General features: G+C 45.3%; 62 protein-coding genes (1 of these 62 cut by a window edge). 49 read left to right on the top strand and 13 right to left on the bottom strand.

Annotated elements, in window-relative coordinates; translation table 11 throughout:
- A protein-coding gene (locus tag ICN41_RS03605; RefSeq protein WP_216291467.1) for a glutathione binding-like protein crosses the window boundary here: on the bottom strand, positions 1-267 show its start. 468 nt of this gene lie to the left of the window's left edge; 267 of the gene's 735 nt are visible here — the first part of the coding sequence; the start codon lies at positions 265-267; the stop codon falls past the left edge of the window.
- A 16-nt stretch (positions 268-283) separates the two neighbouring features.
- Positions 284-1,486: a pyridoxal phosphate-dependent aminotransferase gene (locus ICN41_RS03600; RefSeq protein ID WP_216291466.1), complete on the bottom strand. Its 1,203-nt coding sequence runs from the start codon at positions 1,484-1,486 to the stop codon at positions 284-286.
- 77 nt (positions 1,487-1,563) lie between these two features.
- Here ICN41_RS03600 and yaaA point away from each other — a divergent pair, with 77 nt between their 5' ends.
- Together yaaA and ICN41_RS03590 are read left to right on the top strand one after the other, a co-directional pair.
- On the top strand, positions 1,564-2,340 hold the full coding sequence (gene yaaA, locus ICN41_RS03595; RefSeq protein WP_216291465.1) for a peroxide stress protein YaaA: 777 nt from the start codon (positions 1,564-1,566) through the stop codon (positions 2,338-2,340).
- Complete coding sequence (locus ICN41_RS03590; protein ID WP_216291464.1) at positions 2,340-3,551, top strand: DUF2863 family protein; 1,212 nt, start codon at positions 2,340-2,342, stop codon at positions 3,549-3,551. Before yaaA ends, ICN41_RS03590 begins: the two co-directional genes overlap by 1 nt.
- 95 nt (positions 3,552-3,646) lie before the next feature.
- On the opposite strand, the gene ICN41_RS03585 is transcribed toward ICN41_RS03590, so the two are convergent.
- A complete protein-coding gene (locus tag ICN41_RS03585) occupies positions 3,647-4,018 on the bottom strand; it encodes a hypothetical protein (protein ID WP_216291463.1) in 372 nt (123 codons plus the stop codon).
- 12 nt (positions 4,019-4,030) lie between these two features.
- Positions 4,031-5,020 (bottom strand): malate dehydrogenase, encoded by a 990-nt coding sequence (locus ICN41_RS03580; RefSeq protein WP_216291462.1) that lies wholly within the window; start codon positions 5,018-5,020, stop codon positions 4,031-4,033.
- A gap of 160 nt (positions 5,021-5,180) precedes the next feature.
- On the opposite strand from ICN41_RS03580, the gene ICN41_RS03575 reads away from it, so the two are divergent.
- The 24 genes from ICN41_RS03575 to ICN41_RS03460 all read left to right on the top strand — a co-directional run bounded on the left by ICN41_RS03575 (position 5,181) and on the right by ICN41_RS03460 (position 27,640).
- Positions 5,181-5,918: a GntR family transcriptional regulator gene (locus ICN41_RS03575; RefSeq protein ID WP_216291461.1), complete on the top strand. Its 738-nt coding sequence runs from the start codon at positions 5,181-5,183 to the stop codon at positions 5,916-5,918.
- A gap of 155 nt (positions 5,919-6,073) precedes the next feature.
- Positions 6,074-6,493, top strand: a complete 420-nt coding sequence (gene sdhC, locus ICN41_RS03570) for a succinate dehydrogenase, cytochrome b556 subunit (RefSeq protein ID WP_216291460.1) — start codon at positions 6,074-6,076, stop codon at positions 6,491-6,493.
- Positions 6,494-6,517: 24 nt separating this feature from the next.
- Positions 6,518-6,883, top strand: a complete 366-nt coding sequence (sdhD, locus tag ICN41_RS03565) for a succinate dehydrogenase, hydrophobic membrane anchor protein (RefSeq protein WP_216291459.1) — start codon at positions 6,518-6,520, stop codon at positions 6,881-6,883.
- A 4-nt stretch (positions 6,884-6,887) separates the two neighbouring features.
- On the top strand, positions 6,888-8,666 hold the full coding sequence (sdhA, locus tag ICN41_RS03560) for a succinate dehydrogenase flavoprotein subunit (protein ID WP_216291458.1): 1,779 nt from the start codon (positions 6,888-6,890) through the stop codon (positions 8,664-8,666).
- 16 nt (positions 8,667-8,682) lie between these two features.
- Positions 8,683-9,387, top strand: a complete 705-nt coding sequence (locus tag ICN41_RS03555; protein ID WP_216291457.1) for a succinate dehydrogenase iron-sulfur subunit — start codon at positions 8,683-8,685, stop codon at positions 9,385-9,387.
- Complete coding sequence (locus ICN41_RS03550; protein WP_216291456.1) at positions 9,384-9,653, top strand: succinate dehydrogenase assembly factor 2; 270 nt, start codon at positions 9,384-9,386, stop codon at positions 9,651-9,653. Before ICN41_RS03555 ends, ICN41_RS03550 begins: the two co-directional genes overlap by 4 nt.
- 82 nt (positions 9,654-9,735) lie before the next feature.
- Positions 9,736-11,049: a citrate synthase gene (gene gltA, locus ICN41_RS03545; protein WP_216291455.1), complete on the top strand. Its 1,314-nt coding sequence runs from the start codon at positions 9,736-9,738 to the stop codon at positions 11,047-11,049.
- Between the two features lie 17 nt (positions 11,050-11,066).
- Positions 11,067-12,476: a 3-isopropylmalate dehydratase large subunit gene (gene leuC, locus ICN41_RS03540; protein WP_216291454.1), complete on the top strand. Its 1,410-nt coding sequence runs from the start codon at positions 11,067-11,069 to the stop codon at positions 12,474-12,476.
- 10 nt (positions 12,477-12,486) lie between these two features.
- A complete protein-coding gene (locus tag ICN41_RS03535; protein WP_216291453.1) occupies positions 12,487-12,693 on the top strand; it encodes a hypothetical protein in 207 nt (68 codons plus the stop codon).
- A gap of 32 nt (positions 12,694-12,725) precedes the next feature.
- Entirely contained in the window at positions 12,726-13,373 is a 648-nt protein-coding gene (gene leuD, locus ICN41_RS03530; protein ID WP_216291452.1) for a 3-isopropylmalate dehydratase small subunit, read from the top strand.
- A gap of 23 nt (positions 13,374-13,396) precedes the next feature.
- Entirely contained in the window at positions 13,397-14,467 is a 1,071-nt protein-coding gene (gene leuB / locus ICN41_RS03525) for a 3-isopropylmalate dehydrogenase (protein ID WP_216291451.1), read from the top strand.
- A 59-nt stretch (positions 14,468-14,526) separates the two neighbouring features.
- Positions 14,527-15,684, top strand: coding sequence for an aspartate-semialdehyde dehydrogenase (gene asd / locus ICN41_RS03520; RefSeq protein WP_216291450.1), 1,158 nt, complete (start codon positions 14,527-14,529; stop codon positions 15,682-15,684).
- Complete coding sequence (locus tag ICN41_RS03515; RefSeq protein ID WP_216291449.1) at positions 15,684-17,063, top strand: FimV/HubP family polar landmark protein; 1,380 nt, start codon at positions 15,684-15,686, stop codon at positions 17,061-17,063. The genes asd and ICN41_RS03515 overlap by 1 nt, the downstream gene beginning before the upstream one ends.
- Before the next feature lie 8 nt (positions 17,064-17,071).
- Positions 17,072-17,902 carry a tRNA pseudouridine(38-40) synthase TruA gene (gene truA / locus ICN41_RS03510; RefSeq protein ID WP_216291448.1) on the top strand — a complete coding sequence of 277 codons (831 nt, stop codon included), beginning with the start codon at positions 17,072-17,074 and terminating at the stop codon, positions 17,900-17,902.
- 27 nt (positions 17,903-17,929) lie between these two features.
- Positions 17,930-18,604, top strand: a complete 675-nt coding sequence (locus ICN41_RS03505) for a phosphoribosylanthranilate isomerase (protein WP_216291447.1) — start codon at positions 17,930-17,932, stop codon at positions 18,602-18,604.
- A gap of 32 nt (positions 18,605-18,636) precedes the next feature.
- Positions 18,637-19,830, top strand: a complete 1,194-nt coding sequence (gene trpB, locus ICN41_RS03500) for a tryptophan synthase subunit beta (protein ID WP_216291446.1) — start codon at positions 18,637-18,639, stop codon at positions 19,828-19,830.
- An 8-nt stretch (positions 19,831-19,838) separates the two neighbouring features.
- Complete coding sequence (gene trpA, locus ICN41_RS03495) at positions 19,839-20,636, top strand: tryptophan synthase subunit alpha (protein WP_216291445.1); 798 nt, start codon at positions 19,839-19,841, stop codon at positions 20,634-20,636.
- 6 nt (positions 20,637-20,642) lie between these two features.
- Positions 20,643-21,530, top strand: a complete 888-nt coding sequence (gene accD, locus ICN41_RS03490; RefSeq protein ID WP_216291444.1) for an acetyl-CoA carboxylase, carboxyltransferase subunit beta — start codon at positions 20,643-20,645, stop codon at positions 21,528-21,530.
- A 4-nt stretch (positions 21,531-21,534) separates the two neighbouring features.
- A complete protein-coding gene (gene folC, locus ICN41_RS03485; RefSeq protein WP_216291443.1) occupies positions 21,535-22,860 on the top strand; it encodes a bifunctional tetrahydrofolate synthase/dihydrofolate synthase in 1,326 nt (441 codons plus the stop codon).
- Between the two features lie 3 nt (positions 22,861-22,863).
- The gene (locus ICN41_RS03480) at positions 22,864-23,643 is read left to right on the top strand and encodes an SPOR domain-containing protein (RefSeq protein ID WP_216291442.1); all 780 of its coding nucleotides are present in this window, start codon (positions 22,864-22,866) and stop codon (positions 23,641-23,643) included.
- A complete protein-coding gene (locus tag ICN41_RS03475) occupies positions 23,643-24,209 on the top strand; it encodes a CvpA family protein (protein WP_216291441.1) in 567 nt (188 codons plus the stop codon). Before ICN41_RS03480 ends, ICN41_RS03475 begins: the two co-directional genes overlap by 1 nt.
- Before the next feature lie 4 nt (positions 24,210-24,213).
- Positions 24,214-25,752 (top strand): amidophosphoribosyltransferase, encoded by a 1,539-nt coding sequence (gene purF / locus ICN41_RS03470; protein WP_216291440.1) that lies wholly within the window; start codon positions 24,214-24,216, stop codon positions 25,750-25,752.
- Between the two features lie 59 nt (positions 25,753-25,811).
- A complete protein-coding gene (locus ICN41_RS03465) occupies positions 25,812-27,020 on the top strand; it encodes an O-succinylhomoserine sulfhydrylase (protein ID WP_216291439.1) in 1,209 nt (402 codons plus the stop codon).
- Positions 27,021-27,022: 2 nt separating this feature from the next.
- Positions 27,023-27,640: a bifunctional 2-polyprenyl-6-hydroxyphenol methylase/3-demethylubiquinol 3-O-methyltransferase UbiG gene (locus ICN41_RS03460; RefSeq protein WP_216291438.1), complete on the top strand. Its 618-nt coding sequence runs from the start codon at positions 27,023-27,025 to the stop codon at positions 27,638-27,640.
- Positions 27,641-27,664: 24 nt separating this feature from the next.
- Here ICN41_RS03460 and ICN41_RS03455 read toward each other — a convergent pair whose 3' ends face one another.
- Positions 27,665-28,771: an ABC transporter ATP-binding protein gene (locus ICN41_RS03455; protein ID WP_216291437.1), complete on the bottom strand. Its 1,107-nt coding sequence runs from the start codon at positions 28,769-28,771 to the stop codon at positions 27,665-27,667.
- The gene (gene modB / locus ICN41_RS03450) at positions 28,771-29,418 is read right to left on the bottom strand and encodes a molybdate ABC transporter permease subunit (RefSeq protein ID WP_255537879.1); all 648 of its coding nucleotides are present in this window, start codon (positions 29,416-29,418) and stop codon (positions 28,771-28,773) included. The genes ICN41_RS03455 and modB overlap by 1 nt, the downstream gene beginning before the upstream one ends.
- A 138-nt stretch (positions 29,419-29,556) precedes the next feature.
- On the opposite strand from modB, the gene ICN41_RS03445 reads away from it, so the two are divergent.
- The 17 genes from ICN41_RS03445 to mnmH all read left to right on the top strand — a co-directional run bounded on the left by ICN41_RS03445 (position 29,557) and on the right by mnmH (position 42,299).
- Positions 29,557-29,871 (top strand): metalloregulator ArsR/SmtB family transcription factor, encoded by a 315-nt coding sequence (locus tag ICN41_RS03445; protein ID WP_216291435.1) that lies wholly within the window; start codon positions 29,557-29,559, stop codon positions 29,869-29,871.
- Between the two features lie 34 nt (positions 29,872-29,905).
- Complete coding sequence (gene soxC / locus ICN41_RS03440; protein ID WP_216291434.1) at positions 29,906-31,306, top strand: sulfite dehydrogenase; 1,401 nt, start codon at positions 29,906-29,908, stop codon at positions 31,304-31,306.
- Positions 31,290-32,357, top strand: a complete 1,068-nt coding sequence (locus tag ICN41_RS03435) for a c-type cytochrome (protein WP_216291433.1) — start codon at positions 31,290-31,292, stop codon at positions 32,355-32,357. The genes soxC and ICN41_RS03435 overlap by 17 nt, the downstream gene beginning before the upstream one ends.
- Before the next feature lie 81 nt (positions 32,358-32,438).
- Positions 32,439-32,891 carry a thiosulfate oxidation carrier protein SoxY gene (soxY, locus tag ICN41_RS03430; protein ID WP_216291432.1) on the top strand — a complete coding sequence of 151 codons (453 nt, stop codon included), beginning with the start codon at positions 32,439-32,441 and terminating at the stop codon, positions 32,889-32,891.
- 57 nt (positions 32,892-32,948) lie between these two features.
- The gene (gene soxZ, locus ICN41_RS03425) at positions 32,949-33,257 is read left to right on the top strand and encodes a thiosulfate oxidation carrier complex protein SoxZ (RefSeq protein WP_216291431.1); all 309 of its coding nucleotides are present in this window, start codon (positions 32,949-32,951) and stop codon (positions 33,255-33,257) included.
- Between the two features lie 36 nt (positions 33,258-33,293).
- Positions 33,294-34,139 carry a sulfur oxidation c-type cytochrome SoxA gene (gene soxA, locus ICN41_RS03420; RefSeq protein WP_216291430.1) on the top strand — a complete coding sequence of 282 codons (846 nt, stop codon included), beginning with the start codon at positions 33,294-33,296 and terminating at the stop codon, positions 34,137-34,139.
- Positions 34,140-34,157: 18 nt separating this feature from the next.
- Positions 34,158-34,763, top strand: a complete 606-nt coding sequence (soxX, locus tag ICN41_RS03415) for a sulfur oxidation c-type cytochrome SoxX (protein WP_216291429.1) — start codon at positions 34,158-34,160, stop codon at positions 34,761-34,763.
- A gap of 44 nt (positions 34,764-34,807) precedes the next feature.
- Entirely contained in the window at positions 34,808-36,538 is a 1,731-nt protein-coding gene (soxB, locus tag ICN41_RS03410) for a thiosulfohydrolase SoxB (protein ID WP_216291428.1), read from the top strand.
- A gap of 32 nt (positions 36,539-36,570) precedes the next feature.
- A complete protein-coding gene (locus ICN41_RS03405; RefSeq protein WP_216291427.1) occupies positions 36,571-37,008 on the top strand; it encodes a DsrE family protein in 438 nt (145 codons plus the stop codon).
- 43 nt (positions 37,009-37,051) lie between these two features.
- Positions 37,052-37,972 (top strand): MBL fold metallo-hydrolase, encoded by a 921-nt coding sequence (locus ICN41_RS03400; protein WP_255537878.1) that lies wholly within the window; start codon positions 37,052-37,054, stop codon positions 37,970-37,972.
- 60 nt (positions 37,973-38,032) lie between these two features.
- On the top strand, positions 38,033-38,350 hold the full coding sequence (locus tag ICN41_RS03395) for a hypothetical protein (protein ID WP_255537877.1): 318 nt from the start codon (positions 38,033-38,035) through the stop codon (positions 38,348-38,350).
- Positions 38,351-38,372: 22 nt separating this feature from the next.
- Entirely contained in the window at positions 38,373-39,494 is a 1,122-nt protein-coding gene (locus tag ICN41_RS03390) for a YeeE/YedE family protein (RefSeq protein WP_216291425.1), read from the top strand.
- Positions 39,495-39,515: 21 nt separating this feature from the next.
- Positions 39,516-39,947, top strand: a complete 432-nt coding sequence (locus tag ICN41_RS03385; RefSeq protein ID WP_216291424.1) for a YeeE/YedE family protein — start codon at positions 39,516-39,518, stop codon at positions 39,945-39,947.
- Between the two features lie 7 nt (positions 39,948-39,954).
- Positions 39,955-40,392: a YeeE/YedE family protein gene (locus ICN41_RS03380; RefSeq protein WP_216291423.1), complete on the top strand. Its 438-nt coding sequence runs from the start codon at positions 39,955-39,957 to the stop codon at positions 40,390-40,392.
- Between the two features lie 49 nt (positions 40,393-40,441).
- On the top strand, positions 40,442-40,786 hold the full coding sequence (locus tag ICN41_RS03375; RefSeq protein ID WP_216291422.1) for a TIGR01244 family sulfur transferase: 345 nt from the start codon (positions 40,442-40,444) through the stop codon (positions 40,784-40,786).
- Between the two features lie 11 nt (positions 40,787-40,797).
- On the top strand, positions 40,798-41,220 hold the full coding sequence (locus ICN41_RS03370; RefSeq protein WP_216291421.1) for a thioesterase family protein: 423 nt from the start codon (positions 40,798-40,800) through the stop codon (positions 41,218-41,220).
- Between the two features lie 5 nt (positions 41,221-41,225).
- The gene (mnmH, locus tag ICN41_RS03365) at positions 41,226-42,299 is read left to right on the top strand and encodes a tRNA 2-selenouridine(34) synthase MnmH (protein ID WP_216291420.1); all 1,074 of its coding nucleotides are present in this window, start codon (positions 41,226-41,228) and stop codon (positions 42,297-42,299) included.
- Between the two features lie 4 nt (positions 42,300-42,303).
- On the opposite strand, the gene ICN41_RS03360 is transcribed toward mnmH, so the two are convergent.
- Complete coding sequence (locus ICN41_RS03360; RefSeq protein ID WP_216291419.1) at positions 42,304-43,482, bottom strand: acyl-CoA dehydrogenase; 1,179 nt, start codon at positions 43,480-43,482, stop codon at positions 42,304-42,306.
- Between the two features lie 95 nt (positions 43,483-43,577).
- Here ICN41_RS03360 and ICN41_RS03355 point away from each other — a divergent pair, with 95 nt between their 5' ends.
- The gene (locus ICN41_RS03355; RefSeq protein ID WP_216291418.1) at positions 43,578-44,288 is read left to right on the top strand and encodes a queuosine precursor transporter; all 711 of its coding nucleotides are present in this window, start codon (positions 43,578-43,580) and stop codon (positions 44,286-44,288) included.
- 93 nt (positions 44,289-44,381) lie between these two features.
- Positions 44,382-45,989 (top strand): ABC-F family ATPase, encoded by a 1,608-nt coding sequence (locus ICN41_RS03350; protein WP_216291417.1) that lies wholly within the window; start codon positions 44,382-44,384, stop codon positions 45,987-45,989.
- Between the two features lie 41 nt (positions 45,990-46,030).
- Here the strand turns inward: ICN41_RS03350 and ICN41_RS03345 are convergent, their stop codons facing one another.
- The 4 genes from ICN41_RS03345 to ICN41_RS03330 form a co-directional block, all read right to left on the bottom strand.
- On the bottom strand, positions 46,031-46,285 hold the full coding sequence (locus ICN41_RS03345; protein WP_216291416.1) for a DUF1289 domain-containing protein: 255 nt from the start codon (positions 46,283-46,285) through the stop codon (positions 46,031-46,033).
- Positions 46,282-47,451, bottom strand: a complete 1,170-nt coding sequence (locus ICN41_RS03340) for a GNAT family N-acetyltransferase (RefSeq protein ID WP_216291415.1) — start codon at positions 47,449-47,451, stop codon at positions 46,282-46,284. The genes ICN41_RS03345 and ICN41_RS03340 overlap by 4 nt, the downstream gene beginning before the upstream one ends.
- A 6-nt stretch (positions 47,452-47,457) precedes the next feature.
- Positions 47,458-47,844, bottom strand: coding sequence for a lactoylglutathione lyase (gene gloA / locus ICN41_RS03335; RefSeq protein ID WP_216291414.1), 387 nt, complete (start codon positions 47,842-47,844; stop codon positions 47,458-47,460).
- Positions 47,845-47,922: 78 nt separating this feature from the next.
- A complete protein-coding gene (locus ICN41_RS03330; protein ID WP_216291413.1) occupies positions 47,923-49,593 on the bottom strand; it encodes an electron transfer flavoprotein-ubiquinone oxidoreductase in 1,671 nt (556 codons plus the stop codon).
- A 156-nt stretch (positions 49,594-49,749) separates the two neighbouring features.
- On the opposite strand from ICN41_RS03330, the gene ICN41_RS03325 reads away from it, so the two are divergent.
- The 4 genes from ICN41_RS03325 (at position 49,750) to ICN41_RS03310 (ending at position 55,068) form a co-directional block, all read left to right on the top strand.
- Positions 49,750-50,451 (top strand): CoA transferase subunit A, encoded by a 702-nt coding sequence (locus ICN41_RS03325; protein WP_216291412.1) that lies wholly within the window; start codon positions 49,750-49,752, stop codon positions 50,449-50,451.
- A gap of 32 nt (positions 50,452-50,483) precedes the next feature.
- Positions 50,484-51,134, top strand: a complete 651-nt coding sequence (locus tag ICN41_RS03320) for a CoA transferase subunit B (RefSeq protein ID WP_216291411.1) — start codon at positions 50,484-50,486, stop codon at positions 51,132-51,134.
- Positions 51,135-51,206: 72 nt separating this feature from the next.
- A complete protein-coding gene (locus tag ICN41_RS11440) occupies positions 51,207-53,021 on the top strand; it encodes an alpha/beta fold hydrolase (protein ID WP_216291410.1) in 1,815 nt (604 codons plus the stop codon).
- A gap of 16 nt (positions 53,022-53,037) precedes the next feature.
- Positions 53,038-55,068 (top strand): bifunctional (p)ppGpp synthetase/guanosine-3',5'-bis(diphosphate) 3'-pyrophosphohydrolase, encoded by a 2,031-nt coding sequence (locus ICN41_RS03310; protein ID WP_216291409.1) that lies wholly within the window; start codon positions 53,038-53,040, stop codon positions 55,066-55,068.
- A gap of 53 nt (positions 55,069-55,121) precedes the next feature.
- Here ICN41_RS03310 and ICN41_RS03305 read toward each other — a convergent pair whose 3' ends face one another.
- Together ICN41_RS03305 and ICN41_RS03300 are read right to left on the bottom strand one after the other, a co-directional pair.
- Positions 55,122-55,316 carry a hypothetical protein gene (locus tag ICN41_RS03305; RefSeq protein WP_216291408.1) on the bottom strand — a complete coding sequence of 65 codons (195 nt, stop codon included), beginning with the start codon at positions 55,314-55,316 and terminating at the stop codon, positions 55,122-55,124.
- 162 nt (positions 55,317-55,478) lie between these two features.
- A partial coding sequence (locus ICN41_RS03300; protein WP_255537876.1) for a phosphopantetheine-binding protein occupies positions 55,479-55,852 on the bottom strand: 374 nt, incomplete at its 5' end.

Genomic DNA, 55,852 nt, shown 5'->3' with positions numbered 1-55,852 from the left:
TAACAAGATGGCGCCGGATTCAAAAATACTGATGGGCTTTCCATCAGGACCATTGGGATCAACTAAAGCAGGGATTTTGTTGTTGGGGCTGATCTTTAAAAATTCAGTAGCAAATTGATCTCCTGCGCCAATATTGATTGGATGTGCAAACCAGTCACGATCCAATCGGTAGCCACACTCCTCAAGCATGATGTGGACCTTGTGACCATTTGGGGTTGGCCAACTATAGACATCAATTGCATTGGATTGGGATTTTTTACTAGTCATGAAAGTCTCCGGTGTTCTATAGTTTTTGTAAACGTTCTAAAGCATTTGCAAGAGTTTGTTCTTGTTTGGCAAAGCAAAATCGAATGACGCCAGATTCAGTGGGGCGTTCATAAAAAGCAGAAACAGGGATTGCAGCAACACCAATTTCCTTGGTGAGCCATTGGCAAAAATCTGCTTCACTTAATTTTGCTTGAGGAATATTGAGTCTCGAATAATCAGCGCACTGAAAGTAGGTGCCTGGTGTAGGCAGTAATTTAAAACGCGTGGCCTCTAAGCCTGCTCTAAAGAAATCTCGCTTTGCTTGATAAAACTGAGGCAGATTTAAATAGTGTGAGGCATCCGATAAATAAGAAGCCAATCCATACTGCATAGGCGTGTTGACCGTAAAGACATTAAATTGATGCACCTTCCGGAACTCTCTACTCAGCTCAGCTGGGGCGGCCACGTAGCCGACTTTCCAGCCTGTGACATGATAGGTTTTGCCAAAGCTAGAAATCAGAAAGCTTCTAGTGGCTAAGGCAGGGTGAGAAGCCACGCTGTGGTGTTGAGCGCCATCGTAGACCATGTGTTCATAGACTTCATCGCTGATGATGAGCACATCAGTATCTTTTACCAATAGCGCTAAGCGATCTAGATCTGCAACATTCCAAACCATTCCAGTTGGATTGTGTGGGCTATTGATCATGATGAGGCGAGTTTTGAAATTGATGCTGCTGGCGAGCGCATCCCAAGGAATTTCGTATGAGCTTACTTGCCCATTCTCATCCCGGACTGCTTGTAAAGAAACCGCCTTGACAATGCCCCCGGCTAATTCGATAGAGGGTCTATAACTATCGTATGCAGGTTCGATGATGATAACTTCATCACCTGGGCTCACGCATGCGAGCACTGCAGTCAAAATGCCCTGAGTTCCACCTGCAGTAATCGTGATCTCAGAATCTGCATCGTAATGATGACCATATAGTTTTTGAATCTTTTGTGAGATTTCCTGGCGTAATTTGGGGATACCAATCATCGGAGGATACTGATTGTGATCAGCTAGCATTGCCTCATTCACCGACTCAATGAGTTTTCGATCGCAAGGAAAGTCCGGAAAGCCCTGCCCAAGATTAATGGCTTGATGCTCAGTAGCAAGAGCGGACATCACCGTAAAAATCGTTGTGCCTACATTGGGTAGGCGACTGGGAAAAGAGGGAGGCAGGTCCTGCGTTTGGCTCATAGAAGGGTGCTTTGGGATTTAAGGCAGAGTAATCTTGTTGTCGCTAGAATGGAAGTAATACATAAACAAATTGTGCCATGCTGATCGTTCTTTCTCCTGCCAAATCCTTAGATTACAAGACTCCAGTCAAGGTAAAGACACCCACTTTGCCCGAGTTTGTCTCCGAATCGGCTAAGTTAATTGCTGATCTTAAGAAATTGGCCCCTCAAGATATCGCCAAATTAATGGGTTTATCGGATCAATTGGCCGTATTAAACGTGGGACGCTATCGTGATTGGTCTAAAAAATTCACTGAGGCCAACAGCAAGCCAGCCATCTATGCCTTTGATGGGGACGTATACGATGGTTTTGATGTGAAGACCTTAGATGCCAAGACCGTAGCCTTTGCTCAGGAACATATTCGTATTTTGTCTGGCTTATATGGGGCTCTAAGACCCTTGGACTTAATGCAGGCCTATCGCTTGGAGATGGGCACATCCTTCAAAAATCCACGAGGTAAGGATTTGTATGCATTTTGGGGGACTAGGGTGACCGATTCCTTAAAGAAGGTTTTAGAAAAGGATAAAAAGCCCGCTCTCTTGAACTTGGCATCAGAGGAGTATTTCAAGGTGCTCCAGCCAAAGGACTTGGGATGTCCTGTGATCTCACCCGTTTTCCAAGACGGGAAAGACGGCAAGTTCAAGATCATCTCTTTCTATGCGAAGCGCGCACGGGGTCTAATGGCGCGCTATGTGGTGGAGAATCGGATCAGTGATCCCGCCGACTTAAAAGGTTTTAACTTGGATGGTTATCGATATTACGCTGCAGAATCCAAGCCTGATAAACCTATTTTCAGACGTGCAGAAAGAAAATAATGGCTGTACACCGCACAAAGACTTCGCAACGCACCTCTCCTGAGGTCGAGCGTCTGGTCGCAGATGCTATCTCTCTGGCTGCCTCTGGCAGTCAAGTGGAGGATCGCTTTTGGGAAGAGCGTCTAAATGTGCGGCTAATGCGCCTTCTGAAAAGTCAAAATCAAAATGTGATTGATGCTGCTCTAGACCAAACGTTTCGAATCAATACAGTCGCCTTTGAGGTCTTGGCTGACTGCGCTGAAACTTTGGCAGAATCTCTCAAGCAGGAGCACGCAGGGCAGGAGTGGGATGTCTTGCTACTGGCTTTGCCGATCGTTGCACACACCCGTTACCAAATTCCTTCGGGCCCTTTACCGGCGACAATGATTGAAGCAACGGCGCAGGCCTTAAATTTAGCAATTGCTGCCACTGACACTCGCTTAGCCATTGTTCCTTGGCTCTATAGCATTGATCAGATGCCACACTCTCATTGCCAAACTCGCGTTCTCACTGAGGCCTTGGCTAATGCTGCCATTTCTTCAAAAGAGGTCAAGCTGGAGCTGCGCGATATGTCAGAGACGATTGCCGTGTTAGCTGATCCCCGTTTCATCATTGCTGCCTTATGTGCACCGTCAGGATCGCCATTATTTCGTTGGCAGGCTGAGTCGCCTACGCGACAAGAGCGAGGCGTTAGTTTGATTGGTTGGCAAAATGCAATGCATGACCCCATTGCTTCTTTGTTGCCTGGTTGTGAATTTGAATTGCTACTACCTGAAGCGTATTTCACTAATTGCCGCTTGGCTGATAAACATGTCCGTCCATTAAGCATTCGAGCTGCAGTGAATTACATGGAAAGTACCTTGGGTATCTTGCCTGCAGGGCTGTCTTGTGTTGTGGGCGCATTTGGTGAAGAGCAGGCAGATGAATATCGTATTTCATTTAGCGCTAAAGGATCTTCAGAGGTGATGTATGGCGTGATTTGGCCTTTGTATGATCGAGAGAGCGTAGCAAATGACGCACTAAATGATTTATCTGATGATGAAAGTCCGATGAAAAAGATTTGTGATGCCTTGCATGATGCGGGAGTAGAGGATGTCTTTCGACATGCCATGCTTTTTGATCCAGAGTTATGTGACGATTGCGGTGCGCCACTGTTTCCGGATCGATCAGGTGAAGCAGTACACGCCGAGATGCCAGAAGATGCGCCAACCCAGCAGCCACTCTTTCACTAGGTGATCTCAACTGAAGTAAAGATGTAGTGCATTTCAAGTACAAATAAAAAAGCCGAGGATCACTCGGCTTTTTTAATGCTGATTGCTAAAACAAACTAGTTCGAAACAAAAGGCTCTGCACCTGCAAATAAGTGGGGTAATTTGCCGGACTTCATTTCTGCTGTTTGACAGAAATCGGCCAAGCGTACACCCGCCTTAATATTAAAGAGCATCGCTTTGTTACCTAACACTACTAGATCATGACCTGAGTTAGTGTTCTTGTAACGCAAGCTACCAGGTAGAGAAGTTTGGCGATCTAAATCATAGGATTTAGCTTCCCAAGTAATGCGAATTTTCTCTGTCGTGCCTGTAGTTTTGAACTGCTTGCTATCGCTGCAGGTCCAAACTATTTCTTCATTCGCAATCGCATTTGCAGTAAATCCCAAACCTGAAATTGCAACGCTTACTGCAAGAAGAGTTTTCTTCATAAAGTCGTTTCCTTAAGAGAGCAAGTGCTTAACGCCAGCTTGCTCTTCGAGTAATTCATTCAAAGTGTGATTCATGCGCTCACGTGAAAACTCATCGATTTCTAAACCTTCGATCATTTTGTACTCGCCGTTTTCGCAAACTACAGGGAAGCCATAAATCACTTCTGCAGGAATGCCGTACTCACCTTTGGAAGGGATACCCATAGTGACCCATTTGCCATTAGTACCGAGTACCCAGTCATGCATGTGATCGATGGCAGCATTGGCTGCGGATGCTGCGGAAGAGAGGCCGCGAGCATCAATGATGGCTGCGCCACGCTTACCAACGGTTGGAATGAATACGTCTTTATTCCAAGCATCATCGTTAATCATCTCTTTTACAGACTTGCCGTCGATCGTAGCGAAGCGATGATCTGGATACATCGTTGGGCTATGGTTACCCCAAACAACCAATTTTTCAATATCAGCTACAGGCTTATTCAATTTCTTAGCCAACTGTGAAAGTGCACGGTTATGGTCCAGGCGCAACATGGCTGTGAAGTTTTTCGCAGGAATATCTGGAGCAGATTTCATAGCGATGTAAGCATTGGTATTTGCAGGGTTACCAACAACCAATACTTTGACTGTTTTCTTCGCAACGGCATTCAAGGCTTTGCCTTGCGCTGTGAAAATTTGTGCATTAGCGGAAAGCAAATCTTTGCGCTCCATGCCAGGGCCGCGTGGACGAGCACCAACCAATAGGGCAACGTCAATATCTTTAAATGCTGTCATCGGGTCAGAATGCGCGCTCATGCCAGCCAAAAGTGGGAATGCGCAATCTTCTAATTCCATCATCACGCCAGCTAAGGCTTTTTGGGCTTTTTCATCAGGAATTTCAAGTAACTGGAGGATAACGGGCTGATCTTTGCCCAAAAGGTCGCCATTGGCGATGCGGAAGAGGAGGGAATATCCGATTTGACCGGCTGCACCGGTTACAGCGACACGCATTGGGGCTTTTGCCATTACTAATAACTCCAGATGAAGGTTAAGAGGGTTAATTTAAGAAAACTTTTCTATTATCCATTCAAGTGTATGGACTTTCCATTTACACTGTCAATGATGTCTTATATAAGACTAGAATTACACTGAATTTTATCCAATTGATACTTGTCATGGAGTGAATTTGTCAGAAGTAAGCCTTTCCGTCCCAGCATTTAGCCCTCTGTATCAACAGATTAAGGCAATGATTTTGGCTAGCCTGCAAGCCTCAGAGTGGCTGCCAGGGGCTGCTATTCCCAGTGAAATGGAACTTGCAGCCCGATATGCCGTGAGCCAGGGTACCGTGCGCAAGGCAATTGACGAGCTGGCTGCCGAGAATTTGCTGGTAAGACGTCAGGGTAAAGGGACCTTTGTAGCCACCCATCAAGAGGATGACTGGCAGTTCCGCTTTTTACGTCTAGCCCCAGATTCTGGGGAGAAATTTCATCACACCAACCAGTTTTTGGCTTGTGAACAGATCAAGGCCAGCCCATATATCGCTAATTTGCTTAAATTAAAGGCAGGCGACCCCATCATTCACATTGATCGTATTCAGAGTTTTGCTGGGAAACCGATCATTTTTGAGGAAATTTGGCTCCCAGGGGCCCGTTTTAAGGGGCTCACCCTAGAAACCCTCAATGAATGGCATGGACCCATGTATGCCTTCTATGAAAGCCAGCACGCCACTCACATGGTGCGCGCAGAAGAAAAAATTAAGGCAGTCGCCGCTGATGAAAGTTTGGCTGCCCATCTTCAATTGGCACTAGGTTCACCCTTACTTTCAGTGGAGAGGGTGGCATTTACCTACGGGAATAAACCAGTAGAAATTCGGCACGCTAGGTACGACACTTCTGAACAGCATTATGAAAACAAATTGAACTGAGCTTATCCGTATAAATTAAACCGACTTATCCGTAAAAACTATTATTTAAACCCCTTTAAATCCATAAAATCCCCACCATCCCCAAGGTTTCCAATAGAATATGTTGCGTTACAACAAATTTACACTGAACCTCCACCTAAAGATTGAGATTGAACATGGTTGATGCACAGCAAGATGTAAAAAAAGATAGACCTGTTTACAAAAACATTGGTCTAGCCCAGTTGATTAAATACCGCCTTCCTTGGGCTGGTAAGGTCTCCATTCTTCATCGTATCAGTGGGGCGGCATTATTCCTGTTGCTCCCTTTCATTTTGTATCTCTTTGATCAGAGCCTCGCCTCTGAAATGAGTTATCAAAAATTTCAGGCTTTCACTAGCAACATCTTGGTGAAAATTATTTGCCTTGGTTTGATTTGGTCCTTCTTGCACCACTTCTGCGCTGGTATCCGCTATCTCTTGCTAGATTTAGAAATCGGCGTAGAGAAGTCTGAGTCAAATCGTTCGGCTATTTTTGTGCTGTTCTTAGGTTTGGCTTTGACTGCAGTAGTTGGCCTCAAATTATTCGGCTTGTATTAAGCGCACATCATTTAAGGAAATTTCATGCCTATTTATCAAATCGGACCAAAGCGCTTAGTAGTAGGCGCTCATTACGGTCTCAAAGAGTGGATTATTCAACGCGTTACTGCCATCGTGATGGTGGTCTTTACGATCGTGCTATTGATTGACTATTGCATTACTGGTAGCGCAACTTATGAGGGCTGGGCTGGATTATTTAGTAATCAGTTCATGAAGCTCTTAACGCTCTTGGCATTTATCAGCTTGTTCTATCACGCTTGGATTGGTATTCGTGATATCTGGATGGATTACATCAAGCCTGTCAGCATTCGTTTAACGCTGCAAGTGTTAACCGTTTTGTATCTCGTAGCATGCGCGGCTTATGCCGTACAAATTTTGTGGAAAGTGTAATTCGATGACTGCAATAAAAAAATCATTGCCACGCCGCCGTTTTGATGCGGTGATTGTTGGAGCAGGTGGTTCAGGTATGCGCGCTTCATTGCAATTGGCTGAAGCTGGCTTGAATGTTGCCGTGTTAACCAAGGTATTTCCAACGCGCTCACATACAGTTGCTGCACAGGGCGGTATTGGCGCATCTCTTGGCAATATGAGTGAAGATAACTGGCACTATCACTTTTACGACACCATCAAAGGTTCAGACTGGTTGGGAGATCAAGACGTTATTGAGTTTATGTGTCGCGAAGCGCCAAAAGTGGTTTATGAGTTAGAGCACTTTGGTATGCCTTTTGACCGCAACCCTGACGGCACAATTTATCAGCGTCCTTTCGGTGGTCATACAGCGAACTATGGTGAAAAAGCTGTGCAACGCGCATGTGCTGCTGCTGACCGTACTGGTCACGCAATGTTGCACACTTTGTATCAACGAAATGTCCGCGCTAAAACCAACTTCTTTGTAGAGTGGTTAGCGCTTGATTTGATTCGCGATGACGAAGGTGATGTAGTTGGTGTAACAGCTCTCGAAATGGAAACCGGTCAGGTATACATCTTGGAAGCCAAGATTGTGATGTTGGCTACTGGTGGTGCAGGACGTATTTGGGATGCATCAACTAACGCATTTATTAATACTGGTGACGGTATGGGCTTAGCTGCCCGCTCAGGAATTCCATTGGAAGATATGGAGTTTTGGCAATTTCACCCAACTGGCGTAGCCGGTGCAGGCGTGTTATTGACTGAGGGTTGCCGTGGTGAAGGCGGCATCTTGCGTAATAAGGATGGTGAGCGCTTCATGGAGCGTTATGCACCAACTTATAAAGACTTAGCTCCACGCGATTTCGTATCTCGTTGTATGGATCAAGAAATTAAAGAAGGGCGCGGTTGCGGTCCTAACGGTGACTATGTGGTGCTTGATTTGACTCACATTGGTGCTGAGACCATCATGAAGCGTTTGCCTTCTGTGTATGAGATCGGCATTAACTTTGCTAACGTTGACGTTACTAAAGAGCCAATTCCAGTTGTGCCAACCATTCACTATCAGATGGGCGGTATTCCAACGAACATCAATGGTCAAGTTGTAGTGCCAGGTAATGGCAAGCACAACGAAATCGTTAACGGTCTGTATGCCATCGGTGAGTGCTCATGCGTTTCTGTACACGGTGCAAATCGCTTAGGTACAAACTCATTGCTCGATCTTTTAGTATTCGGTCGCGCAGCTGGTAATCACATTGTTGGTTTGAATTTAAAGAATCGCGAATTCAAGCCATTGCCTGCAAATGCTGGCGAACAAACCATGGCTCGTATTGCAGCGCTTGATAACTCTACTTCTGGTGAGTATGCGCAAGATGTGGCTAACGATATTCGCAAGACGATGCAGAAATATGCTGGCGTCTTCCGTAATCAAGAGTTGATGGATGAAGGTGTTCGTCAAATGGCTAAGTTGACTGAGCGTGCCAAGCATTTATGGGTCAAAGATAAGTCGGAGATTTTCAATACAGCACGTATCGAGGCTTTAGAAGTGGCCAACTTGGTTGAGACTGCAAATGCAACGATGATCTCTGCGGCTGCTCGCAAAGAAAGTCGTGGTGCTCACTCACATGATGACCATCAAGAGCGCGATGATGAAAACTGGATGAAGCATACCCTTTGGTATAGCGAAGGTAATCGACTGACTTACAAGCCGGTGGTGTTGCAGCCTTTGACTGTTGAGTCCTTCCCTCCAAAAGAACGTACTTTCTAAGCAAGAGAGATAGAAGATGAGTGATATCCGTATATTTGAAATTTACCGCTACGATCCTGATGTCGACGCAGCTCCACGCATGCAGCGCTATGAGCTAGAGCTCACTGGCGAGCGGATGTTGTTAGATGCCTTGATTTCTTTAAAGAGACAAGACGAATCTATTTCTTATCGTCGTTCATGCCGTGAAGGTGTGTGCGGTTCAGATGCAATGAACATTAACGGTAAAAATGGCTTGGCTTGCTTAACTAATATGTTGACCTTGCCTAAAGTGATCACATTGCGTCCATTGCCTGGCTTGCCGGTAGTGCGTGATTTGATTGTTGATATGACATTGTTCTTCAAGCAATACCTGTCTATCAAACCATACTTGGTAAACGACAATCCAGCTCCAGAAAAAGAGCGCCTCCAGAGTCCTGAAGAGCGTGAAGAGCTGAATGGTTTATATGAGTGCATTTTGTGTGCTTCTTGCTCAACCTCATGCCCGTCTTTCTGGTGGAATCCTGATAAGTTCGTTGGCCCAGCTGGTTTATTGCAGGCCTATCGTTTCATTGCTGATAGTCGTGATGAAGATACCAACCAGCGCTTGGACAATCTAGAGGATCCGTACCGTTTATTCCGTTGCCACACCATCATGAATTGCGTGGACGTATGTCCTAAGCATTTGAATCCAACCAAGGCGATTGGTAAGATCAAGGAGTTGATGGTTCGTAGGGCGGTATGACCCTCGGCAACGCAGAGTTATATCGTTTAAAGAGCGATGCCCGCAGGGGCTTGCTGGAGAACGATTTAATTCTGCAACGTTTCTTTGAGCGCTACGGCTCTCAATTGAGCGTTGAAGATGGAAGAGTATTAAGTCTTTTGTTGGCTTTAGATGACAATGATCTGATGGATTTATTGATTGCTCGTAAAGATTCAGTGCAGACATTAGAAAAGGAGATGCAGTCTGACTCCTTCAAGGTCATTTTACAAAAGCTCAGAGAGAAGTAATTCAGTATTTTGGTGTAGTGGTAGTGCAAGCGTGTGATCGAATAGTGTATTAATCATCAATTTGAATGACTAAGGATTAGAAATGATTGAATCGGACATCAAGGCAAAACTCTCGTTTTCGGATGGCACCCCAGATATTGATCTGCCAATTTACAAAGGGACTGTAGGTCCTGATGTGATCGACATTCGCAAGCTCTATGGACAGACTGGTAAGTTCACTTACGATTCTGGTTTCCTATCCACTGCATCATGCAATAGCAAAATTACCTATATCGATGGCGATAAGGGCGAGCTCTTGTATCGCGGTTATCCGATTGAAGACTTGGCAAACAATTGCGACTTCTTAGAAGTGTGCTCCCTTTTAATTAATGGTGAGTTGCCAAACGCGAAAGAGAAAAAAGATTTTGAAAACATGGTCATGCACCACACTATGGTTCATGAGCAGATGCAATTCTTCTTGCGTGGCTTCCGTCGCGATGCGCATCCAATGTCTGTTCTTACTGGCTTGATCGGTGCAATGGCAGCTTTCTACCATGATGAAATTGATTACAGCGATCCGTATGCTCGTGAAGTAGCGCAAATTCGTTTAATTGCGAAGATGCCGACTTTGGTAGCGATGTCCTATAAGTATTCTGTAGGACAACCCTTTGTCTACCCAAAAAATTCATTGTCTTATACCGCTAACTTCATGCGCATGATGTTTGCGAATCCTTGCGAAGAGTATGTAATCAATCCAGTGCTCGTGCGCGCTCTTGATCGCATCTTTATCTTGCATGCAGACCATGAGCAAAATGCTTCTACATCTACTGTGCGTTTATGTGGCTCCTCTGGAACCAATCCTTTTGCGGCGATTTCAGCAGGTATCGCATGCCTCTGGGGTCCAGCCCATGGTGGTGCAAATGAAGCTTGCCTACAGATGTTGAACGATATTCAAGCACAAGGCGGCGTGGATAAGATTCATGAATTTATCGCTCAAGTAAAAGACAAGAACTCTAGCGTTCGTTTGATGGGCTTTGGTCACCGTGTTTACAAAAACTTTGACCCACGCGCTAAGTTAATGCGTGAAACTTGTTATGAAGTATTGAATGAACTTGGTTTGCAAGATGATCCATTGTTTAAATTGGCAATGACTCTTGAGAAGATTGCCTTGGAAGATGATTACTTTGTTAGCCGTAAACTTTATCCAAACGTAGACTTCTACTCTGGAATTGTTCAGCGTGCATTGGGTATTCCAACCGAAATGTTTACTTGTATCTTTGCTTTGGCAAGAACAGTAGGTTGGATTGCGCAGTGGGAAGAAATGATTACTGATCCTGAATACAAGATCGGTCGTCCTCGTCAGTTGTATGTTGGCGAAACTGCCCGCAAGGTGCCAAACATCTCTGTTCGTAAATAAGGGCTTTAAGGTCTCTCATGTCTCGTACGCTTTATGACAAATTGTGGGATGACCACGTTGTTTACTCCGAAGAGGATGGCACAGCTACCATCTACATTGACCGTCAGTTATTGCATGAGGTAACTAGTCCTCAAGCATTTGAGGGTCTGAATTTAGCTGGCCGTCCGGTTTGGCGTATCTCTGCCAACCTGGCCGTTTCTGATCACAATGTTCCTACTACTGATCGCTCGGAAGGGATTACCGATCCGATATCTAAGCTGCAAGTAGATACCTTGGATCAAAACTGCGACGCCTTTGGTATTACCCAATACAAAATGAATGACGCCCGTCAGGGGATTGTTCACGTGATTGGGCCAGAGCAGGGTGCAACTTTGCCGGGTATGACTGTGGTGTGTGGTGATTCGCATACAAGTACTCATGGCGCTTTTGGGGCCCTAGCATTTGGTATTGGTACTTCAGAGGTTGAGCATGTTTTAGCAACCCAAACCTTGCTTATGAAAAAGAGCAAGAATATGTTGGTAAGAGTAGATGGTCGTTTACAGCCAGGCTCTACAGCAAAAGATATCGTGTTAGCCGTAATCGGAAAGATCGGGACTGCGGGTGGTACTGGTTACACCATTGAGTTTGCAGGTGAAGCAATTCGCAATCTGTCTATGGAAGGTCGTATGACCCTCTGCAATATGGCAATTGAGGCCGGGGCTCGTGCCGGCTTAGTTGCTGTAGATGAAACTACCATTGAATATATTCAGGGACGTCCTTACGCACCTAAGGGACCTGCTTTGTTGCAAGCATTGCAGTACTGGAGAACATTGCATACCGATCCAGATGCCAAGTTTGATGCAGTAGTGGAATTGCGTGCAGAAGAAATAGCTCCGCAAGTCACTTGGGGAACTTCTCCTGAAATGGTTTTGCCGATCAGTGAGCGTGTTCCTGATCCAGAAAAAGAGCGTGATCCCAATAAGCGTTCGGCCATGGAGCGTGCTTTGGAGTATATGAATCTTGTTCCTAATACTCCTTTGAGCAGCATCGCCGTAGACAAAGTATTTATTGGCTCTTGCACCAATAGTCGCATTGAAGATATGCGTGCTGCTGCAAAGGTAGTGGATCGCCTCGGCAAGAAGGTTGCATCTAATGTGAAGCTTGCTTTAGTTGTGCCTGGTTCTGGCTTAGTTAAGGCGCAAGCAGAGCGTGAAGGCTTGGATCGTATTTTTAAGGCGGCTGGTTTTGAATGGCGAGAGCCAGGATGTTCGATGTGCTTAGCCATGAATGCTGATCGCCTAGAGCCAGGAGAGCGTTGCGCCTCAACCTCAAATCGTAACTTTGAAGGACGTCAGGGCAATGGCGGTAGAACACATTTGGTGAGTCCTGCAATGGCTGCTGCAGCTGCGATTGAAGGTCACTTCGTAGACGTAAGAAAAATTTCATAGAGGTAATACCATGCGCAAATTTTTATCTTTATCTTTAATTACTCGATTAGCTCTCATTGGGCTGGCTGGCTTATTGATCTCTGCATGCAGCAACACCATGGAAGGTATGGGTAAAGATTTGCAAACCATGGGTAATGCTATGGGCGGCGCAAGCTCTACTCCAAAAAATCAATCTCAAACTCAGGGTAAGGATGTTGTTGTTACCCCTGTGAAGTAAATCAATAGCGTTCATCTAGAGTTAAAAGAATTATGGAAAAATTTACGGTATACAAAGGTTTGGTTGCGCCGCTTAACCGCGAGAACGTGGATACCGATGCCATCATTCCAAAGCAATTTTTAAAGTCCATCAAGAAAACGGGCTTTGGTCAAAATCTCTTTGATGAATGGCGTTATCTTGATCATGGTGAGCCAGGACAAGATTGCAGTACAAGACCCATCAATCCAGATTTTGTATTAAACCAAGCTCGCTATAAAGGCGCTGGTATTTTGTTGGCCCGCAAGAATTTTGGATGCGGTAGTTCACGTGAGCATGCTCCATGGGCATTAGATCAATTTGGCTTTAGAGCGGTGATTGCCCCTAGCTTTGCAGATATCTTTTTTAATAATTGCTTCAAAAACGGTCTTTTACCTATCGTATTGACCGAACAGCAAGTTGATCACCTTTTTAATGAGACTATGGCTTTTAATGGCTATCAGCTCACCATTGATCTAGAGGCGCAGCAGGTTACTACCCCAGATGGCACTGCTTATAGCTTTGAAGTAGCCCCCTTTAGAAAGTACTGTCTAGTCAATGGCTTGGACGATATTGGCTTAACCCTGCGTCATGCAGATAAAATCAAGGCTTATGAAGCTGAGCGCATTCTGAAAATGCCTTGGCTTACGACACAATTGCCGTAATTTTGTAGAGTTAAGGGCCTTTCATGAAAATAGCAGTTCTCCCGGGCGATGGAATCGGCCCGGAAATCGTGGCTCAAGCCGTTCGCGTTCTTCAGGCGCTTGGACCTCAATTCGATCTAGAAGAGGCGCCTGTTGGCGGTGCCGCCTATGATTTAGCAGGACATCCCTTGCCACCTGCCACCCTAGAGTTGGCTAAAAAGGCAGATGCGATTTTGTTTGGCGCTGTTGGTGACTGGAAATATGACACCTTAGCTCGCGAGTTGCGTCCTGAGCAGGCCATTTTGGGTCTGCGTAAGCACCTAGCCTTATTTGCAAACTTTAGACCGGCTATTTGTTATCCCGAGTTAACTTCAGCATCTAGTTTGAAACCAGAAATTATTGGTGGCTTAGATATCTTGATTGTGCGCGAGCTTAATGGCGATATTTATTTTGGTCAGCCCCGTGGTATTCGTACTTCTGAGCTTCCTTTATTTAAGGGCGCACGCGAAGGCTTTGACACTATGCACTACAGCGAGCCAGAAGTGGAGCGCATTGGTCATGTGGCATTTGAGGCGGCGCGTAAACGTAGCAAGAAGGTATGTAGCGTAGATAAAGCGAATGTGCTGGAGACCTCACAGTTGTGGCGTGAAGTCATGATTCGGGTTGCTAAAGACTATCCAGATGTTGAGTTATCCCATATGTATGTAGATAACGCAGCGATGCAACTCGTTAAAGCACCAAAAGCATTTGACGTGGTTGTCACGGGCAATCTCTTTGGCGATATTCTTTCTGATGAAGCAGCTATGTTGACTGGTTCTATTGGAATGTTGCCTTCAGCTTCCTTGGATAAAAACAATAAAGGTCTTTATGAGCCTAGCCATGGCTCAGCACCTGATATTGCTGGCAAAGGTATTGCCAATCCATTGGCTACGATCTTGTCTGCTGCCATGATGCTGCGTTATTCCTTAGGCATGCCTGCAGAAGCTGATCGTATAGAAAAAGCAGTTCAGAAGGTGCTCGCTCAAGGTTTACGGACTGCGGATATTTATACCGAGGGGACTCAAAAGGTATCTACCGTGCAAATGGGTGATGCCGTAGTAGCCGCACTTGTATAAGTCAATGTATGGAATTAAATCTCAATAGCAAAATAATCATTTCAAAAAATAGTTAAATCATGGCAAATACAAAAACTCCTTTGGTAGGTTTGGTCGGCTGGCGCGGCATGGTTGGTAGCGTGCTAATGGAAAGAATGTTGGCTGAAAAAGATTTTGATTTAATTGAGCCGATCTTTTTTAGTACTAGCCAAGCAGGTGGCGAAGTACCTTTGCTCAATGGACAAAAAGTCACCAAGGGCGAAAGCACTTTGCAGGATGCTAGTGATATCAAAGCCTTGTCACGTTGTGACATTATTTTGACTTGTCAGGGTGGCGATTACACCAATGAGATCTTTCCTAAGCTACGTGCTGGGGGTTGGAGTGGCCATTGGATTGATGCTGCCAGCGCATTGCGTATGAAAGACGATGCTGTATTGGTCTTAGATCCAGTCAATCGCCCTGTGATTGATAAAGCCTTGGCTGCGGGTGGAAAAAACTGGATTGGTAGTAATTGCACCGTTAGTTTGATGATGATGGCGATGGGTGGTTTGGTGAAGGCCGATATGGTGGAGTGGATTAGCGCTATGACCTACCAAGCTGCTTCTGGTGCCGGCGCTCAGAATATGCGTGAACTCTTGCTCCAGATGGGAGCTTTGCGCGATAGCGTTGCTACAGAATTAGCAGATCCTTCATCATGGATTTTGGATATTGACCGTAAAGTTAGCGAAACATTGCGTTCACCTGATTTTCCGAAGAAAAATTTCCGCAATACTGCGTTGGCCGGTAGCTTGATTCCTTGGATTGATGTTCCTGTGGAGAATGGGCAAACTAAAGAAGAGTGGAAGGGTGGCGCTGAGTTCAATAAGATCTTAGGCCGTCCTGCATTTCGCACGCCTGGCAGCATTCCAGTGGATGGATTGTGTGTTCGCGTGGGAGCAATGCGTTGCCACTCTCAGGGCCTGACAGTGAAGTTGAAAAAAGATATTCCTTTGAAGGAAATCGAAACCATTCTTGCTAACGACAATCAATGGGTCAAAGTCGTTCCCAATGATCGTGAAACAACAGAGCGGGATTTATCGCCAGCTGCAGTGAGTGGCACCTTGACAGTTCCTATTGGGCGTTTACACAAGCTCGCAATGGGTCCTGAGTATTTGGGTGCTTTTACAGTGGGCGATCAACTCTTGTGGGGCGCTGCAGAACCATTGCGCCGCATGCTCAGAATTTTGCTTGAACATTAATGTCTCCATTTAGCCGACTAAGCGCTCTTAAGGTACTTTGCTTTGTTTGGCTAAGCTGGTCTTGTACGAGCTGGGCCATCTCATTAGGTTCCCCGCAACTGCTGTCTCGATCGGGAGAGCCACTACGTGTTGAAATTCCGATCCGCCTAGGCACTGATGAAGAGGGCGTCTTATCAAGCCTCAAGGCAGGGATGGTGAATAAGGCAGGATTTGAGCGTTTGGGCATCTCCCAAAAGATTCTGGAGCTCAATCCGCAAATCATGGTGTATCGGAACTCCCAAGAGCGACTAATGGTCCTGGTCGAAACCGTTAATCCAGTTCCAGTGAGTGATGATCCTTTTATTGATTTATTACTGAATGTCAGTTGGTCTAGCGGTAGTCTTACTAAAACATATACCTTATTGCTAGGTGATGTTCAAAAGGTTGTAGTAAAGCCAGGTCAAACCTTATCTGAAATCGCTGCTTTAATGGCGCCTCAATTGGATGGGGCAACACTAGACCAAGCCATGATGGCTTTATTTAAGGCCAACCCAGATGCGTTTGCCAGTGGCAGCATTAATCGCTTGGCAGCGGGTGCGGAACTGAATAAACCAAGCCAGGCTTTATTGCGCTCTATTAGTCCTGCTGAGGCAAACCAATTTGTAGCAGAAGCAAATGCGCAATGGCGTGAAGGAAAAGAAGCTAGCCTTAGTCCTGATGGAAAAGGTAAAGCAACTACTTCTGGAACAGCGGAAACCATTCAAAAAGATCGACTGAAGATTGGCTCGAGCGCTGATAGCAGCGATCAAGAAAAGCGTTTTTCTGAAGAATTGGTTGCGCAAGAAAAAGCGCTTGATCAGGCTAAGGCTCGTGTAGCAGAGCTAGAAAAAAATATTGCTGACTTACAGCGTCTTTTAGATAAATCCAAAGAGAAGAAGGCGGTAGAAAATAACTTTGGTCTAGGTGGATTTGGCCCTGCCATTTTGGCTATTGGATTGATGGCTCTGATTGGTTTAGTGCTTTGGGGTTTAGCTCGTAATGCAAGACGCTCTGAGAAGCTAGAATTTACTGAGCCTGTGAGCCGTGCTCCCGAAAGAAAAGAGCCGAATGTTCCTCATGGAATGCCTGAGCGAGCCAAAGCCTTATTTGCCAGTATTGATCTGGATTTAGTAAAGCCAGCCGTAAATACAAATACTGCGCAGCCTGCGCCCGCATCAAATCCTCTTTTGGATACCTTACGTGTGAAGCTAAATCTGGCTCGCGCATACATCACGATTGAAGATTTTTCTGCTGCTAAAAAATCATTAGAAGAAATTTTGCGCGTCAGTAATTCTGTTGATCCTGCAATTACGATTGAGGCGCAAGGATTGTTGTCAGAACTTCAACATCGCCATTCCTAGGCTCCAAAATGCGAATAGCGCTTGGCCTCCAATATGACGGCAGCTCTTATTCAGGTTGGCAAACTCAACCCAATGGTAATACGATTCAGGATGACTTAGAGAAAGCCATTACGGCTTTCATTGGTGAGCAGGGAGCTCAAGCTTTGCCTGTTAGCACTATTACTGCTGGTCGAACGGATTCCGGTGTCCATGCCTTAGGTCAGGTTGTGCATTTTGATACTCAGGTGGAGCGTGATCCATTTTCTTGGGTCAGAGGAATCAATTCTTTTTTACCAAAAGAGATTGTGATTAATTGGGCTAAACCAGTTTCAGATGAATTTAGTGCGCGTTTCTCGGCATTTGAGAGAACCTATATTTATGCACTTCACGCCGGACCTTGTCGCGCCCCGTTAGTAAGTTCTCGAGCAGGCTACCTCTTGTTGCCTCCTCAAAAATGGTTTGATGTCAAAGCCATGCAATTGGCTGCACAATCTTTAATCGGCGAGTATGATTTCACCTCCTTTAGATCTTCGGAGTGCCAAAGCAAAACACCTGTAAAAACCATTTACTCGATCGACATCATTTCTCAAGAGCCTTGGTTATATTTTCGGATACGGGGTAATGCTTTCTTGCATCATATGGTGCGCAATCTGGTGGGTAGTTTTCTGCAAATTGGAGTGGGAAAGCAGGCAGCTGAATGGATGGGGCAGTTATTAACGGCAAAAGATAGGCGTTTAGCTGCACCAACCTTTATGGCAGATGGCCTATATCTTGCCAAGATTGCCTATCCTGAACAATTTGAGATTCCAGGCCCTTGGTTGGAAAACTCCTGGTTGCCTCCAGAGGTGGCTGGAGCATAGGCAGTAGCAAAGCCTTATCATTCTTCTATGGGTTTACTTACTTTCTTACCAGGTCGCACCAGGGTCAAAATCTGCGGTCTACGTACGCCAGCCGATATTGATGCTGCTGTGGCGGCAGGCGTAGATGGTGTGGGATTTGTGTTTTATCCCCCTAGTCCAAGGGCTGTTACCCCCAATATTGCCGCACAGCTCATATCAAGGCTTCCTGTAGGGGTCGATGCTGTAGGTTTGCTTGTGAATGCCACCGATGAGGAATTTGCCGCTATTAAGGCCATTGCCCCCATTAGTTTGTGGCAATTTCATGGGGATGAGACCCCAGAAAGGTGTCTAGAGCTCTCAGCGGGGCAGCCCTGGATGAAAGCAGCCCGGGTCGGGGCTCAGTTCGCATATGAGGATTTTTCCCTACAATATAGGGATGCAAACGCTTTCCTGCTAGATGCCCTGGTTGAGGGTTACGGTGGAGGAGGCGTTCCTTTTGATTGGCAAGGAATTCCACAGACATGGGTAAGCGAAAACGCGCCTCGGGTCGTTTTGAGTGGTGGATTGAACACGCACAACGTGGGCGAGGCAATTGCTCGTCTGCATCCTTGCGCGGTTGACGTCTCTAGCGGCGTAGAAATCAGCAGGGGTGTAAAAGATCCCGCACTCATGGCTGAGTTTGTAAAAGCAGTGCGTGCGGCCGATGAGAAATCATCACCCTAATATTTGCTGTAATTAAATCAAAAGAGGTAACTATGTACGACAAGCCGGATGCACGAGGACACTTTGGTCCCTATGGTGGCGTGTTTGTTTCTGAGACATTGATGTTTGCATTAGATGAGCTTAAAGAAGCTTATGCAAAGTATCAATACGACCCAGAATTCATCGAAGAGTTTCATTACGAACTCAAGCATTTTGTTGGTAGACCTTCTCCTATTTATCACGCTAAGCGTTGGAGCGAAATGCTCGGTGGTGCGCAGATCTATCTCAAGCGTGAAGATTTAAATCACACTGGCGCGCATAAGATTAATAATGTGATTGGTCAAGCAATGCTGGCTAAGCGCATGGGTAAGCCACGCATTATTGCGGAGACCGGGGCAGGACAGCACGGCGTAGCTACCGCGACCATCTGCGCCCGTTTTGGCTTGGATTGCACGGTTTATCAGGGCTCAGTAGACGTAGCTCGTCAGGCTCAGAACGTCTTCCGCATGAAGCTACTCGGTGCCAAGGTCGTTCCTGTGGAATCGGGTACTAAAACCTTGAAAGATGCACTTAATGAAGCCATGCGAGATTGGGTAACCAATGTAGAAAACACTTTCTACATTATTGGCACAGTCGCAGGACCACATCCCTATCCGATGATGGTGAGAGATTTTCAGAGCGTGATTGGTGAAGAGTGCAAGGTGCAGATGCCAGAGATGATCGGTAACCAACCTGATTTTGTTTTGGCCTGTGTAGGTGGCGGCTCAAATGCAATGGGTATCTTTTATCCTTATATTGATTTCCCTGAAGTCAAACTTGTCGGCGTTGAAGCAGCAGGTCATGGCTTGGGTAGCGGATTGCATTCAGCTGCACTGTGTGTTGGTAAGCCGGGCGTTTTGCACGGCAACCGCACCTATTTGCTGCAAGATGAAAATGGTCAAATTTCTGAGACCCATTCTGTTTCAGCAGGCATGGATTACCCAGGCGTTGGGCCAGAGCATGCTTGGTTAAAAGACTCCGGTCGTGCTGACTATGTTGCTATTACTGATGAAGAGGCATTACAGGCTTTCCATGATTGCTGTCGTATTGAAGGCATTATTCCAGCCTTGGAATCTTCGCATGCCATCGCATACGCCTGCAAGCTAGCTAAGACTTTGCCTAAAGACAAAACGATTTTGGTGAACTTGTCTGGTCGCGGCGATAAAGACATGCATACCGTTGCTCAAGCAACCGGTTCTGAAGGCTAAGAAAAACGATGTCAAAGATTACCGCACTCTTTCAAGAACTAAAAGCTTCAGGCAAGAAAGGTCTCATTCCGTTTATCACGGCAGGAGATCCTGATCCAAAACAAACAGTTGAGCTCATGCATGCATTGGTCCGTGGCGGCTCGAATGTGATTGAGTTAGGCGTACCATTTTCTGATCCGATGGCTGATGGTCCAGTGATTCAGAGATCATCAGAACGTGCCCTGACTCATGGCGTGACTTTACATAGCTGTTTAGATATGGTGAAGGAGTTCCGTAAGAAAGATGCGAATACACCAGTGGTCTTGATGGGCTACGCAAATCCAGTAGAGCAGATGGGTGCTGAACGTTTTGCTACCGAAGCAAAAGCTGCCGGTGTTGATGGCGTTCTCGTAGTTGACTATCCGCCAGAAGAGTGTGTGGATTTTGCTGCTCGCATGCGTGTTGCTGGTATTGATCCGATTTTCTTATTGGCACCAACCTCATCTCATGAGCGTATTAAAGAAGCTGCCAAAATAGCTTCTGGTTATATCTACTATGTTTCTATGCGTGGCGTCACTGGTGCTTCGCACCTCAATACTCAAGATGTCGCGAGCATCATCCCCAAAATTCGGGAAGAAACCGATATCCCAATTGCTGTTGGGTTTGGCATTAGTGATGCAGCGAGCGCCAAGGCGGTTTCAGCTAGTGCCGATGCCGTGGTGATTGGTAGCCGTATTATTCGTCTTTTAGAGGATGCACCCCCAGGCCAAGCAGTACAATCACTGGAAACCTTTATTCGTGAAATTCGCGACGCCTTGGATAGCTAAATACTCATGAGCTGGATTGATAAGTTACTCCCACCCCAAATTCAACATACCGATCCTGTTAATCGCAAATCGGTTCCTGAAGGATTGTGGGTAAAGTGCCCAGATTGTGCAACCGTTCTCTACAGTACCGACCTTGAAGCAAATTTATCGGTTTGTCCTAAATGTAGTCACCACATGCGCATTGGTGCACGTCAGCGTTTAGATAGTCTGCTAGATGAAAAAGGCCGTTATGAAATTGGTGGTGATATTTACCCAACGGATCCCTTAAAGTTTAAAGACTCAAAAAAATATCCTGATCGAATTAAAGAAGCGAATGATGCTTCAGGTGAAACCGAAGCCTTGATTGCAATGGGTGGAAAAATTAAAGGCAATCCTGTTGTAGCTGCTTGTTTTGAGTTTCAATACATGGGCGGATCGATGGGCTCAGTAGTGGGTGAGCGATTTGCGAGAGGCGTACAAGAAGCCATTAATAAGAAATGTCCCTTCATCTGCGTTACTGCAACTGGTGGTGCGCGTATGCAAGAGTCTCTTTTATCTCTGTTTCAAATGGCAAAGACCAATTCCATGTTGACTTTGCTAGCTAAAAAAGGTTTACCTTACATTAGCGTTTTGACCGATCCCACTATGGGCGGAATTTCAGCGAGCTTTGCATTTATGGGTGATGTGGTAATGGCAGAGCCAAAAGCTTTGATTGGTTTTGCAGGACCTCGGGTGATTGAACAAACGGTTCGAGAAAAATTACCGGAAGGATTTCAGCGCTCTGAGTTCTTAATGCAAAAAGGCGGAATCGATATGATTGTGGATCGCCGTCAAATGCGCGCAGAAATTGCTCGCTTGCTTGCTTTATTACAAAAACATCCAGAGCCTGCGATCGCGGGTAGCGCAGCTGTTTAAGCGCTTGACTACCGCACATTCAACCCCTATTTTATTTTCTAGCCTGGAGGCTTGGCTAAGTCACCTCGAGTCTGCTCATCCTGTCGGCATCGATATGGGATTGGAGCGAATTAATCGTGTCAAGACGGCCCTAGATTTGCATTTTGATTGCCCTGTGATCACGGTTGCAGGCACTAATGGAAAAGGATCAACCTGTGCTTATCTCGAGAGTATCTTGTTGGCCTCAGGTTATCGGGTGGGTTGCCATACCTCACCACATTTACTTAAATTCAATGAACGTGCCCGTATCAATGGCGCTGATGTGAGTGATGCCACTTTGCTAGAGTGTTTCGAGGTGGTAGAGAGGGCGCGAGTGAGTTTGGTGGATGCACCTACGCTCACTTATTTTGAATTCACAACTCTTGCCATCATGTATTTATTTTCTAAATCGAATTTAGATGCCGTGGTTCTAGAAGTAGGTATGGGTGGCCGCTTAGATGCTGTCAATATTGTGGATGCGGATTGTGCCATTGTTACCAGCATTGATATTGATCACGCGGATTATTTGGGTGGCACGCGCGAGGCGATTGCACTTGAAAAAGCGGGAATTTTTCGTCCGGGACAGATAGCGGTTTGCGGAGATCCAGTGCCTCCACAAACCTTAATTGATTATGCTGAAAAATTAGACTGTGATCTTTGGTTGCAAGGACGTGATTACAACTTTCAGGGCGATAAGCAGCAATGGGGTTGGGCTGGTCGTAAAAAGCGCTTTAGTGGCTTAGGTTACCCCGCTTTAAGGGGCGCTAATCAGATTCTCAATGCATCTGCAGTCATAGCAGCCTTGATGGCTCTGCATCAGCGCTTACCAGTCAGCGCCCAGGATATCCGGAATGGGTTTGCTTTAGTCGAGCTCCCAGGACGCTTCCAAGTCTTGCCTGGTCAGCCCACGGTAGTGCTTGACGTCGCTCATAACCCCCATGCAGCGGCTACTTTAGGCCAAAGTTTGGAGAAAATGGGTTACCACCCTTATACCTACGCAGTTTTTGGCGCTATGGCCGATAAAGATATTGATGGGGTCATTAAGCCCCTCTTGGAAACCGTTGATTTTTGGTTCTGTACCGATCTTCCAACCCAAAGGGCTGCTAGTGCTCAGGATTTGGCTAAGAGGCTTGAGGCACTGGGCGTAAAGCCAAAAAACGGATCTGACGGCGGAATAGAGTGTTTTTCAGATCCTGCTGCAGCGTATCAAAAAGCGCTATCTCAGGCAGGTGAGGGTGATAGAATTGTGACCTTCGGATCCTTCTATACCGTTGCAGGCGTAATGGCTTATCGAAACAACCAGGCGCATTGATCCATGATTCGTTTACCGAAGCTTTTTAAGCGAAAAACACAGGCTGATGACCTTGATTTAGGTTCAGCAAGGGGTCGGCGCACCGCCAAGAATCCCGCTCCACGTAGTTTCCAACGCGCAGCCGAAGCTGAAGAACTTGCGCTAACTGAAGACCCAGAACAACAACGCGCTCGTCACCGACTTATCGGTGCAGCTGTTTTGGTATTGATTGCAGTGGTTGGTTTGCCACGCATCCTCGATAGCAAGCCAAAGTCTGTTAACAACGACATTGCGGTCAATATCGTCACTAGTTTGCCAACTCCAAGTGCAGAACCAAAGCCAAGCGAAAAGCCGAAAGTAGACGCTTTAACCAAAGAGGTGGTGGCTGAGCCTAAGGCCGAAGTTAAGCCTGATGCAAAAGTAGAGGAAAAGCCCGATGTGAAGTCTGTTGCACCCGCTAAGTCTGCGAGCTTAGGATTGGCTGCTGGAGAAGAAGTTATTAGCACTCAAACAAAACCGAAGGCGGAAGATGGTGCAGACAAATCACCAGCTTCAACAGGATCAGGAAAGTTTGTGATTCAGATTGGCGCCTTTGCCTCTGAAGAGCGCGCAAAAGGTTGGATCACCAAACTGAAAGATCAAAAAATTCCGAATTACGTTTTAAATAAAAATGGTACCGACGGCACTAAGTTATATGTTCTTCGTGCAGGTCCTTATACCGATAAAGAGTCTGCAGAAGCGGCTGAGAAAAAAATTAAGGCGATGGGCTTAACTCCCAGAATTGTCGAGACAGGTAAGCAGTAATGGAATACATATCCACCCTCAAATTTACAACGGTGGATTATTTCACCCTAGTGGTTTTGCTTGTGTCGGCTTTGATTGGAATATCTCGCGGTCTATTTAAGGAGGTCCTAGCTCTGGCCTCGTGGCTTGTAGCTGCTTGGGTGGCTTATCACTATAGTTATTACTTATCTACTGAGTGGCTTTCTACTTTCCACTTGGATGAATTGCTAAGCTTAGGAATTAGCTTTTTAATATTGTTTATCTTGACTTTGGTTGCCTGCGGTTTATTTGGCGGAGTGATTCAAAAAATTATTTTGTCTGCAGGCTTAAGTCTGACAGATCGTTTCTTAGGATTAATTTTCGGTTTAATGCGCGGGGGCTTGATTGTGGTGGTTCTAGCAACCCTAGCTGCATTAACTCCTATTCCTCAAAGTGTTGCCTGGCAAAAGGCGATTACTCGCCCAGCCATTGATATGGCCACTGGATTAATTAAAAGTTGGTTGCCTGCAGATTGGGCAAAGCAGTTGAGTGATGCAATGCCTAAAGTAACTCCAACCATTACACCTAAATTAACCATAGGGATCTAGAAATATGTGCGGCGTCGTAGGAACAGTTTCCCACTCCCCAGTTAATCAGCTTCTTTATGATGCCTTGTTACTTTTGCAACATCGTGGACAAGATGCTGCAGGTATTGCCACCATGAACGGCAACTCATTCACCATGCATAAGGCCAATGGTCTCGTGCGAGACGTATTCAGAACTCGCAATATGCGCAGCTTAGTGGGGAGCGCTGGTATTGGCCAGGTTCGTTATCCCACTGCAGGTTCGGCTAGCAGTGAAGAGGAGGCTCAACCTTTCTATGTGAGCGCCCCTTATGGAATTATTTTGGCTCATAACGGTAACCTAACCAATGCGCCAAGTTTGCGTGTTGAGATGGCATATCGTGATCGTCGCCATATCAACACTAGTTCTGATACTGAAGTATTGCTAAATGTTTTGGCTGATGAGTTACAAAAGGAAACCAATAGTGCTGCCTTGGATGAGGGTGCCATGTTCAATGCGGTTACCGGTGTCACTCAGCGTGTTAAAGGTTCTTATGCGGTTGTTTCCCTGATTGCAGGTTATGGCTTGTTAGCCTTCCGCGATCCCTTTGGTATTCGCCCTTTATGTCTTGGTCGAATTGATACAGCCAAGGGCCCAGAGTGGATGGTGGCATCTGAGTCGGTTGCTCTAGAGGGCTTAGGCTTTACCTTTGTCCGCGACGTTAATCCTGGTGAAGCGATTTACATTGATCTGGATGGTAATTTCTACTCACGTCAATGCGTTCCAAATGCAGCGCTTACCCCTTGTATTTTTGAATATGTATACATGGCCCGTCCGGATTCCACAATCGATGGCGTAACTGTTTATAACGTTCGTATGCGTATGGGTGACTATCTCGCTGAGAAGATTCGTAAAGAAACCAATGTTGCAGAAATTGATGTAGTTATGCCAATTCCGGACTCTAGTCGTCCCGCAGCGATGCAGGTAGCAAAACGTCTTGGTGTTGATTACCGTGAGGGCTTTTTCAAGAATCGCTATATCGGTCGGACCTTCATCATGCCTGGTCAAGCAGTACGTAAAAAATCTGTGCGCCAAAAGCTCAATGCAATGCGTATTGAATTCAAAGATAAAACAGTATTGATTGTGGATGACTCTATTGTTCGTGGCACCACTTCATTTGAGATTGTGCAAATGGCTCGTGAGTCGGGCGCCAAGAAAGTGATCTTTGCATCTGCGGCACCCCCAGTACGTTTTCCGAACGTCTACGGAATTGATATGCCAACACGTAGTGAGTTAGTGGCTTATGGTCGTACTGATGAAGAAATTAACAAACTCATTGGTGCTGACCAGTTGATTTATCAAGATGTAGAGGATATGAAGCAGGCGGTTAGGGATATCAATCCAGATATCCAGAACTTTGAAGCCTCTTGTTTTGATGGACATTACATTACTGGCGATATCACCGAATCCTATCTAGATGCTTTAGAGGCCGCCCGAAATACTTCGGAAGCTAAGGCAGATAGACAGCGTGATTCCAGTGATTTTGCTCGCTCACAACTTCATTTGCATTTAGCTACTGAAGACTAAAAACGACAGGAATTTGCCTCAACTGAGGCAAATTGGGGATTCAGTGTCAAAATAGCAGGATGAAGAGCAAAACTACCCGCAAAAAACCTGATTTTTCTAAGCTCGCGCTTGAGACCTTGGCGGTCCGGGCCGGCACGCGTCGCACTAGTGAATATCAAGAGCATTCGGAAGCACTATTTCTGACCTCCAGTTTTTGCTTTGATAGTGCTGAACTTGCGGAAGAGGGCTTTGCTCACGCAGATAAGGGCTTTATTTATTCCCGCTTTACGAATCCAACCGTCAGCATGTTCCAGGATCGTCTGGCTGCTTTAGAGGGTGGTGAGGCCTGCATTGCAACCGCCTCAGGAATGTCAGCCATTCTGACGATGGCAATGGCCCATTTGCAGGCGGGCGATCATGTGGTTTGCTCGCGCTCCGTCTTTGGCGCAACCATTCAGCTCTTTACCAATATATTGGGCCGCTTTGGTGTGACGACTACTTATGTTGACTTGGCTGATACCAAGTCATGGCAGGCTGCTGTCCAGCCTAATACCAAAATGTTTTATCTAGAGACGCCGTCTAACCCTTTAACTGAAATTGCTGACATTAAAGCGATATCGAAAATTGCTAAAAAGGCAGGCGCATTATTTGCAGTAGATAACTGCTTCTGCACTCCTGCATTACAAAAGCCTTTGTCACTAGGCGCTGATGTGGTGATTCATTCGGCAACAAAGTACCTTGATGGACAGGGCAGAGTAGTTGGTGGAGCGATTGTCGGTAGTAATGATTTCATTATGGGAAAAGTATTTCCCTATGTACGCACTGCAGGCCCAACACTATCGGCTTTTAATGCCTGGGTTTTCCTGAAAGGCCTTGAGACTCTGGAGTTGCGCATGAAGCAGCAGAGTCAGAATGCGCTTGCTCTAGCTCAGTGGCTAGAAAAGCAGCCGGGAGTTGAGCGCGTTTATCATCCGGGCCTCCAATCCCATCCTCAACATGCTTTAGCTAAACGCCAACAAAAAGAGGGTGGCGCGATTCTGTCTTTTGAACTCAAAGGCGGCAAAAAGGCAGCCTTTAGACTGATTAATCAAACTAAGCTGTGCTCTATTACTGCTAATTTAGGTGATACACGGACAACGATTACCAATCCAGCAACAACTACACATTGCCGTGTGAGTCCTGAAGCTCGCAAGGCTGCCGGTATCTCTGATGGCTTGGTACGCATTGCAGTGGGCCTTGAAAATATCAACGACTTGAAGAATGACCTTGTTGGTGGCTTTAAAAAGTAGACATGGGTTTTTCTGACGCTACTCAATTTTGGAATGAGCGCTTTGATAAAGCAGAATTCATTTTCGGCAAAGAGCCTAATGAGTATTTAGTAGAACAGACTAAACAATATTTAAAGTCAGGCAATAAAGTGCTTTGCATTGCTGATGGTGAAGGCCGTAATGGCGTTTGGCTAGCCAAGCAAGGTATGCAAGTAGTGGGTTTTGATGTTTCGGATATCGCCCTTACAAAAGCAAAAAAGTTTGCCCAGGATAATCAAGTCAGCATTGATTACTCTCTCTGTGATAGTGATGGCTTTAGCTGGGGTGCCAATAGCTATGATGCAGTGATCGGAATTTTTATTCAGTTTGCTGATCCCGCTATGCGCGCCCGAATTTTTCAGCAAACTTATGAGGCTTTAAAACCAGGTGGGATTTTTATTCTTCAGGGTTATACGCCAAAGCAGCTGGTATATAAAACAGGTGGCCCCTCACTCATCGAGCATCTGTACACCGAGGATATGATTAGAGATCTTGCAAAAGATTTCCAGATTCTGGATCTAGGCTGCTATGAAAAAGAGTTATCTGAGGGCGCTAGACATACTGGTATGTCTGCTTTATTGGGACTAGTTGCTCAAAAGTAAATCGCAGCAAAGGTAATGGTAGTGCTAGTTACTAAATCGCCGCGGATCATTAATGGGTCGCAATGGCATGATGTGAATCTTAGCGCTATCGATTTCTATATGAGCTATGCCATCCATCTTGAGTGATAGGCGCTTCACTTCAGCTGCAGATGCTTGCCATGTAATAGTGTGAGGACTGTCACTTAGTTGCAGCTGAATCACTGCAATTTGTCCTAGGGTGCTGATTTGCAAAACTTTGGCCGCAATGCTAGTAGCGCTAGATTCCTCATGAAGGCTTAATCCATCTGCCGGGATAACCCAGGCTACTGGTGTATTGGGTGGAATCTTGCCCTTATCCATCACATTAAAAATTTGTTTGCTGTTATTCCAACTGAGTTTTCCTGAGTTGAATACGCCTTCAAACATATTATTAATGCCCACTAGTTCTGCAACGCGTGCATTTCTGGGTTTTTGAAATAGGACTTGTGGTGCTGCAGTTTGTAGGCCCACTCCTTGGTCGATCACCGTAATGCGATCAGCAAGTAAATCTGCTTCATGCAGATCATGCGTCACCATCAGAATGGGGATGCGGAGATCTTTTCTTAAATCGGCCAATGTTTTATATAGGCTTTGACGAGTGGGAGCATCGATTGCAGAAAACGGTTCATCTAGCAACAAGACTTTAGGTTGTCTGATTAGCGCTCTTGCGAGGGCAACTCTTTGCTGTTGACCTCCTGAGAGTTGATGCGGCATCCGTCCCGCAAGCTCACTAATCCCCATGTGTGCCAGCCAATCTTTGGCAATAATTTTTCGATCGGCAATACTCAGTCCAGAGTTGTGCAGAGGAATACAGACATTTTCTAATGCAGTTAGATGTGGAAATAAAGCGTATTGTTGAAATAGAAATCCACAGGAGCGTGCCGTAGGAGCTAGGATGGTTTTTGTAGCGCTAAGCTCATCAACATCAAACCAAACTTCCTCGTCACATTCAATTCGTCCAGAGTGAGGATGGTTTAAACCGGCAATGGTGCGTAAAACGGTTGTTTTGCCGCTTCCAGAGGGGCCTACTAAAGCGTGTAATTCTCCCGGACCACACTCTAGATTGATTTGCAGGGGGCTCGGGCTAATTTGGGCTGCTTTTATTTTGAGCATTAGCTACCCCGACTTCTTTGGGGGAGAGGGTTTCGTCCAAAAACACCGTAGGACAATGCAATGGCTACCAGTGAGATTGTCAGCAGTAGTAGTGATAATGCACCAGCGCCTGCAGTGTCAAAGCTTTGTACTTTGTCATAGATTGCAATAGAGACCGTTTTAGTTTCACCAGGTATCGCACCGCCAACCATTAGGATGACGCCAAACTCCCCAAGTGTATGGGCAAAGGTAAGTACCGCCGCACTAGTAATTCCTCTCCAAGCCAAAGGAAGCTCAATTAAGCGAAAGATTTGCCAGTTACTAAGGCCGCTAACTTGAGCCGCTTCACGTATCTCTGGATTAATCGACTCAAAGGCGCGCTGGATCGGTTGGATCGCAAATGGCAGATTGACTATAAGTGAGGCAATGAGGATTCCTGTAAAAGAGAAAACCAAAGGAATTCCCAGAAATTCTTTGCCTCCTAGGCCCACCAGTAGGTAGTAGCCTAAAACAGTAGGGGGTAGTACCAATGGCAGGGCTAAAGCAGCCTCAATCCAGGGTCTGCTTTTTCCTAGCTTAATGAGGGAGTGGGCTACCCAAATTCCAAACGGCAGAATGAGGACTAAGGTCCAAATAGCTAATTTAAGAGAAAGAAGAATTGCGTCCATATCCATGTTTTTACATTGTATTGCTTGGCAATATAGGGTTAGCCACTATATCGCTTTGGGCGCTTGGAGAGTCAAATATGCGTATTCATGCATATTCTATTAGGGCATCTTTTTAAATTGAAATCTAAGACTCCAAATATGGCGAAAAACTTATCTCCCAAACAGATGGAGAAGGTGTTTCCTAAGGTGGCAGCTTATTTCAATATTCTGTCTGAGCCAGCACGTCTCCGGATTATCTATGCGCTTTGCTCTGGAGAAAAATCAGTATCAGAGGTTATTGAGATGTGCGGCACCAGTCAAGCTAATGTATCTAGACATCTTCAGGCGCTTCATAAAGCTGGAATCTTGTTTAGGCGTAAAGAAGGAGCTACCGTTTATTACTCAATTGCCGATAGTGCAACAGTAGATATATGTCAGATGGTTTGCGCAAAAATTATCAAAGAAATTCACTAAGTTTAAGAAGTTAACTTTTATAAGCAGAGGTCAAATGACTAAGAAGCAAATTGAATTAAGTGCTGCAGATATTTATGCAGTCGAAAAGCCAACCAACAGGGCTCGCTTAGTAAAGGCGCCGGAGCACTTCGTATCTCAGGATTTAATTGCAGATATTAATGAGAATGGGCTTGATGAAACCCGTCGTGGATTTTTGCGCAAGGGCTTTCTTTCTGCGATTGGTGGGGCGGCAGCTGGTTTAGCAGCACCTTTAGCAATGGCTTCGGGTGAAGGGGACGTATTCATTCTTGAAAAGCAAGAGTGGCAAACCACTTTAGGTAAGAATGTAGCAACCATGCCCTATGGCGTGCCATCAATATATGAGGCTAATTTAATTCGCCGTGAGTCGCCTGGTCTTACACGTGTCTCTGCTGCATCGGTGGCCTTTACGCCTCTTCAAGGTTTATTTGGAACTATCACTCCAAATGGTTTGCATTTTGAACGTCACCACCAAGGTTGGTATAACGTAGATCCAGATAAGCATCGTTTGATGGTTAATGGCATGGTAAGAAATCCTCGTGTATTTACCATGAACGATTTGATGCGCCTGCCATCAGTGTCTCGTACGCATTTTATTGAGTGTGGTGCCAATACTGGGCTTGAGTGGGGTAACGTTGCCGTACCTACCGTTCAGTACACCCATGGCATGCTTTCTTGTTGTGAATTTACAGGCGTACCTCTGAAGGTCTTACTTGAGGAATGTGGTGCTGATCTTAAAAAAGGCAGGTTTATGTTAGCCGAAGGTGGTGATGGATCCGGCATGACTCGTACTATTAATTTGGAAAGCTGCCTAAATGACGCTATCGTAGCTTGGTCAATGAATGGAGAGATGTTACGTCCTGAAAATGGTTTCCCATTGCGTTTGGTTGTGCCAGGAGTTCAGGGTGTCAGTTGGGTGAAGTGGCTTCGCCGTTTAGAAATCGGTGATATGCCTTGGGCTGCAAAAGATGAGGCCGTTCACTATATTGATCTCATGACAGATGGCTCTCATCGTCAATATACATCTGTGCAGGAATGTAAGTCTGTTATTACCACCCCATCAGGCGGGCAACAGTTGTTAGATAAAGGCTTCTATAACGTGAGTGGCATGGCCTGGTCTGGGCGTGGCAAGATTAAGCGTGTAGATGTTTCGTTCGATGGTGGCAATAACTGGCGTACTGCACGCCTTGAAACGCCGATTCTCACTAAGTCTATTACCCGTTTCAATATTGACTGGGTATGGGATGGATCTCCTGCAATTCTTCAATCACGCGCAATTGATGAAACTGGTTACGTTCAGCCATCAATTAAGGCCTTGCGTGATGTGCGTGGAACAAGATCCATTTATCACAACAATGCAATTCAATCTTGGAAATTAGATTCAAATGGTGAGGTTAGCAATGTACAAGTTGGATAAATTAACTACGCGCATTGGTTTTGTGGCACTTCTAGTTTTGGGTGCTAATAGTGCGATTGCGCAATCTGATTCTTCAAAGTTTCCAGGCATTGGCCGTCACGCAACGATGGCTGAAGTTGCAGCCTGGGATATTGATGTGCGTCCGGATTTTAAAGGCCTCCCAAAGGGGTCTGGATCTGCCAGCAAGGGGGAAGGTATTTGGGAGGCCAAATGCGCTAGTTGCCATGGTAGCTTTGGTGAATCTAATGAAATCTTCACGCCTATCGTCGGTGGCACCAGTAAAGAAGATCAAAAAACCGGTAAGGTCGCCTCCTTATCTAATAATAAGCAGCCTCAACGAACTACTTTAATGAAGGTGGCCACCGTCTCAACTTTGTGGGACTACATCTATCGTGCAATGCCTTGGAATGCTCCGCGTTCATTGAGTGCAGATGAAACTTATGCGTTAGTTGCTTATATCCTCAGTCTGGGGGAAATTGTGCCTAGCGATTTTGTGCTGAGTAATACCAACATCGCTGAAGTTCAGGCAAAAATGCCTAATCGCAACGGTATGAATTTTCAGCATGGCATGTGGACTGCAAATGGTAAGCCTGACGTAAATGCCAAGGCTTGTATGAGTAATTGCTCCCAATTTGTTCAAATTGGCTCCACATTGCCTGATTACGCCAGAAATGCTCACGGTGATATTGCGTTGCAAAATCGTGAATATGGCCCCTATAGAGGGTCTGATAGCACTAAACCACCATTACAAGCACTTCCCGTTGGTGCCAGCATGAAGTCAAAATCTACTGCTGCTGCTGAAACTGGGCCGGCAGCTTTATTTAAAGCCAAAAATTGCTCTGCTTGTCATGCTCCAAATGCAAAGTTAGTTGGGCCTTCAATTGAGCAGGTTGCTGCAAAGTATAAAAATCCCGCCGTTTTAGCCATGCTTTCTGCCAAGGTGATGAAAGGTGGCTCTGGAGCATGGGGCGCTATTCCAATGCCGGCTCAAGATGTAACCGCTGAGGAATCTAAAGCTTTGGTTGGGTGGATGCTTTCAGGTGGCAAGTAATTAAAAATAGGTGTTAACCTTAATGTTTGAATGGTTAAGTAATAATATTTTTATGTGTAAGAGATTAATAAAGGAGTTTTTATGAATCAACAGAGACGCAGTTTAGTGAAGTATTCAGCAGTGTTTGGTCTGATGGCCTCCACTGGTTTAATTAGTATTGCACAAGCACAAGAGTGGAATAAAGCCGCTTTTGAGGGCAAGAGTTTGGATGATGTATTCAAGATCTTAGGAGCTGGTAGCCCAGAAAAATCTACAGCAGTGACCTTGAATGCTCCAGATATTGCTGAAAATGGTGCAGTAGTTCCGGTAGGCATTACAACAACACTGAAAGCTGAACAACTGGCAATCTTGGTTGAGAAAAACCCAAGCGCTTTGGCCGCACAATTCTTTATACCTGCTGGCACCGATCCATTCGTGACAACTCGCATCAAGATGGGTCAAACATCCAATGTATATGGTTTAGTCAAGGCTGATGGTAAGTGGCTTGTGACTGTTAAAGAAGTCAAAGTCACACTTGGTGGTTGTGGCGGTTAATTTCGCAGTAATCCAATAAAACAATTTATTTATATATAGAGTAAAAGAGGAACCAAAATGGCTGATCCAATGCGCGTAAGAGCTGCTGAAAATGGCGGTACTGTAGATGTAAAAATTTTGATGAAACATGATATGGAGTCCGGTCAGCGTAAAGATGCTGCCGGCAAAACTATTCCTCAGTGGTTTATCAGCACAATTAACGTTACAGCCAATGGCAAAAAAGTATTTGCTGGCGAATTTGGTCCTGCAGTTTCTAAGGATCCATTTTTGAACTTTAAATACAAAGGCGCTAAAGGCGACAAAATTGTTGTGACTTGGAATGACAATAAAGGCGACAAACGTACTGATGAAGCAACTGCTTCTTAAAATCAATACGCACAATTAAAAAATAAAAGGGTTACCATGAAAACACGCATTCTATATGGCGTTATTATTGGCTTATTTGTAGTATTGCAGGGCTGTTCTAGTCCTCCTGCAAAAAATGAGGCTTCTAAAGCTGCCGCTCCAACTGGAGGGGCTCCAACAGACGAAATTGAAAAGTATCGTGCAATGATTGCTGATGGTAACCCTGCTGATTTGTATGAGGCAGCTGGTGAAGACATTTGGAAAAAGCCCATGGGCCCTAAAAATGTTTCATTAGAAAAGTGTGATTTAGGTATAGGCCCTGGCGTTGTGAAGGGCGCCTATACCCAATTGCCAAAATACTTTAAAGATACCAACAAAGTTCAAGACTTGGAATCCCGCTTGGTAACCTGTATGGAGAAGTTACAGGGATACAACAGTCAAGAAATTATTAAAGCGGGCTTTGAAAAGGGCAAGCGCAAGGATGTTGAAGCAGTAGTTGCATATGTTGTTGCTGAATCCAAGGGTATGAAAATCAACACTGTTGCTAACCATCCTAAAGAAAAAGAAATGTATGAGCTTGGTAAGAAGTCCTTCTTCTATCAGGGTGGTCCAATGGACTTCTCCTGCGCATCTTGTCATGCAGAAAATGGCAAGCGTATTCGTTTGCAAGATTTGCCAAATATCACTGAGCAAAAAGGCGCAGCGCTTGGATGGGGTTACTGGCCGGCATACCGTGTATCTAGCGGCAACTTTTGGACAATGCAACGCCGTCTAAATGACTGTTATCGCCAGCAGCGTTTCCCTGAGCCGATCTATATTTCTGACGACACTATCGCTGTTTCCCTCTATATGGCAGTTAATGCCAAGGGCGGAACAATGAATGCACCTGGACTGAAGCGTTAATCGCTGGAGATAAATAACATGAAAAATAAATTATCCTTATTAGCACTTACGCTCGCTTTATCTATCGGCGCTGCACATGCTGCAACTCCATTTGAAAAGATGATGTCCTCGAGCTTCGAAGCAAAAGGGCAAGCTGGACTTGATCGTCTGGATCAAGATGCAGCGCAAAAGTTTTGCTCCAATATGGCGAACTTAGGTGGTGCTGGCGATCCAAAAACGCGCGAAAAAATCCAAGCTGAAAATATGAAATCCATTAAGCAACCTTCTGATGGTAAATATATCGGCGACTGGAAGAACGGTGAAAAGATTGCCCAAAGCGGTCGAGGTGCCACTTGGACTGATAAAGCAGGTAGCGAAAATGGAGGCGGTTGCTATAACTGCCACCAGATTAATATCAAAGAGGTGTCTTATGGAAATATTGGGCCATCACTTTGGAATTATGGAAAGTTACGTGGTTACTCTAAAGAGATAGTGGAATACACCTGGAATCGTATTAATAATTCGAAGGCATACAACGTTTGCAGCAATATGCCCCGCTTCGGTCACTTCAAGCTCTTAAATGAGAAGCAAATGCAGGATGTCATGGCTTTACTGCTAGATCCTGCGTCACCAGTTAATCAATAAAGTAAAAAAACAGGCCGACAGGCCTGTTTTCATAAAGGAATATTATGTCTTTAAGTCGTCGCGAATTTTTGCAGGCGTTAGCAATTGCCTCTGCTGGCGGAATGAGTTTGCAGTCCAATTTTGCTAGCGCACAAACTACAGCGCAGAAATTCTATGATTTGCCGAAGTTCGGTAATGTGCATTTCCTGCACTTTACTGACTGCCACGCACAACTACTGCCAATTTATTTCCGCGAACCTAATGTCAACCTTGGCATTGGCGCTCAAGAAGGTAAAACACCTCACTTAGTCGGAGAATATTTTTTAAAGGCAAATGGCATTAAACCAGGTACACGTGATGCGCACGCCTTTACTTACCTTGATTATGTGGCTGCAGCACAAAACTACGGAAAAGTTGGCGGCTTTGCCCACATGGCAACTCTAATCAAGCAAATTAAAGCAAGCCGACCAGGAGCGCTCTTGTTGGATGGTGGTGATACTTGGCAAGGTTCAGGTACATCCCTTTGGACAAACGGTCAGGATATGGTTGATGCAGCGCTGCTCTTGGGTGTTGATGTTATGACTCCCCACTGGGAGATGACTCTTGGTGAGAAGCGTGTCATGGAAATTGTCAATGGGGACTTCAAGGGAAAAGTTTCTTTTGTTGCGCAAAATATTAAAACGGCTGATTTTGGGGATGCAGTCTTTAACCCTTATGTCATGAAAGTGCAGAACGGAATTCAAGTTGCCATCATTGGTCAAGCCTTCCCATACACACCGATAGCAAACCCTCGCTACTTCACTCCTGATTGGACTTTTGGTATTCAGGAAGAGAATATGCAAAAGACGATTGATGAAGTGAGATCAAAGGGCGCTAAGGTTGTAGTACTCCTTTCCCACAACGGCATGGATGTGGATTTAAAGATGGCATCACGCGTTCGCGGTTTAGATGCAATCTTAGGTGGTCATACACACGATGGCGTCCCGATTCCGGTCAAGGTTAAAAATGCAGGTGGGGTCACTCTCGTAACAAATGCGGGGTCAAATAGTAAATTCTTAGGTGTATTGGATTTTGATGTGAAGGGCGGCAAGCCGGTCGATTTCCGTTACAAGCTATTCCCAATCTTCTCCAATATGATTCCAGCAGACCCAGCGATGAATAAGTTGATCGCAAAGGTCAGGGCACCATATGAAGCAAAACTCACTGAGAAGCTAGCAACTACTGAGGGCCTCTTGTATCGGCGCGGTAACTTTAATGGCAGTTTTGATCAACTGATATTAGATGGTCTGATGGCGCAGAAGAATGCTGAAATTGCATTCTCACCAGGCTTCCGTTGGGGAACTAGTCTGTTGCCAGGACAGCCAATCACACGTGAAAATCTGCTTGATCAAACAGCAATTACTTATCCATATACAACAGTAACGAATATGAATGGCGAAATGATCAAGACGATTCTTGAGGACGTTGCAGATAACCTCTTCAATCCTGACCCCTACTATCAACAGGGTGGTGACATGGTGCGTGTTGGTGGCCTGCAGTATACGATTGACCCAGCTGAAACTGCGGGTAAGCGTATTACGGATATGCGATTGAATGGCAAGGCAATTGAAGCCAATAAAACATACAAAGTGGCTGGTTGGGCTCCTGTAAGTGAAGAGGCTAAGAATGCAGGAGGCGAGGCTATTTGGGATGTGATTGAACGTCATCTACGTGATGTCAAAGTAGTTAAGGCCGTAAAGCTGAACGAGCCTATCATCAAGGGCGTCAAGGGTAACCCTGGCATGGCTCCAATTTAATTACATTAATATACAACCCCACGAGAATCAAAATGAAAAAACTACTTTCTATCATTGTTGCTTTTACATTAGTGCTTGGTTTTGGCTCTGTAGCATTGGCTCAATCTGCTGGTAATACAAAAGTGGTTTATCACATTGATGATGCTGATACTCAAGGTCTAAAAGGCTTGCGTAATATTCGAAATCATCTGGATGTATCACCGGAAACTAAGATTATTGTGGTAACCCATGCCAACGGTGTCGATATCCTCATGGAAGGCGCTAAGGATAAGAAGAATAACGTGGAGTACGCGCCGTTAGTTGGCGCGCTCAAATCACGCGGTGTACGTTTTGAGGTTTGTGAAATTACACTAAAAAATCGTAATCTTAAAAAAGATCAATTCACTTTAGATGCGGATTTCACGCCCTCAGGCGTAGTGAGAATTGCCGATCTCCAGTACAAGGATGGCTTTGCCTACATTCGACCTTAAGCGTTCCTGTATGAATTGCTTTAGGAGTCTTGCCGGGGTCCTTATGGGATCCTTGATCTTTATTGCTTTAGCTTATGGGCAAACGAAGCCTATTAATATCTTGCAATTAAAGCCTGTCAAGGTGGCCCCCAATACCTATTTTGTTCAAGGTAGGGCGGAAATGGGTAGTAGTGAGAACCAAAACTTCATATCCAATGCTGGATTTGTTGTAACGTCTCGCGGAGTGGTAGTTGTTGATGCATTAGGCTCCCCAATTCTGGCGCAAAAGCTACTGGCGGAAATTAAAAAAGTTACCAACCAAAAAGTTGTGGCTGTAATCGTCACTCATTACCATGCCGATCACGTTTATGGTTTGCAAGAGTTTAAAAAGGTCGGCGCTAAAATTTATGCACAAGGCGAAGGGAGGAATTACATTTCCTCTGAAACAGCAAAGCAACGGCTTATTGCCTCAAGGATAGATTTTGCACCTTGGGTTAATGCTGGTACGCAACTAGTTGCTGCTGATGTTTGGATCGATCAGAAAACCAAGCTGAATATTGGTGGGGTTGAATTTCTTATCAGCAGGGTGGGTCCTGCACATGCGCCTGAGGATTTAATGGTCTATGTACCCTCTGAAAAAGTACTTTTTGCTGGAGACTTGGTATTTAGAGGACGCATTCCTTTTGTGGGTAATGCGGATAGCAAAGGGTGGATAAGCGCCCTAGACGAGATTGAAAAGCTGAACCCTCAAATTGTTATACCGGGGCATGGCGCATACTCAACTAAACCCGGTGAGGATATTGCTTTTACAAGAAATTATTTAAAGTATCTACGCGAATCAATGTCTAAGGCAGCCATTGACTTAGATCCTTTCGATGAAGCCTACCAGCAGGCGGATTGGTCTGAATATGAAGGAATGCCCTTGTTTAGGGCAGCGAATCGCATGAATGCCTATAACGTTTACCTCTCGATTCAGGCGGAATAAGGCAAATTTACCCGTAGGGCATTAAAATAGTCATTTAATTCGCTAAATGATTGATTTCTAATGAAATTACCAATTTCCCTCCCCATCTTTTTTGTTTGTGTACTTTTTGCCATTTCATTGCCTGCACATTCAGCGCCAGATATTGCTCATGGTAAAAAGATTGATCAAGAAAAGTGTTACGCCTGCCATGCCAAAAAAACCGGCTTTGGAAATGGTGACATGATTTACACCCGCTCAGATAGCAAAGTCAAGTCGATTGCCAATTTGAAAAGAATGGTGAGCCTTTGTAACACTGAATTACGTCTAGATCTTTTTCCAGAAGATGAGGTCGATGTAGTTGCCTTCCTCAATCAACAGTTTTACAAATTTAAACCTTAATATTTTTTAGAATTTATTCATCATGGAAGTTGTAGATATTGCTTCGCTAGGAAAGTCCGTTCTTTGGGCTACTTTTGTAATTACCTTTTTGCTTGGTGCGGTGATGCAGAAAACTGGCTTTTGCAGTATGGGTGCAGTTTCCGACATTTTTATTATGTCTAGCTGGGATCGTCTAAGGCAATGGTTCCTAGCAATTGGTGTGGCTATTGTGGGCTTTGCCTTGATGTCTTATTTTGGGTTAATTGACCCATTAAAGAGCGTTTACACTGGTAATAAGTTGCTTTGGCTCTCAACCATTATTGGCAGTATTTTGTTTGGTATTGGAATGGTTCTTTCCTCAGGGTGCGGCAGTAAGACTTTAGTACGCATTGGTGGTGGTAACTTGAAGTCAATCATTGTATTTATGGTTTTGGGTTTAACTGCCTATATGACGATGCGGGGCTTTTTAGGCGTGATTCGCATTAATACACTAGACACTGTTTTCATTACGTTAAATACGCCGCAAGATTTACCCAGTATTTTCAGCGCTATTACTGGAATCGCAAGAGCCAATTTACACCTAGCTCTAGGTCTCATAGTAGGTTTTGCCTTTATTGCCTATGCCTTGGCGAGTAAAGTATTTTGGACCATTGAAAATCTGTTTGCTGGTGTAGCTGTAGGCTTAGCGATTTGCGCAGTCTGGTGGGTTTCAGGAAATCTAGGATACGTAGCTGAGGATCCAAATACTTTAGAGGAAGTTTTCTTATTGACCAACTCAGGAAGAATGGAAAGCCTTTCCTTTGTTGCGCCATACGCCTACTCACTTGATTGGCTCATGATGTTTAGTGATACTTCAAAAGTTCTTACTGTCGGCATTATTGCAGTGCTCGGAATGATTCTAGGATCGGCTGCTGTAGCTATTTTGACTAAGTCATTTCGTTGGGAATCATTTCGAAACGCAGAAGATACAGCTAGTCATTTGGTGGGTGCATGCTTAATGGGCTTTGGTGGTGTTACCGCTATAGGCTGCACTGTTGGTCAAGGCTTAAGTGGGATTTCTACTTTGGCACTTGGATCGTTCTTAGCGCTTCCAGGTTTTATTTTTGGAGCATATCTCGGCTTGCGATATTTGCAATTCCGACTTGCCCCTAATCCCTGCAGTTAATCACTATAGATTGGACTTTTAATGCAAATCGACTGGTTGTCATTTACTCCTATCCCATCCCTATTGGGTGGAATGATATTAGGTGTTGCCGCAGCCCTTTATGTAATCTTGCATGGCCGTATTTTGGGTATTAGTGGCATTGTTTCTGGTCTATTGCATCCTAAGGTAGGGGATTGGTCTTGGCGCTTGGCATTTGCTCTTGGCTTACTTACTTCTTCTTTTTTAGCAGCCCTGATTTTTGGTATTTTTCCAGTTATTGAGGTCGATGCCAGCTGGGTAACGGTAATTGTTGCTGGTTTACTGGTAGGTTTTGGTGTTCAGTATGGTTCAGGTTGCACGAGCGGCCATGGGATATGTGGTTTATCCCGCTTATCGCCACGCTCTTTAGTGGCAACACTCTCTTTTATGACTGCTGGTTTTTTAGTAGTTTTTATTATTCGCCACCTCATCTAAGCTCATCATGAAAAAACACTTTAGCCTTATTAGTCAATATGCCATTGGCGTTTTATTCGGATGGGGCCTGATCATTTCCGGCATGACCAACCCAATGAAGATCCAAAGCTTTTTAGATCTCGCAGGCTTATGGGATCCTTCTTTAATATTTGTCATGGGTGGTGCAGTTTTGGTAGGATTAGCTGGTTTCTTTTTGGCTAGCAAGCGTAGCGAAGCTTTCTTTGGGGGTGTCTTTCATATTCCTACTAGAAGAGATATCTCACGTCCTCTAGTTATTGGTAGCTTTATATTTGGTGCTGGTTGGGGTTTGGCGGGATTCTGTCCGGGGCCGGCAATTGTTGCCTTAGGCGCTGGTCATTTAAAGGCATTAGTATTTGTGCTTGCGATGCTTGCCGGGATGCATCTTTGCGAACGTTTTTTTACAGGCCATCGTAAGCAAGTCTGATTTAGAATTCTTACTGTCTTTTTTCAATCTTGCTCGTTTCGAGGGTCTTATGAGTCTTCCTATTAGCTGTCATACAAGTCAATTTGGTACGCTTGGCCAGATTGATCCCAGCCACCTTGCTGAGATTGCTCAGCAAGGGTACAAAAGCGTCATAAATAATCGTCCTGATGGCGAAGCTGGCCCAAGCCAACCCTCTAATGCATCGATACAAGCTGAAGCAGAGAGATTGGGTTTGAACTACGCTTACTTACCGGTTGTGCCCAGCGCAATTACACCGGCGCAGGTTCAAGAAATGGCGCGCTTGCTGAAAACAATGCCTGGACCTGTCTTGGCATTTTGTCGCTCAGGAGCACGCTCAACTAATTTGTACCATCTTGCGATGCAATTGGGCTAAGTCCATCTCAGATGCGCATTACGATCCCCGCTGAAAAAAGAGTAGTGCATGAAATGCTCATGCCTATTCGCTGGGGCGATATGGATGCCTACGGGCATGTCAACAACACCATTTACTTTCGGTATATGGAGCAGGCTAGGGTAGAGTGGATTACCTCTCTTGGATACAGTGTTGCCCCTGGTCGCGAATCCATGTTGATGATCAACGGATTTTGTAATTTCTATCAACAACTCTCCTATCCCGGTGAACTCATTTTGAAGACTTCTATCGGAGCAATAGGAAGATCAAGTTTGGATGTCTATACAGAGATGTATTTGACGACCGCTCCAGAGACGCTTGTGGCTGAAGGAGGGGCGACGATGGTTTGGGTTGATCTCACTACCAATCAGTCTGCTCCTTGGCCAGAGCATATTCTGCAGATATTGCGCTCATAAAGCGTATGCAGCCAAGCAACCCGCACATCTTAAAGTCAGATCAGTTTCTTAATCAACTTGATCATTTTGATTTGGTGATCGATGTTCGCTCCCCAGCAGAATTTGCTCTAGATCATATTCCTGGAGCAGTGAATTATCCAGTTCTGAATAATGAAGAGCGTGCTCAGATTGGTACCTTATATAAACAAGAATCTCCATTTGCTGCTAAAAAGCTTGGAGCCGCATTAGTCTCTCGTAATATTGCCAATCATCTAGAGAATCATTTTTTAGACTATTCACGTGAATGGCGTCCGTTGATTTATTGTTGGCGCGGCGGGGAGCGTAGCGGAGCCTTTACCCATATTCTGAATCGCATAGGCTGGAAGGCGATGCAACTCGAAGGGGGATACCAAGGGTTTAGACGAACTGTCATCGATGGCCTTGAGCTTGATGCCAAGCAGTTCTCCTTTCAGGTGATCTGCGGTATGACTGGCAGTGGAAAGACAAGAGTCTTACAAGAAATTAAAGCCTTGGGTGCCCAGGTGCTAGATCTTGAGGCTCTGGCGCTACATCGGGGCTCAGTGCTTGGTAATGAACCGCTGATCGATCAGCCTTCGCAAAAAGGTTTTGAGACTGCCATGTGGAATGCTCTTCGATCTTTAGACCCAAGTAGGCCGGTGTATGTGGAGTCTGAGAGTAAAAAGGTGGGCGGCGTGCATGTGCCTGATGCCTTGATGGAGAAAATCCGCAGCGGATCTTGCATTGAGTTGAGATCTAGCACTGCTACTAGAGTGTCGTGGTTAATTCGGGAGTACCACCACTTTTTAACTGATACCAATCACTTCAAGAACAAGTTAGCACTACTCACGGCGCATTATGGAAAGGTGCAAATTGCACAATGGTCAGAAGCCATTGATGCAGGAAATTTTCCCCAATTGGTAGAGGAGCTATTGGTCAAACACTATGACCCATCCTATTCATCATCTATCGTTCGCAACTTTCCGGCTTACAGCTCAGATCGCTACGTACTTCTGGAGAGTGATAGTGACGAGGCCTTTGCTCAATCAGCAAAGGCCATCGTAGAAAAGCTTGGAACTTAGTACCTTAACTAAAGGCTTGAATGCCTGTTTGCGCACGACCTAGAATTAGCGCGTGAATATCATGCGTGCCTTCATAAGTGTTAACTACTTCAAGATTGAGCATGTGACGAACAACGCCGTACTCGTCAGAGATGCCGTTACCGCCATGCATATCACGCGCCATCCGTGCAATATCCAGGGATTTACCGCAGGAGTTGCGTTTCATGATGGAGGTAATTTCTGGGGCAGCAATGCCTTCATCTTTCATGCGGCCTAAGCGCAAGCAACCCTGAAGGGCTAAAGTAATTTCTGTTTGCATATCAGCCAATTTTTTCTGAATCAGCTGATTGGACGCTAATGGCTTACCAAATTGCTTGCGATCCATAGTGTATTGACGGGCTGCATGCCAACACCATTCGGCGGCACCAAGAGCGCCCCAAGAAATGCCATAGCGAGCTGAATTGAGGCAGGTGAACGGGCCCTTTAGGCCGGTAACCTCAGGGAATTCGTTTTCATCTGGGACAAATACCTCATCCATCACGATTTCACCAGTAATGGAGGCGCGTAAGCCCATCTTGCCAGTGATCTTAGGTGCGCTTAAGCCCTTCATGCCTTTTTCTAGAATGTAGCCGCGAATGATGCCTTCATCATTTTTTGCCCACACCACAAAAACATCAGCGATTGGGGAGTTAGAGATCCACATCTTTGAGCCAGTCAAAGAAAAGCCACCCGGAACCTTTTTGGCGCGCGTGATCATGCCACCGGCGTCGGAGCCATAGTTAGGTTCTGTTAAACCAAAACAACCAATCCATTCACCAGTTGCTAATTTAGGAAGGTATTTTTGTTTTTGAGCTTCGCTACCAAATTCATTAATCGGCACCATGACCAGAGAAGATTGCACACTCATCATGGAGCGATACCCTGAATCTACACGCTCAATCTCTCTGGCAATCAAGCCATAGGAAACATAATTCAGGTTAGCACCACCATATTGCTCGGGAATCGTAATGCCGAGTAATCCAAGTTCACCCATTTCACGAAAGATGCTGGGGTCAGTGGTTTCATTGCGATATGCATCATGAATCCGGGGCATTAAGCGCCCTTGAGCATATTCAGCGGCAGCGTCGCGAATCATGCGCTCATCTTCAGTCAGTTGGGTATCAAGCAAAAGTGGGTCTTCCCACTGAAAACTGGCTTTACTCATTACTTTAGTCATCCTTTAATTTATTTTTTTGTTGCTTCCTGCGAATTTCTAGGAATACAGATATTCTTGTTTCTATTATCCATTTTTTTAAGCTTATGGACGCACCGAGACGCCACCATCGCTACTACGACCTCATTTTGGCCGCCTTTGTAGTTGTTTTACTCTGTTCTAACTTTATTGGGGCAGGAAAGGCGGCAGTAGTAGATTTACCTTACTTTGGTTCAACAGTCTTTGGGGCAGGCATCCTCTTTTTTCCAATCGCCTATTTTTTTGGCGATATTTTGACTGAGGTTTATGGTTATGCGTATGACCGAAGGGCGGTTTGGGCGGGCTTCGCCGCTTTGGCTTTTGCAGCCATCATGGCGCAAATCGTAATCGCTTTACCGGCTGCTCCCGGCGCTTATATGGCCAATTATCAACAGGGTTTAGAAACAGTTTTTGGGAATTCTTGGCGAATCGCTCTGGCTTCGATGACAGCCTTTTGCTGTGGCAGTTTTGCAAATAGCTACGTCTTGGCCAAAATGAAAATTTGGACAGAGGGGCGCCACTTATGGATGCGCACGATCGGCTCAACAGCAGTCGGGGAGTTGGTGGATTCCTCCCTGTTTTATATGCTCGCCTTTTATGGTTTATGGTCCATTCAAGAGGTCATCCAGGTGGCTATGGCTCAGTATGTTTTGAAAACCACTTGGGAAATCTTGGCGACTCCACTCACTTATTGGGTGGTGGGATTCTTAAAGCGCAAGGAAAATCAGGATTTTTACGATATTCACACTGATTTCACCCCATTTCGGGTCAAAGTTTAATTTGAGCCTGGGTTTTCCTAACCCGTTAAAATAATGGTCTTTGCCCCATAAAGTAGGGCGCTCAATTGAATTTCAGAAAGCTAGAAAACATCCGTGCTGTCAGCATCTAATATCACTATGCAGTTTGGGGCAAAGCCCTTGTTCGAAAACATTTCCGTAAAGTTTGGCGGCGGTAATCGCTATGGCCTTATTGGCGCAAACGGATGCGGTAAATCTACCTTCATGAAAATTCTGGGTGGCGAGCTTGAGCCTACTAGTGGCAATGTGAGCCTTGATCCTGGTATTCGTTTGGGTAAGTTGCGTCAAGATCAATTTGCCTATGAAGATGTCCGCGTATTGGATGTCGTCATGATGGGTCATGAGGAAATGTGGAAGGCTGCAGCGGAACGCGATGCCATTTACGCAAACGCTGAAGCGACAGATGAAGATTACATGAAGGCTGCTGAGCTTGAGGGTAAGTATGCTGAATATGGTGGTTACACCGCTGAAGCTAAAGCAGGAGAGTTACTCCTAGGAATTGGTATTCCGATTGAGCAACACGATGGCCCAATGAGCAATGTTGCACCAGGTTGGAAGCTACGCGTTTTATTAGCACAAGCACTTTTTTCTGATCCTGATGTTTTGTTGCTAGATGAGCCAACCAATAACTTGGATATCCATTCGATTCATTGGCTTGAAGACATTCTGAATCAAATTAAAAGTACCATCGTTATTATTTCGCATGATCGCCACTTCTTAAATGAAGTCTGTACGCATATGGCGGATATGGACTATGGGACTCTCAAGGTCTATCCTGGAAACTATGACTCCTACATGCTGGCTTCAGTACAGGCAAGAACACAACAATTAAGTAACAACGTTAAAGCGAAAGAAAAAATTGCTGAATTAGCGGCTTTCGTGGCGCGATTCTCGGCCAATGCTTCTAAGGCACGTCAAGCAACATCTCGTCAAAGACAGTTAGAGAAGATTGAGGTCGTTGAAGTAAAACCTTCATCACGTCAGAACCCTTTTATTCGTTTTGATACTGAGAAGAAACTTCACAATATGGCGGTCGAGTGCAATGCGTTGACCAAGTCCTATGACCGTACTATTTTCAAGAATTTTAAATTGGGCGTGCGTGCCGGTGAGAAGATTGCCATCATTGGTCAAAATGGCGCTGGTAAGACAACTCTCTTGAAAACAATTCTGAGTAAGCGTTTTGATGGTATAGCTGCAGATAGTGGTGATGTGAAGTGGGCAGAAAATGCCAATGTTGGTGTAATGCCTCAAGACAATACAGAGATGTTTGCTAAAGACGAATTGCTGATGGATTGGATGAATAATTGGCGCAATACGGGCGACGATGATCAAGTGATTCGTGGCACCTTGGGCCGCTTACTTTTTTCAGGCGACGATATTGGCAAGTCCGTTAAGGTTCTCTCCGGTGGTGAAAAGGGCCGAATGATTTGGGGTAAGTTGATGCTCCAAAAATACAATGTCCTAGCAATGGATGAGCCAACTAACCATATGGATATGGAATCCATTGAGAGTTTGCAAATTGCCCTTGAGAAATTCGATGGCACACTCATTTTCGTTTCGCATGACCGTGAGTTTGTATCTGCTCTAGCTAACCGCATCCTAGAAGTGAAGATGGATGGTACCGTTACCGATTACTCTGGTACTTACGAGGAATATCTCAGAAGTCAGGCTCTTGAAGGTTAAGCTCAGTTAGCGCTCATAGAAAATAAGCCCATACGATGGGCTTATTTTTCTTTTACCTGTCTCTGAAAACGCTGGGCGGTTCCATCTGCCCGGATGCGCTGCCAAACAGTTGCCTTTTCTTCTGGGGAATAGAAGACCCAATTACTGACCTCTGCTAGGGTGCGCCCACAACCTTGGCAGATCTCATCGTAAAGAGTGGTGCAGACTCCAATACAGGGTGAGTCAGAAGCATCATCTCCAGTAGAAAGTGAGTTTGAGCCATCTTGGGTGTTGGGTTTATCGCTTCCAGAATTCATGGATGTACTTTAGTGGATTTCAAAGGACTGTGCTCGGCGAGCTCATCCACATAGGCGCCAATACCTTGGTGCTCACGATCTAAGAAATGTTTTACTGCCTTTGCAAAACGGGGGTCAGCAATAAAGTGTGCCGAATGAATGGTGGTGGGCAAGAATCCTCTCGCCATCTTGTGTTCACCCTGGGCGCCACCTTCAAAGGTCTGGATCCCATGCTCGATACAGTACTCAATCGCCTGGTAATACGCAGTCTCAAAATGAAGTAGGGGAATATGTTCTATTGCACCCCAATATCGACCATAGGCTTTCGAGGAAATGGCATCCACCACTAATAGCGAGGCAGCAATGGGCTTGTCATTTCTCTGGGCAATGATGAGGTGCAGGTTTTCAGGCATACGCTGACCAAGGAGTCTAAAAAAAACTTCCTTCAAGTAAGGGCTCGAATGATGCTCGAAGTAAGTATTGGCATAGCAACGATAAAAGAATGACCAGTCCTCATCACTGGCTGATTGACCAGGAATATGTCGAAAAGAAACACCTTCTTTAGCAACATGCTCTCGTTCGCGTCGAATATTCTTACGGCGCTTCATGGTGAGTGCAGCTAAAAACTGCTCAAAACTCATGAAGTCTTGGTTGTGCCAATGAAACTGTACCGAATCTCGCAACATAAAGCCTTGGTCTTCTATGGCTTGAATTTGCTCGCTTAAGGGAAACAAAATATGAGCAGACGATAAATTGTTTTGCAGAACCAAGGTTTTTAGACCGGAAATGAGTTGCGCTTCAATCTGGGCCTTAGGCTGATCAGCTGCAAATAAGATTCTCGAGCCTTGAACGGGGGTAAAGGGGATGGCGCAGAGTGCTTTTGGGTAGTACTGCATGCCTTGCTGCTCATAGGCTTGAGCCCAGGACCAATCAAAGACAAACTCTCCGTAGGAATGTTGCTTTAGGTACAAGGGCATTGCGCCAATAAGGCGATCTGCTTGATACAAGCCAAGGTGAGTAACTTGCCAGCCAGTATTACTACCAACGCAGCCTGTTTCTTCTAGGGTGCTTAAAAAAGCATGCTGCAAAAAGGGGCTTGCATCAGTAGGAAGGAGTGCATCCCACTCTGCAGCAGTTACATCAGTCAGCTTATCGATTATTTCTAGGTGGTATTGCTTGTCACTCACAGTAAATCAACGTTGAATGAGTTCGATTTTGTATCCATCTGGATCGGTAACAAAAGCGATGATGGTATCTCCACCTTTTACTGGACCGGCTTCGCGAGTGACATTACCACCTGCAGCTTTTATCTTGTCACAAGCCGCATATGCATCAGGAACACCAATGGCAATATGTCCATAGGCCGTACCCATCTCATAGGATTCCACACCATGGTTATAGGTCAACTCAATTTCAGATTGACCATCGGCATTACCTTTGCCATAAGCGACAAACGCGAGCGAATAATGTTGATCAGGGCGTTCAGTCATACGCAGCAAATTCATGCCAAGTACTTTAGTATAAAAATCAATAGAGCGAGTCAGGTTGCCGACTCTAAGCATAGTGTGAAGGATCATCATGAGATTAAATATATACGGAAATGCTAAACCTTGCTCAATTGAAAAGCCCAGCATCAGAGCTAGGCTATTGATTCTTAATTACATTGATGCGTAATTTGGTCCGCCGCCACCTTCAGGGGTAATCCACACAATGTTTTGACTTGGATCTTTGATGTCACAGGTTTTGCAATGGACACAGTTCTGCGAATTAATTTGCAAGCGTGGTTTGCCATCGGCTTCGACATACTCATAAACGCCTGCTGGGCAGTAACGTTGCTCAGGGCCGGCATAGTTTTTGAGATTCAATTCAACCGGTACCGAAGCATCTTTTAGCGTGAGGTGAGAAGGTTGATTCTCAGCGTGATTGGTATTAGAAATAAATACCGAGGAGAGACGATCAAAAGTAATCTTTCCATCTGGCTTAGGATAATGAATCGGTTGATGTTTTGCGGCTGGTTCCAAGCACTCATGGTCAGCGTGCTTTAAATGAATCGTCCAAGGCATATTGCCTCCAAGCAGCTTTTGCTCAAGACCTACCATGAGGGTGCCTACATACAAACCTTTAGACATCCAGGGTTTAAAGTTACGCGCTTGATTCAGCTCAGTATGCAGCCAGCTATTTTGGAATGCAGCAGGGTAGGCGGCAAGAATGTCAGCAGAGCGATTTTCATTAATCGCCGCTACTGCTGCTTCTGCAGCAAGCATGCCTGTCTTAATCGCTGCATGACTGCCTTTAATACGAGAGGCATTCAGGAACCCAGCATCACATCCGATTAAAGCACCACCCGGAAATACTGTTTTAGGTAGGCTATTTAGGCCACCTGCAGTCAATGCACGTGCACCATAGGCAATACGCTTACCACCCTCGAATGTATCCCGAATTTTGGGATGCAATTTATAACGTTGAAATTCTTCAAAGGGTGAGAGGTAAGGGTTCTTGTAAGACAGGCCCACTACTAGACCAACGGCCACTTTGTTATCGCCTAAGTGATACAAGAAGGAGCCGCCATAAGTATCACTTTCTAGTGGCCAGCCCGCTGTATGAACCACCAGACCAGGCTTGCTCTTAGACGGTTCTACTTCCCAGAGCTCTTTGATGCCAATACCGTAACTTTGAGGATCGGCATCCTTATCTAAGGCGAATTTTGCGATCAATTGTTTGCCAAGGTGACCCCGTGCTCCTTCGGCAAAGAGAGTATACTTTCCACGCAATTCCATGCCGAGTTGAAATTGATCAGTGGGCTCACCATCTTTATCGATACCCATTGACCCAGTAATGACGCCACATACTGCACCTTGATCATCATATAGAATTTCTGCAGCCGGAAATCCCGGGAAAATTTCTACGCCGAGATTTTCTGCTTGCTGTCCAAGCCAGCGTGTCACATTAGCAAGACTAACAATGTAGTTGCCTTCATTTTTAAAACAGTGGGGCAGCATCCAGTTGGGAACTTGAAATGAATTCTCTGCCGTTAGAAACAGAAATTGATCTTGCGTAACAGGTATATCGAGTGGCGCGCCTAATTCTTTCCAGTTAGGGAAGAGCTCCGTAAGAGCCTTAGGATCCATCACGGCTCCTGACAATATATGGGCACCAATTTCTGAGCCTTTTTCAAGAACGCAAACGCTGATTTCTTTACCGCTTTCTAAGGCGAGCTGTTTGGCTTTAATTGCAGCAGAAAGGCCAGCAGGACCTCCGCCCACAATCACCAGGTCATAGTCCATTGAGTCCCTGGGTCCAAATTGTTCCAACAGCTGTACAGAATTCATTCGATTTCTCCGATTTTTCCGAAAAATAAGGCTTTTAGCCCCATTAGTTTAGTTCTATCTGGCAAAAATCAAACTAGTGCTTCGACGGGCTGGGTTGAGGAGGCTGAGGCGTTATGATTACTTTTTTACCCTTTTTGCAATATTAGGACAAATGTTATGAATAAAACTTACCCATCGGCAGTCGATGCTCTGAGGGATATCTTGAAAGACGGGCAAAAAATCGCCGTTGGTGGTTTTGGTCTTTGCGGAATTCCAGAGGCCTTGATTGAGGCTGTGAAAACCTTAGGCGCGCAAAACCTGACCGCTATTGCCAATAATGCGGGCGTTGATGGTTTTGGTTTGGGCCTCCTCTTGAATTCACGTCAAGTTAAGAAAATGGTGGCTTCCTATGTTGGCGAAAACAAAGAATTTGAGCGTCAATATTTAGCCGGCGAGTTGGAGTTGGAATTTACTCCACAAGGCACCTTGGCGGAAAAGCTGCGCGCGGGTGGTTGCGGTATTCCTGCTTTCTACACTAAAACAGGTGTAGGAACTCTAGTCGCTGAAGGTAAAGAAGAAAAAGAATTTGATGGTGAGAAGTACATTATGGAACGTGCCATTGTTTCCGATATCTCATTAGTAAAAGCTTGGAAAGCGGATAAATCAGGTAACTTAATTTATCGCTATACCGCCCGCAATTTCAACCCTGTTGTTGCAATGGCTGGAAAGATTACTGTGGCAGAAGTGGAAGAGATTGTTGAGAATGGTCAGTTAGACCCAGATCAAATTCATACGCCTGGCATCTATGTACACCGCTTGGTTGTGAATAAGACCCCTGAGAAGCGCATTGAGCAACGCACATTGACTGCAAGTGCTTAATTCCCCAGAACAGAATATTTAGGAAGATTGATATGCCTTGGACTAGAGATGAAATGGCGGCAAGGGCTGCTAAAGAATTAAAAGATGGTTACTACGTCAATTTGGGTATTGGTATGCCAACCTTGGTGGCCAATCATGTGCCAAAAGATATGGAAGTATGGCTTCAGTCAGAAAATGGTTTATTAGGAATTGGTCCATTTCCAACTGAAGAGACAATTGATGCTGACTTGATTAATGCAGGTAAGCAAACTATCACTACCTTGCCTGGATCCTCTATTTTTTCTTCGGCTGATTCTTTCGGAATGATCCGTGGCGGAAAAATCAATATTGCCATCTTGGGAGCAATGCAGGTTAGTGAGCATGGCGACTTAGCAAACTGGATGATTCCAGGAAAAATGGTCAAAGGTATGGGTGGTGCAATGGACCTCGTTGCTGGAGTAAAGCATGTGGTTGTCATGATGGAACACGTTGCAAAGAAGAAAGACGGTACGGAAGAGTTGAAGATTCTGCCTAAGTGCACATTGCCCTTAACTGGCGTGCGAGTCATTAGTCAAATCATTACGGATCTTTGTGTTCTGGATATCACAGCTGCTGGCTTGAACCTGGTGGAATTGGCTCCGGGCGTGACTAAAGAAGAAGTTATCGCTAAAACAGGTGCCCCTGTTGATACCTCGGGTTTTTAAGCAATCTCTAAGGATGAATGAAATAATGGGATCACCATGGTTGATCCCCATTCATCTCCAAAACCGAGTTCTATGAGCGCACCAGATAATCACTCTCTACATGCTCATAAGCGGGGTGATGCCAAGCACACCCATAGCAAGCAAGTCTCCAATCAAAATCTCCTACTCATTGCCTTAGTTTTAACGCTAGGGTTTTCTGGTGTCGAGGGTGCTGCAGCCTACTTTGCTAATTCTTTAGCGTTGATTTCCGATGCCGGTCATATGGTGACTGATGCCGCTGCTTTAGGTTTGGCTTTGCTAGCGCAAATTATTTCTCGTCGCCCACCATCAGCTAAACATTCCTTTGGATTTGGCAGAGCAGAGGCTCTAGCTGCTTTTGTCAATAGCTTAGCAATGCTTGCTCTAGTAGTTTGGATTATTTATGAGGCAATTACACGCTTCTACGATCCTCATAAGGTTGATGGACTCACTGTTACTGTTGTAGCGGCCATTGGTCTCGTAATGAATTTGCTCGTTGCGTGGGTGCTCTCACGGGATAAGAAAAGCGTGAATACCCGTGCGGCATTAGTACATGTGATGGGTGATTTACTGGGATCGATTGCAGCACTCTTTGCCGGTGTTGTGATTCAGCTGACTGGCTGGATGCCGATTGATGCAATCCTTTCCATTTTGGTTTCTTTATTGATCCTGAAATCCACGATTTCGATTCTTCTTGAGTCTTATCATTTCTTAATGGAGGGTGTGCCACTCCATATTGATTACTTGGCGGTAGGTAGGGATTTAAAAAATGTTCCCGGTGTATTGGCTGTGCATGATTTGCATGTATGGGAAATGACGCCGAGTTTTCCAGCATTAATTGGCCATATTGAAATTGCCCAAATGCAAGAGTGGCCTGCCATCATGTCTCGCATTAATACGATGTTGTTGGATAAGCATGGTATTGATCATGTGACCTTACAGCCAGAAGAGGTTGGCATGGATGATGATCATGATCATCAAGATAGCCCTGCTGTTGCTAGTAGCCAATTTCATAATGGCGATACCTTTTTTGTAGAGTGCTCGAGCGGTGATACAAAGCATCGTATGGCTTATCACGCTTGGGGTGATCCATCCAATCCTAAGGTTTTAGTATGTGTGCATGGCTTAACCAGGCGCGGCAGTGACTTCAAAACCTTGGCACAAGCCATGTGTCAGGATTACTACGTGGTTTGCCCTGATGTTGTAGGGCGTGGCGAGTCAGATCGACTTTCTAACCCCATGATGTATGCCGTTCCCCAGTATGTGACAGATATGGTGCAATTAGTGAAGCACCTCGGCGTTACTCAGATCAATTGGTTTGGGACCTCGATGGGGGGATTAATTGGCATGGTATATGCATCCATGCCTCATTCGCCGATTCGTAAAATGTTAATTAATGATGTGGGTCCACGTATTGAACCCGAGGCAATTGCGCGTCTAGGTTCTTACGTAGGGCAACCATTTGCTTTTGCAAATCGAGAAGAGGCCTTAGATAAATTGAATCAAATCTGCGCTACTTTTGGCGACCACACGCCGGAAGAGTGGGAGGTTTATAACGGGCCAATGATGATTCAGCGTGATGGCAAATGGGTAATGCATTACGACGCTGATATCTCGGTACCTTTTGCTTCAGTCAATCCGATTATGGCTAAGGCAGGTGAAATGGCTATGTGGCATGCATTCAAGCAGATTCATATTCCAATGCTGATCGTACGCGGCGGAAATTCGGATTTACTGTCTGCCGCTACGGTGGCAGAAATGTGTAAGGTCAATCCTTACGCGCGCAGCATTGAGATTCCTAATGTGGGACATGCTCCCGCGTTTGTAAAAGCAGAGCAAATTGCTTTGGCCAAAGAGTTTTTCGGATAATTCATTCTCCTTGCCAATGGCAAATTCTTCAAGCAAATCAGTCAATGCAGCAACCATAGTTGATGCTTGGTATGGTGAGCCTGCAGAAATTCATTCGGCTGGCGTCTTGCAAATTCTTCAAGCGCTTAATTTAGATGAGGCCACCTTAATTGCAGCTCGTAATATTGCGCGCACACATGGTAAAGAGGCGCTCATCAAGTTAATAGGTGAAGAGTCTGCGAAGTTATTAATCGGTTATCGAGGTTTACGTCAAGCTCAGGCAAAACTGGTGCGGGATGATGGCGGCCTTAGCGTTACTGGTCAAGAAGAGATGCTACGCAAAATGCTGTTGGCATTTGGTGATGATTTACGAGTGGTATTGATCTATCTCGCTTCACGCTTACAAACCTTGCGTTGGGTGACTCAAGAAAATATGCTGATGCCTGCCGCTTGGGCTCAAGAAATACTGAATATCGATGCCTCCCTTGCTAATCGCTTGGGTATCTGGCAGATGAAGTGGGAGATGGAAGACCTGGCCTTCAGGGTTTTGTCCCCGGATACGTATCGCGAGATTGCCAAGATGTTGGATGCAAAGCGAATTGAGCGACAGGCATTTATTGATCAAATCGTGATTGAACTTCAATCTGAATTAAAAGCAGCCCAAATTGATGGTGAGGTATTGGGTAGACCTAAGCATATCTACAGTATCTGGAAAAAGATGCAGGGCAAGTCACTAGACTTTGCCAATCTCTACGATGTGCGGGCGTTTCGGGTGCTTGTAGACGATGTCAAATCTTGCTACGCCGTATTAGGAATTGTTCATAATGTTTGGCAGCCAGTGCCACGTGAGTTTGATGACTACATTGCAAGGCCTAAACCTAATGGATACCAATCACTTCATACGGTAGTCATGAATGAGGATGGCACCGCATTTGAAATACAAGTGCGCACTCAAGAAATGCATCAGCAGGCTGAATACGGTTTAGCTGCTCACTGGCGTTATAAGGAGGGTGCTTATGTAGGTATGGCTACGCCGCCCAATCCAATTAAATCCAATAAATCCAATATTTCCCACCAAGCGGGAACACATAGTGCAGAGGTTGCTTATGAGCGTCAGATTGCATGGGCGAGGCAGCTGATTTCATGGAAAGAAGATGCTTGGGAACAATTAAAGCACCATGAGATTGATGATCATATTTATGTGCTCACTCCTTTAGGTAAAGTGATTTCTTTGGAGAAGGGCTCCACTCCAATTGATTTTGCTTACGCCGTTCATACCAACTTAGGTCATCGCTGCCGAGGCGCAAGGGTTGATGGTGCTATGGTGCCGCTCGGTACCTCTTTGCAAAATGGACAAACCGTTGAAATCATTGTGGTTAAAGATGGCGGTCCATCACGAGACTGGATTAGCCCTGATAAAAACTATTTGCGCTCGCAAAGAGCCCGCCAAAGAGTGCGCGCTTGGTTTAATGCCTTGGATGATGAAGAGGCGGGTCAGACGACCAAGTCAGTTGAAGCAAAATCTGAAACGACTGCAGATTTAAAACCAGCAGTGACTCCTGAAATAGTTCTGCGCAATAGCAGCAGAAAGCAGGCTCAAAGTGGTGATGTGCTCGTTGTCGGTGTGGATTCTTTATTAACCCAATTAGCTCGTTGCTGTAGACCGGTGCCTCCAGATGCTATTGCTGGATTCGTCACTCAGGGTAGAGGCATTTCAATTCATCGTCGCAACTGTAAAACCTTTAGAGGTCTCTTAGAGAGAGCGCCTGAGCGAGTAATACAAACTGCATGGACATCCTCTGCAGTGCAAGCCTCTCCAAATGATGAACAAAAGCGAGTATTTCCAGCGGATTTAGTGGTGGCTGGTGTAGATCGACCTGAGCTGATGCGGGAGTTGTTTGAGATCCTGACAAGACAGGGTGTTCATGTAATTGATTTACGTAAATCTGCTAAAAAAGGCCTTGCTCGTATCCTTTTAACCATTGAAGTGAAGGATTCAGAAGCACTTCGTCTGGTTCAAAATAGTCTTGAGGCAGTTAAGGGTGTTACCCAAGTGCGTAGACGCTAGTCTGACCAGAAAACTCTACTAACTAAGGCGTTAGCGAGGTAAGCACTCCAAAATTACAGTATGCGAGATACCAGCCAAATACCTGCAATTGACATAACGCCAAAGAAGAATAACTGAACAATAAATGTCAGAGCAACTAGTACGCCACCTGCTGCACCGGTGGCGGCATCTTCTTTTGTACGATTACCGAAAATAAAAGCCATGGAGGCACCAACAATCGCGGCAATTAACAAAATTTTAAGTAACATAAACTGTTCCCAAAGAGTGGATCAAGCTTTAAGTGCTTGATGATAGGAAGTATTTATTTCATTCTCATGAAATCTAATCTACTAGATCTTAACTTCAGGGTAGAAACTTACAGCTTTATTTATTAACTTATATGTTTTTTGCACTAAATTGAGGCATTTTTACTAAATTCGACCCATTCCTGCTTTAATTCGTGATTTTTTTCCAACATTAGCAGTATTTGCCTCCAAGCGCTGCGCTAAGGCTTCTGGGTTGGGACTCTCAAACAGGGTCCGTAGTGGCAAGGTAATTCCCAGCTTTTCTCGTAACTTTGCAACTAGCTTCATTGCTAATAGAGAATGTCCCCCAATCGCAAAAAAACTATCATCTAAACCTACTGGAGTAGTACCTGTGAGCTCACTAAAGAGGGTACATAACAAACTCTCAGTGCTAGTGCGTGGTGCACGATAGGTGGCCTCACTCTGACCAGAAGGCTCTGGTAGTGCCCGGCGATCTAGCTTGCCATTCGGCGTTAAAGGTAAGCGCTCTAAGCTGACAA

The sequence above is a fragment of the Polynucleobacter sp. 15G-AUS-farblos genome, from assembly GCF_018882445.1.
Taxonomy (GTDB): domain Bacteria; phylum Pseudomonadota; class Gammaproteobacteria; order Burkholderiales; family Burkholderiaceae; genus Polynucleobacter.
This window is presented reverse-complemented; position numbering and strand designations above follow the sequence as displayed.

What these genes read in the sequence shown, in the direction of transcription:
- ICN41_RS03600 (WP_216291466.1), bottom strand. Translation starts at nt 1,486, where the DNA reads ATGAGCCAAACGCAGGACCTGCCTCCCTCTTTTCCCAGTCGCCTACCC.
- yaaA (WP_216291465.1), top strand. Translation starts at nt 1,564, where the DNA reads ATGCTGATCGTTCTTTCTCCTGCCAAATCCTTAGATTACAAGACTCCA.
- ICN41_RS03590 (WP_216291464.1), top strand. Translation starts at nt 2,340, where the DNA reads ATGGCTGTACACCGCACAAAGACTTCGCAACGCACCTCTCCTGAGGTC.
- ICN41_RS03585 (WP_216291463.1), bottom strand. Translation starts at nt 4,018, where the DNA reads ATGAAGAAAACTCTTCTTGCAGTAAGCGTTGCAATTTCAGGTTTGGGA.
- ICN41_RS03580 (WP_216291462.1), bottom strand. Translation starts at nt 5,020, where the DNA reads ATGGCAAAAGCCCCAATGCGTGTCGCTGTAACCGGTGCAGCCGGTCAA.
- sdhC (WP_216291460.1), top strand. Translation starts at nt 6,074, where the DNA reads ATGGTTGATGCACAGCAAGATGTAAAAAAAGATAGACCTGTTTACAAA.
- sdhD (WP_216291459.1), top strand. Translation starts at nt 6,518, where the DNA reads ATGCCTATTTATCAAATCGGACCAAAGCGCTTAGTAGTAGGCGCTCAT.
- sdhA (WP_216291458.1), top strand. Translation starts at nt 6,888, where the DNA reads ATGACTGCAATAAAAAAATCATTGCCACGCCGCCGTTTTGATGCGGTG.
- ICN41_RS03555 (WP_216291457.1), top strand. Translation starts at nt 8,683, where the DNA reads ATGAGTGATATCCGTATATTTGAAATTTACCGCTACGATCCTGATGTC.
- ICN41_RS03550 (WP_216291456.1), top strand. Translation starts at nt 9,384, where the DNA reads ATGACCCTCGGCAACGCAGAGTTATATCGTTTAAAGAGCGATGCCCGC.
- gltA (WP_216291455.1), top strand. Translation starts at nt 9,736, where the DNA reads ATGATTGAATCGGACATCAAGGCAAAACTCTCGTTTTCGGATGGCACC.
- leuC (WP_216291454.1), top strand. Translation starts at nt 11,067, where the DNA reads ATGTCTCGTACGCTTTATGACAAATTGTGGGATGACCACGTTGTTTAC.
- ICN41_RS03535 (WP_216291453.1), top strand. Translation starts at nt 12,487, where the DNA reads ATGCGCAAATTTTTATCTTTATCTTTAATTACTCGATTAGCTCTCATT.
- leuD (WP_216291452.1), top strand. Translation starts at nt 12,726, where the DNA reads ATGGAAAAATTTACGGTATACAAAGGTTTGGTTGCGCCGCTTAACCGC.
- leuB (WP_216291451.1), top strand. Translation starts at nt 13,397, where the DNA reads ATGAAAATAGCAGTTCTCCCGGGCGATGGAATCGGCCCGGAAATCGTG.
- asd (WP_216291450.1), top strand. Translation starts at nt 14,527, where the DNA reads ATGGCAAATACAAAAACTCCTTTGGTAGGTTTGGTCGGCTGGCGCGGC.
- ICN41_RS03515 (WP_216291449.1), top strand. Translation starts at nt 15,684, where the DNA reads ATGTCTCCATTTAGCCGACTAAGCGCTCTTAAGGTACTTTGCTTTGTT.
- truA (WP_216291448.1), top strand. Translation starts at nt 17,072, where the DNA reads ATGCGAATAGCGCTTGGCCTCCAATATGACGGCAGCTCTTATTCAGGT.
- ICN41_RS03505 (WP_216291447.1), top strand. Translation starts at nt 17,930, where the DNA reads ATGGGTTTACTTACTTTCTTACCAGGTCGCACCAGGGTCAAAATCTGC.
- trpB (WP_216291446.1), top strand. Translation starts at nt 18,637, where the DNA reads ATGTACGACAAGCCGGATGCACGAGGACACTTTGGTCCCTATGGTGGC.
- trpA (WP_216291445.1), top strand. Translation starts at nt 19,839, where the DNA reads ATGTCAAAGATTACCGCACTCTTTCAAGAACTAAAAGCTTCAGGCAAG.
- accD (WP_216291444.1), top strand. Translation starts at nt 20,643, where the DNA reads ATGAGCTGGATTGATAAGTTACTCCCACCCCAAATTCAACATACCGAT.
- ICN41_RS03480 (WP_216291442.1), top strand. Translation starts at nt 22,864, where the DNA reads ATGATTCGTTTACCGAAGCTTTTTAAGCGAAAAACACAGGCTGATGAC.
- ICN41_RS03475 (WP_216291441.1), top strand. Translation starts at nt 23,643, where the DNA reads ATGGAATACATATCCACCCTCAAATTTACAACGGTGGATTATTTCACC.
- purF (WP_216291440.1), top strand. Translation starts at nt 24,214, where the DNA reads ATGTGCGGCGTCGTAGGAACAGTTTCCCACTCCCCAGTTAATCAGCTT.
- ICN41_RS03465 (WP_216291439.1), top strand. Translation starts at nt 25,812, where the DNA reads ATGAAGAGCAAAACTACCCGCAAAAAACCTGATTTTTCTAAGCTCGCG.
- ICN41_RS03460 (WP_216291438.1), top strand. Translation starts at nt 27,023, where the DNA reads ATGGGTTTTTCTGACGCTACTCAATTTTGGAATGAGCGCTTTGATAAA.
- ICN41_RS03455 (WP_216291437.1), bottom strand. Translation starts at nt 28,771, where the DNA reads ATGCTCAAAATAAAAGCAGCCCAAATTAGCCCGAGCCCCCTGCAAATC.
- modB (WP_255537879.1), bottom strand. Translation starts at nt 29,418, where the DNA reads ATGGACGCAATTCTTCTTTCTCTTAAATTAGCTATTTGGACCTTAGTC.
- ICN41_RS03445 (WP_216291435.1), top strand. Translation starts at nt 29,557, where the DNA reads ATGGCGAAAAACTTATCTCCCAAACAGATGGAGAAGGTGTTTCCTAAG.
- soxC (WP_216291434.1), top strand. Translation starts at nt 29,906, where the DNA reads ATGACTAAGAAGCAAATTGAATTAAGTGCTGCAGATATTTATGCAGTC.
- ICN41_RS03435 (WP_216291433.1), top strand. Translation starts at nt 31,290, where the DNA reads ATGTACAAGTTGGATAAATTAACTACGCGCATTGGTTTTGTGGCACTT.
- soxY (WP_216291432.1), top strand. Translation starts at nt 32,439, where the DNA reads ATGAATCAACAGAGACGCAGTTTAGTGAAGTATTCAGCAGTGTTTGGT.
- soxZ (WP_216291431.1), top strand. Translation starts at nt 32,949, where the DNA reads ATGGCTGATCCAATGCGCGTAAGAGCTGCTGAAAATGGCGGTACTGTA.
- soxA (WP_216291430.1), top strand. Translation starts at nt 33,294, where the DNA reads ATGAAAACACGCATTCTATATGGCGTTATTATTGGCTTATTTGTAGTA.
- soxX (WP_216291429.1), top strand. Translation starts at nt 34,158, where the DNA reads ATGAAAAATAAATTATCCTTATTAGCACTTACGCTCGCTTTATCTATC.
- soxB (WP_216291428.1), top strand. Translation starts at nt 34,808, where the DNA reads ATGTCTTTAAGTCGTCGCGAATTTTTGCAGGCGTTAGCAATTGCCTCT.
- ICN41_RS03405 (WP_216291427.1), top strand. Translation starts at nt 36,571, where the DNA reads ATGAAAAAACTACTTTCTATCATTGTTGCTTTTACATTAGTGCTTGGT.
- ICN41_RS03400 (WP_255537878.1), top strand. Translation starts at nt 37,052, where the DNA reads ATGGGATCCTTGATCTTTATTGCTTTAGCTTATGGGCAAACGAAGCCT.
- ICN41_RS03395 (WP_255537877.1), top strand. Translation starts at nt 38,033, where the DNA reads ATGAAATTACCAATTTCCCTCCCCATCTTTTTTGTTTGTGTACTTTTT.
- ICN41_RS03390 (WP_216291425.1), top strand. Translation starts at nt 38,373, where the DNA reads ATGGAAGTTGTAGATATTGCTTCGCTAGGAAAGTCCGTTCTTTGGGCT.
- ICN41_RS03385 (WP_216291424.1), top strand. Translation starts at nt 39,516, where the DNA reads ATGCAAATCGACTGGTTGTCATTTACTCCTATCCCATCCCTATTGGGT.
- ICN41_RS03380 (WP_216291423.1), top strand. Translation starts at nt 39,955, where the DNA reads ATGAAAAAACACTTTAGCCTTATTAGTCAATATGCCATTGGCGTTTTA.
- ICN41_RS03375 (WP_216291422.1), top strand. Translation starts at nt 40,442, where the DNA reads ATGAGTCTTCCTATTAGCTGTCATACAAGTCAATTTGGTACGCTTGGC.
- ICN41_RS03370 (WP_216291421.1), top strand. Translation starts at nt 40,798, where the DNA reads ATGCGCATTACGATCCCCGCTGAAAAAAGAGTAGTGCATGAAATGCTC.
- mnmH (WP_216291420.1), top strand. Translation starts at nt 41,226, where the DNA reads ATGCAGCCAAGCAACCCGCACATCTTAAAGTCAGATCAGTTTCTTAAT.
- ICN41_RS03360 (WP_216291419.1), bottom strand. Translation starts at nt 43,482, where the DNA reads ATGAGTAAAGCCAGTTTTCAGTGGGAAGACCCACTTTTGCTTGATACC.
- ICN41_RS03355 (WP_216291418.1), top strand. Translation starts at nt 43,578, where the DNA reads ATGGACGCACCGAGACGCCACCATCGCTACTACGACCTCATTTTGGCC.
- ICN41_RS03345 (WP_216291416.1), bottom strand. Translation starts at nt 46,285, where the DNA reads ATGAATTCTGGAAGCGATAAACCCAACACCCAAGATGGCTCAAACTCA.
- gloA (WP_216291414.1), bottom strand. Translation starts at nt 47,844, where the DNA reads ATGATGATCCTTCACACTATGCTTAGAGTCGGCAACCTGACTCGCTCT.
- ICN41_RS03330 (WP_216291413.1), bottom strand. Translation starts at nt 49,593, where the DNA reads ATGAATTCTGTACAGCTGTTGGAACAATTTGGACCCAGGGACTCAATG.
- ICN41_RS03325 (WP_216291412.1), top strand. Translation starts at nt 49,750, where the DNA reads ATGAATAAAACTTACCCATCGGCAGTCGATGCTCTGAGGGATATCTTG.
- ICN41_RS03320 (WP_216291411.1), top strand. Translation starts at nt 50,484, where the DNA reads ATGCCTTGGACTAGAGATGAAATGGCGGCAAGGGCTGCTAAAGAATTA.
- ICN41_RS11440 (WP_216291410.1), top strand. Translation starts at nt 51,207, where the DNA reads ATGAGCGCACCAGATAATCACTCTCTACATGCTCATAAGCGGGGTGAT.
- ICN41_RS03310 (WP_216291409.1), top strand. Translation starts at nt 53,038, where the DNA reads ATGGCAAATTCTTCAAGCAAATCAGTCAATGCAGCAACCATAGTTGAT.
- ICN41_RS03305 (WP_216291408.1), bottom strand. Translation starts at nt 55,316, where the DNA reads ATGTTACTTAAAATTTTGTTAATTGCCGCGATTGTTGGTGCCTCCATG.